General features: G+C 46.1%; 57 protein-coding genes, 4 pseudogenes and 1 riboswitch (1 of these 62 cut by a window edge). Of the genes and pseudogenes, 23 read left to right on the plus strand and 38 right to left on the minus strand.

The genetic code is table 11. The features are described 5' to 3' along the window. Positions 1-502: 502 nt before the first annotated feature. Positions 503-796, minus strand: a complete 294-nt coding sequence (locus BLT91_RS08600) for a hypothetical protein (protein ID WP_090819462.1) — start codon at positions 794-796, stop codon at positions 503-505. A 328-nt stretch (positions 797-1,124) separates the two neighbouring features. Continuing rightward, positions 1,125-2,570 (minus strand): DEAD/DEAH box helicase, encoded by a 1,446-nt coding sequence (locus BLT91_RS08605; RefSeq protein ID WP_090819464.1) that lies wholly within the window; start codon positions 2,568-2,570, stop codon positions 1,125-1,127. Between the two features lie 200 nt (positions 2,571-2,770). Here BLT91_RS08605 and BLT91_RS08610 point away from each other — a divergent pair, with 200 nt between their 5' ends. The 3 genes from BLT91_RS08610 to BLT91_RS08620 all read left to right on the plus strand — a co-directional run bounded on the left by BLT91_RS08610 (position 2,771) and on the right by BLT91_RS08620 (position 6,150). After that, positions 2,771-3,595 (plus strand): DUF6492 family protein, encoded by an 825-nt coding sequence (locus BLT91_RS08610; protein ID WP_090819466.1) that lies wholly within the window; start codon positions 2,771-2,773, stop codon positions 3,593-3,595. A gap of 395 nt (positions 3,596-3,990) precedes the next feature. Next, positions 3,991-4,722 (plus strand): glycosyltransferase, encoded by a 732-nt coding sequence (locus BLT91_RS32710; RefSeq protein WP_254776835.1) that lies wholly within the window; start codon positions 3,991-3,993, stop codon positions 4,720-4,722. 30 nt (positions 4,723-4,752) lie between these two features. Further along, positions 4,753-6,150, plus strand: a complete 1,398-nt coding sequence (locus tag BLT91_RS08620) for a sugar phosphate nucleotidyltransferase (protein WP_090819470.1) — start codon at positions 4,753-4,755, stop codon at positions 6,148-6,150. 150 nt (positions 6,151-6,300) lie between these two features. Here the strand turns inward: BLT91_RS08620 and BLT91_RS08625 are convergent, their stop codons facing one another. Further along, a complete protein-coding gene (locus BLT91_RS08625) occupies positions 6,301-7,515 on the minus strand; it encodes a serine hydrolase domain-containing protein (RefSeq protein WP_090819471.1) in 1,215 nt (404 codons plus the stop codon). A 199-nt stretch (positions 7,516-7,714) separates the two neighbouring features. Between BLT91_RS08625 and BLT91_RS08630 the strand changes: the two genes are divergently transcribed. Next, positions 7,715-8,302 carry a P-loop nucleotide/nucleoside kinase family protein gene (locus tag BLT91_RS08630; RefSeq protein ID WP_090819473.1) on the plus strand — a complete coding sequence of 196 codons (588 nt, stop codon included), beginning with the start codon at positions 7,715-7,717 and terminating at the stop codon, positions 8,300-8,302. Between the two features lie 131 nt (positions 8,303-8,433). Beyond that, the gene (locus tag BLT91_RS08635) at positions 8,434-9,450 is read left to right on the plus strand and encodes a LacI family DNA-binding transcriptional regulator (protein WP_175532163.1); all 1,017 of its coding nucleotides are present in this window, start codon (positions 8,434-8,436) and stop codon (positions 9,448-9,450) included. A gap of 81 nt (positions 9,451-9,531) precedes the next feature. On the opposite strand, the pseudogene BLT91_RS08640 reads toward BLT91_RS08635, so the two are convergent. Then, positions 9,532-9,849, minus strand: a pseudogene (locus BLT91_RS08640) (hypothetical protein); the annotation flags it as partial. 74 nt (positions 9,850-9,923) lie between these two features. Between BLT91_RS08640 and BLT91_RS08645 the strand changes: the two are divergent. Next, positions 9,924-10,832: an ArsR/SmtB family transcription factor gene (locus tag BLT91_RS08645; protein WP_090819479.1), complete on the plus strand. Its 909-nt coding sequence runs from the start codon at positions 9,924-9,926 to the stop codon at positions 10,830-10,832. Positions 10,833-11,140: 308 nt separating this feature from the next. On the opposite strand, the gene BLT91_RS08650 is transcribed toward BLT91_RS08645, so the two are convergent. The 8 genes from BLT91_RS08650 to BLT91_RS08685 form a co-directional block, all read right to left on the minus strand. Then, positions 11,141-12,322, minus strand: a complete 1,182-nt coding sequence (locus BLT91_RS08650) for an MGDG synthase family glycosyltransferase (protein WP_090819481.1) — start codon at positions 12,320-12,322, stop codon at positions 11,141-11,143. Then, the gene (locus BLT91_RS31400; RefSeq protein WP_175532164.1) at positions 12,319-12,486 is read right to left on the minus strand and encodes a hypothetical protein; all 168 of its coding nucleotides are present in this window, start codon (positions 12,484-12,486) and stop codon (positions 12,319-12,321) included. The genes BLT91_RS08650 and BLT91_RS31400 overlap by 4 nt, the downstream gene beginning before the upstream one ends. A 178-nt stretch (positions 12,487-12,664) precedes the next feature. Continuing rightward, positions 12,665-12,901 carry a hypothetical protein gene (locus tag BLT91_RS08655; protein WP_090819484.1) on the minus strand — a complete coding sequence of 79 codons (237 nt, stop codon included), beginning with the start codon at positions 12,899-12,901 and terminating at the stop codon, positions 12,665-12,667. A gap of 685 nt (positions 12,902-13,586) precedes the next feature. Then, entirely contained in the window at positions 13,587-14,027 is a 441-nt protein-coding gene (locus BLT91_RS08665) for an SRPBCC family protein (protein WP_090819490.1), read from the minus strand. 61 nt (positions 14,028-14,088) lie between these two features. Beyond that, on the minus strand, positions 14,089-14,478 hold the full coding sequence (locus BLT91_RS08670) for an SRPBCC family protein (RefSeq protein ID WP_090819493.1): 390 nt from the start codon (positions 14,476-14,478) through the stop codon (positions 14,089-14,091). A gap of 1 nt (position 14,479) precedes the next feature. After that, positions 14,480-14,659, minus strand: a complete 180-nt coding sequence (locus BLT91_RS08675) for a hypothetical protein (protein WP_090819496.1) — start codon at positions 14,657-14,659, stop codon at positions 14,480-14,482. A 52-nt stretch (positions 14,660-14,711) separates the two neighbouring features. Beyond that, the gene (locus BLT91_RS08680) at positions 14,712-15,170 is read right to left on the minus strand and encodes an SRPBCC family protein (protein ID WP_090819499.1); all 459 of its coding nucleotides are present in this window, start codon (positions 15,168-15,170) and stop codon (positions 14,712-14,714) included. Next, the gene (locus tag BLT91_RS08685; protein ID WP_217635190.1) at positions 15,151-15,477 is read right to left on the minus strand and encodes an ArsR/SmtB family transcription factor; all 327 of its coding nucleotides are present in this window, start codon (positions 15,475-15,477) and stop codon (positions 15,151-15,153) included. Before BLT91_RS08685 ends, BLT91_RS08680 begins: the two co-directional genes overlap by 20 nt. A gap of 123 nt (positions 15,478-15,600) precedes the next feature. On the opposite strand from BLT91_RS08685, the gene BLT91_RS08690 reads away from it, so the two are divergent. Together BLT91_RS08690 and BLT91_RS08695 are read left to right on the plus strand one after the other, a co-directional pair. Further along, positions 15,601-15,972: a TfoX/Sxy family protein gene (locus BLT91_RS08690; RefSeq protein ID WP_090819501.1), complete on the plus strand. Its 372-nt coding sequence runs from the start codon at positions 15,601-15,603 to the stop codon at positions 15,970-15,972. 61 nt (positions 15,973-16,033) lie between these two features. Next, positions 16,034-16,441, plus strand: coding sequence for a DUF6855 family protein (locus BLT91_RS08695; RefSeq protein WP_090819504.1), 408 nt, complete (start codon positions 16,034-16,036; stop codon positions 16,439-16,441). A 311-nt stretch (positions 16,442-16,752) separates the two neighbouring features. Here BLT91_RS08695 and atzF read toward each other — a convergent pair whose 3' ends face one another. From atzF to BLT91_RS08720, 5 genes are all read right to left on the minus strand, one after another. Next, positions 16,753-18,636 carry an allophanate hydrolase gene (gene atzF / locus BLT91_RS08700; RefSeq protein WP_090819507.1) on the minus strand — a complete coding sequence of 628 codons (1,884 nt, stop codon included), beginning with the start codon at positions 18,634-18,636 and terminating at the stop codon, positions 16,753-16,755. Positions 18,637-18,654: 18 nt separating this feature from the next. Continuing rightward, complete coding sequence (uca, locus tag BLT91_RS08705; RefSeq protein ID WP_090819510.1) at positions 18,655-22,275, minus strand: urea carboxylase; 3,621 nt, start codon at positions 22,273-22,275, stop codon at positions 18,655-18,657. A gap of 56 nt (positions 22,276-22,331) precedes the next feature. Then, positions 22,332-22,982 (minus strand): urea amidolyase associated protein UAAP2, encoded by a 651-nt coding sequence (locus tag BLT91_RS08710; protein WP_090819513.1) that lies wholly within the window; start codon positions 22,980-22,982, stop codon positions 22,332-22,334. 31 nt (positions 22,983-23,013) lie between these two features. Next, positions 23,014-23,733 (minus strand): urea amidolyase associated protein UAAP1, encoded by a 720-nt coding sequence (locus BLT91_RS08715; protein ID WP_090819516.1) that lies wholly within the window; start codon positions 23,731-23,733, stop codon positions 23,014-23,016. 70 nt (positions 23,734-23,803) lie between these two features. Beyond that, positions 23,804-23,902: riboswitch (guanidine-I (ykkC/yxkD leader) on the minus strand. A gap of 348 nt (positions 23,903-24,250) precedes the next feature. After that, positions 24,251-25,237, minus strand: a complete 987-nt coding sequence (locus BLT91_RS08720; protein ID WP_090819519.1) for a Gfo/Idh/MocA family protein — start codon at positions 25,235-25,237, stop codon at positions 24,251-24,253. A gap of 255 nt (positions 25,238-25,492) precedes the next feature. Here BLT91_RS08720 and BLT91_RS08725 point away from each other — a divergent pair, with 255 nt between their 5' ends. From BLT91_RS08725 to BLT91_RS08735, 3 genes are read left to right on the plus strand one after another with little or no spacing between them, the layout of a single operon-like run. After that, entirely contained in the window at positions 25,493-25,870 is a 378-nt protein-coding gene (locus tag BLT91_RS08725) for a hypothetical protein (protein ID WP_090819522.1), read from the plus strand. 36 nt (positions 25,871-25,906) lie between these two features. Beyond that, positions 25,907-26,329: an SRPBCC family protein gene (locus BLT91_RS08730; protein ID WP_090819526.1), complete on the plus strand. Its 423-nt coding sequence runs from the start codon at positions 25,907-25,909 to the stop codon at positions 26,327-26,329. Between the two features lies 1 nt (position 26,330). Then, complete coding sequence (locus tag BLT91_RS08735) at positions 26,331-26,714, plus strand: ArsR/SmtB family transcription factor (RefSeq protein WP_090819530.1); 384 nt, start codon at positions 26,331-26,333, stop codon at positions 26,712-26,714. Positions 26,715-26,782: 68 nt separating this feature from the next. Here the strand turns inward: BLT91_RS08735 and BLT91_RS08740 are convergent, their stop codons facing one another. Beyond that, positions 26,783-27,103 carry a winged helix-turn-helix transcriptional regulator gene (locus BLT91_RS08740; RefSeq protein ID WP_090819534.1) on the minus strand — a complete coding sequence of 107 codons (321 nt, stop codon included), beginning with the start codon at positions 27,101-27,103 and terminating at the stop codon, positions 26,783-26,785. Between the two features lie 163 nt (positions 27,104-27,266). Between BLT91_RS08740 and BLT91_RS08745 the strand changes: the two genes are divergently transcribed. From BLT91_RS08745 to BLT91_RS08755, 3 genes are all read left to right on the plus strand, one after another. After that, positions 27,267-28,034, plus strand: coding sequence for a DODA-type extradiol aromatic ring-opening family dioxygenase (locus tag BLT91_RS08745; protein WP_090819537.1), 768 nt, complete (start codon positions 27,267-27,269; stop codon positions 28,032-28,034). Positions 28,035-28,078: 44 nt separating this feature from the next. Further along, on the plus strand, positions 28,079-28,435 hold the full coding sequence (locus BLT91_RS08750) for a DoxX family protein (protein ID WP_090819540.1): 357 nt from the start codon (positions 28,079-28,081) through the stop codon (positions 28,433-28,435). 228 nt (positions 28,436-28,663) lie between these two features. Next, a complete protein-coding gene (locus BLT91_RS08755) occupies positions 28,664-29,944 on the plus strand; it encodes an L-cysteine desulfidase family protein (protein WP_090819543.1) in 1,281 nt (426 codons plus the stop codon). 699 nt (positions 29,945-30,643) lie between these two features. On the opposite strand, the gene BLT91_RS08765 is transcribed toward BLT91_RS08755, so the two are convergent. The 3 genes from BLT91_RS08765 to BLT91_RS08775 all read right to left on the minus strand — a co-directional run bounded on the left by BLT91_RS08765 (position 30,644) and on the right by BLT91_RS08775 (position 33,086). Then, positions 30,644-31,549 carry an AraC family transcriptional regulator gene (locus tag BLT91_RS08765; RefSeq protein ID WP_090819546.1) on the minus strand — a complete coding sequence of 302 codons (906 nt, stop codon included), beginning with the start codon at positions 31,547-31,549 and terminating at the stop codon, positions 30,644-30,646. A 99-nt stretch (positions 31,550-31,648) separates the two neighbouring features. Continuing rightward, a complete protein-coding gene (locus tag BLT91_RS08770) occupies positions 31,649-32,359 on the minus strand; it encodes a metallophosphoesterase family protein (protein ID WP_090819549.1) in 711 nt (236 codons plus the stop codon). A gap of 226 nt (positions 32,360-32,585) precedes the next feature. Then, positions 32,586-33,086 carry a glycoside hydrolase family 88 protein gene (locus BLT91_RS08775; protein WP_090819552.1) on the minus strand — a complete coding sequence of 167 codons (501 nt, stop codon included), beginning with the start codon at positions 33,084-33,086 and terminating at the stop codon, positions 32,586-32,588. Positions 33,087-33,111: 25 nt separating this feature from the next. Here BLT91_RS08775 and BLT91_RS08780 point away from each other — a divergent pair. Continuing rightward, positions 33,112-33,387, plus strand: a pseudogene (locus BLT91_RS08780) (helix-turn-helix domain-containing protein); the annotation flags it as partial. 122 nt (positions 33,388-33,509) lie between these two features. Here the strand turns inward: BLT91_RS08780 and BLT91_RS08785 are convergent. The 3 genes from BLT91_RS08785 to BLT91_RS08795 form a co-directional block, all read right to left on the minus strand. Further along, a complete protein-coding gene (locus tag BLT91_RS08785; protein WP_090819559.1) occupies positions 33,510-33,794 on the minus strand; it encodes a hypothetical protein in 285 nt (94 codons plus the stop codon). A gap of 248 nt (positions 33,795-34,042) precedes the next feature. Further along, the gene (locus tag BLT91_RS08790) at positions 34,043-34,879 is read right to left on the minus strand and encodes a sugar phosphate isomerase/epimerase family protein (RefSeq protein ID WP_090819562.1); all 837 of its coding nucleotides are present in this window, start codon (positions 34,877-34,879) and stop codon (positions 34,043-34,045) included. 15 nt (positions 34,880-34,894) lie between these two features. Next, positions 34,895-35,971, minus strand: coding sequence for a Gfo/Idh/MocA family protein (locus BLT91_RS08795; RefSeq protein ID WP_090819565.1), 1,077 nt, complete (start codon positions 35,969-35,971; stop codon positions 34,895-34,897). A gap of 124 nt (positions 35,972-36,095) precedes the next feature. On the opposite strand from BLT91_RS08795, the gene BLT91_RS30610 reads away from it, so the two are divergent. Beyond that, entirely contained in the window at positions 36,096-36,986 is an 891-nt protein-coding gene (locus tag BLT91_RS30610; RefSeq protein ID WP_175532166.1) for an AraC family transcriptional regulator, read from the plus strand. A gap of 75 nt (positions 36,987-37,061) precedes the next feature. Here the strand turns inward: BLT91_RS30610 and BLT91_RS32715 are convergent. The 4 genes and pseudogenes from BLT91_RS32715 to BLT91_RS08815 all read right to left on the minus strand — a co-directional run. Continuing rightward, positions 37,062-37,166: pseudogene (locus tag BLT91_RS32715) on the minus strand (DNA-binding response regulator); the annotation flags it as partial. After that, positions 37,124-37,276 (minus strand): annotated as a pseudogene (locus BLT91_RS08805) (histidine kinase); the annotation flags it as partial. The pseudogenes BLT91_RS08805 and BLT91_RS32715, both read right to left, overlap by 43 nt. 51 nt (positions 37,277-37,327) lie before the next feature. Continuing rightward, the gene (locus BLT91_RS08810) at positions 37,328-38,080 is read right to left on the minus strand and encodes an ABC transporter permease (RefSeq protein WP_090819568.1); all 753 of its coding nucleotides are present in this window, start codon (positions 38,078-38,080) and stop codon (positions 37,328-37,330) included. Between the two features lie 18 nt (positions 38,081-38,098). Continuing rightward, positions 38,099-38,989 (minus strand): ABC transporter ATP-binding protein, encoded by an 891-nt coding sequence (locus BLT91_RS08815; RefSeq protein ID WP_090819572.1) that lies wholly within the window; start codon positions 38,987-38,989, stop codon positions 38,099-38,101. A 211-nt stretch (positions 38,990-39,200) separates the two neighbouring features. Here BLT91_RS08815 and BLT91_RS08820 point away from each other — a divergent pair, with 211 nt between their 5' ends. From BLT91_RS08820 to BLT91_RS08830, 3 genes are all read left to right on the plus strand, one after another. Then, entirely contained in the window at positions 39,201-39,554 is a 354-nt protein-coding gene (locus BLT91_RS08820; protein ID WP_254776836.1) for an ArsR/SmtB family transcription factor, read from the plus strand. 96 nt (positions 39,555-39,650) lie between these two features. Then, positions 39,651-40,166 carry an SRPBCC family protein gene (locus BLT91_RS08825; RefSeq protein WP_090819578.1) on the plus strand — a complete coding sequence of 172 codons (516 nt, stop codon included), beginning with the start codon at positions 39,651-39,653 and terminating at the stop codon, positions 40,164-40,166. Between the two features lie 112 nt (positions 40,167-40,278). Then, a complete protein-coding gene (locus BLT91_RS08830; protein ID WP_090819582.1) occupies positions 40,279-41,835 on the plus strand; it encodes an ABC-F family ATP-binding cassette domain-containing protein in 1,557 nt (518 codons plus the stop codon). A gap of 19 nt (positions 41,836-41,854) precedes the next feature. Here BLT91_RS08830 and BLT91_RS08835 read toward each other — a convergent pair whose 3' ends face one another. Continuing rightward, positions 41,855-42,079: a hypothetical protein gene (locus BLT91_RS08835; RefSeq protein ID WP_175532167.1), complete on the minus strand. Its 225-nt coding sequence runs from the start codon at positions 42,077-42,079 to the stop codon at positions 41,855-41,857. Between the two features lie 204 nt (positions 42,080-42,283). Between BLT91_RS08835 and BLT91_RS08840 the strand changes: the two genes are divergently transcribed. Beyond that, positions 42,284-42,613, plus strand: a complete 330-nt coding sequence (locus BLT91_RS08840; protein WP_090819588.1) for a DUF5658 family protein — start codon at positions 42,284-42,286, stop codon at positions 42,611-42,613. A 59-nt stretch (positions 42,614-42,672) separates the two neighbouring features. Here the strand turns inward: BLT91_RS08840 and BLT91_RS08845 are convergent, their stop codons facing one another. Continuing rightward, positions 42,673-42,924: a hypothetical protein gene (locus tag BLT91_RS08845; RefSeq protein ID WP_090819591.1), complete on the minus strand. Its 252-nt coding sequence runs from the start codon at positions 42,922-42,924 to the stop codon at positions 42,673-42,675. A gap of 360 nt (positions 42,925-43,284) precedes the next feature. Here BLT91_RS08845 and BLT91_RS08850 point away from each other — a divergent pair, with 360 nt between their 5' ends. The 3 genes from BLT91_RS08850 (at position 43,285) to BLT91_RS08860 (ending at position 45,269) form a co-directional block, all read left to right on the plus strand. Then, positions 43,285-43,887 carry a hypothetical protein gene (locus tag BLT91_RS08850; RefSeq protein ID WP_090819594.1) on the plus strand — a complete coding sequence of 201 codons (603 nt, stop codon included), beginning with the start codon at positions 43,285-43,287 and terminating at the stop codon, positions 43,885-43,887. A gap of 34 nt (positions 43,888-43,921) precedes the next feature. Beyond that, positions 43,922-44,110, plus strand: coding sequence for a hypothetical protein (locus BLT91_RS08855; RefSeq protein ID WP_090819597.1), 189 nt, complete (start codon positions 43,922-43,924; stop codon positions 44,108-44,110). Positions 44,111-44,276: 166 nt separating this feature from the next. Next, positions 44,277-45,269, plus strand: coding sequence for a zinc-binding dehydrogenase (locus BLT91_RS08860; protein ID WP_175532168.1), 993 nt, complete (start codon positions 44,277-44,279; stop codon positions 45,267-45,269). A 72-nt stretch (positions 45,270-45,341) separates the two neighbouring features. Here the strand turns inward: BLT91_RS08860 and BLT91_RS08865 are convergent, their stop codons facing one another. The 8 genes from BLT91_RS08865 to kdpA all read right to left on the minus strand — a co-directional run. After that, positions 45,342-46,523 carry a cation:proton antiporter gene (locus tag BLT91_RS08865; protein ID WP_090819603.1) on the minus strand — a complete coding sequence of 394 codons (1,182 nt, stop codon included), beginning with the start codon at positions 46,521-46,523 and terminating at the stop codon, positions 45,342-45,344. 77 nt (positions 46,524-46,600) lie between these two features. Continuing rightward, on the minus strand, positions 46,601-48,268 hold the full coding sequence (locus BLT91_RS08870) for a ribonuclease J (RefSeq protein ID WP_302847477.1): 1,668 nt from the start codon (positions 48,266-48,268) through the stop codon (positions 46,601-46,603). A 202-nt stretch (positions 48,269-48,470) separates the two neighbouring features. Continuing rightward, positions 48,471-49,166, minus strand: a complete 696-nt coding sequence (locus BLT91_RS08875) for a response regulator (RefSeq protein WP_090819606.1) — start codon at positions 49,164-49,166, stop codon at positions 48,471-48,473. Then, positions 49,132-50,694, minus strand: a complete 1,563-nt coding sequence (locus BLT91_RS08880; RefSeq protein WP_254776837.1) for a DUF4118 domain-containing protein — start codon at positions 50,692-50,694, stop codon at positions 49,132-49,134. Before BLT91_RS08880 ends, BLT91_RS08875 begins: the two co-directional genes overlap by 35 nt. A 4-nt stretch (positions 50,695-50,698) precedes the next feature. Further along, on the minus strand, positions 50,699-52,993 hold the full coding sequence (locus tag BLT91_RS08885; protein ID WP_090819609.1) for a histidine kinase: 2,295 nt from the start codon (positions 52,991-52,993) through the stop codon (positions 50,699-50,701). 76 nt (positions 52,994-53,069) lie between these two features. Beyond that, complete coding sequence (gene kdpC, locus BLT91_RS08890) at positions 53,070-53,633, minus strand: potassium-transporting ATPase subunit KdpC (RefSeq protein WP_090819612.1); 564 nt, start codon at positions 53,631-53,633, stop codon at positions 53,070-53,072. 28 nt (positions 53,634-53,661) lie between these two features. Then, complete coding sequence (gene kdpB / locus BLT91_RS08895; protein WP_090819615.1) at positions 53,662-55,704, minus strand: potassium-transporting ATPase subunit KdpB; 2,043 nt, start codon at positions 55,702-55,704, stop codon at positions 53,662-53,664. A gap of 21 nt (positions 55,705-55,725) precedes the next feature. After that, positions 55,726-57,145: the 3' portion of a potassium-transporting ATPase subunit KdpA gene (kdpA, locus tag BLT91_RS08900; protein ID WP_090819860.1), read on the minus strand. It continues 251 nt past the right edge of the window; only the last 1,420 of its 1,671 coding nucleotides appear in the window; its start codon lies beyond the right edge, outside the window; the stop codon is at positions 55,726-55,728.

Below are 57,145 nucleotides of genomic sequence, written 5' to 3' on the forward strand. Positions count from 1 at the left end.
TACATTAAAATCAACGCATATTGCCATTTTTGGTTTAAAATGCAGATATTTGATGTACAAAATACATGATTACTACTCAAAATGCTAAATAAACTGTTATTTGATGTACTTTTTACATGTAGTTGTGTTCGGGACGGTTCGGGTGCGGGGTACGGGGTGGTTCGGGTGCGGGTTCGGGTGCGGGTGCGGGTTCGGGTTCGGGTTCGGGGGCGGGGGCGGGTGCGGGTGCGGGTTCTGGTTCGGGTGGGTTCTGGCACTTTTCTATAAGCTCTGAGATGCAAAGGTTTCGCTTCTGAAGTGCGGGGGCGGACAAGGGAGAGTTGCGCGGAGTTCAGCTAGGAGGGTACGTTCATCGGGAGTGAGCTGCCGGCGTCAGGGACGGGTTCTCCGTCCGAGATTCAAAGCCAACGACAAGGCCCCGACGCGAAAAGAACCTTTAACAGCTCCTTCCGGAGTCGTTAAAGGTCCTTCTCTTCAGCTGCCTAGCAGCAATAATGCTTCTTTATTTCGTTACTCTAACCGTCATCTTGTCACTCGAGGTAACTCCACCCGCATTGACCAATTCGCTGCGGTACTCGTACACGCCATTCGCTCTGCCAGTAATTGTCGTCACGGCCCTTTGAGCATTGGGTGAAGCTGCATTCAAGCTTTTCGTATCGATCAAGATACGATCTGTGGGCCCTTCCGCCCTTACTGCTTGCCAACTGCTCATAGCCAATACTTGCAGCGGCAACGCTACCGTTACGGCAAGAGTTGCTTTTAATAGTTTTGCTTTCCATCCTGCTAACTTACTCAATACGATTCCTCCTTAGCGTTTGCTGAGTCAAAACTCTTTTCAAGCAGAAGCTTATCGGATGAAGACAAGCCAAGTAACGCCCTTATTTTACCATGGTTTAAAAAGGAATAGTGAGTTTTATTTGTAAAGATAGGGAAATTTATGCAGCTTTACAAAGCCATTGTCGTTTTCTAACATAACCTAGAATTCCATTGTTGTGTGGTGCAGCCAATGGGTTGCTTCCAGCAGCACTTGGCCATCTTGACGTAATAATTTCTGATTGAAATGGATGCATGCAAAAACAGACTTGTTCGCACGCGAACAAGTCTGTTTTTATTCACCACATTAATTATTTATTCGCTTCATGCACCTTCAGCAGCTTGCCTTTAATCGTCGTATTCTTCATGATTTTGAGCACCATCGGGCCTTTACCGTTCAGAATATCCACATACGAAACATTATCCTGAATCGTAATGATGCCGATGTCCTCTGCCGTCACACCTTCTATTTTGGCAAGGGTTCCTACAAAATCTACAGCTCTAATTTTTTTCTTTTTCCCGCCGTTAAAATAGAGCTTCATAATTCCCTTGTTCAGTTGGTCACTTTTATCTCTCTTAATCACAGGCGTAGCCTGCATTTTCTGCTCAAAGGCAGGTTGTCCAAGGGCTACTGCTTCCGCCGTGGGAACGTCTTTTCTCGGTATTTTGAACCCTAGATAGTCTTCAATTTCCGCTACAAATTTTTCTTCATTCGGGGTGACAAATGTAATCGCTTTGCCGGTCTTCCCCGCACGTCCGGTTCTTCCGATCCGGTGAACATAGCTTTCTTTTTCAAGCGGAAGGTCGTAGTTAATGACATGGGTAATATCCTCCACATCAATTCCTCGCGCCGCGACATCCGTGGCTATCAAGAAACGGAATTCCCCTCTTTTGAACGCATTCATGACCAGGAACCGATCGTCCTGTACCATGCCCCCGTGGATTTTGTCGCACGGATAGTCCAGCTGATCCAACTGCCGAAATAAGTAGTCAACATGCTCTTGGGTCCGGCAAAAAATGATGCAGTTATTCGGATTCTCTACGACAAAGATATCCTTAAGCACATTAAATTTATCGTCTTCTCGAACCACTAATATAGAATGCTCGATCTGAACTTTGGACGCTTCCGGCGTTTGAATCTCAATATCGATAGGGTTATGCATATATTGATGGCTTAATTGTTCCACATCAGCAGGTAATGTTGCCGAATATAACATCGTCATCCGATCCGTCGGCAGCTCATCAATAATCGCTCCCACTTGATCAATGAAGCCCATCCGCAGCATCTCGTCGGCTTCATCTATGACCAAATATTTCAGTCGCTCCAGGTCCAGCGTCCCCTTTTGAATATGGTCCAGCACACGTCCCGGTGTTCCGACGACCACATGGCACTTTTGGTGCAGCTCCAGCTTTTGCTTGGCAAAGGGCTGCTTCCCGTACAGAGCCACCGCTTTAATTCGCTTAAATCTCCCGATGTTCGTGATATCCTGCTTCACTTGATCGGCCAGCTCTCTCGTCGGTGTCAAAATCAGCGCCTGCGGCCTATTCTCTTCCCACTCCACCAACTCACAAATCGGTATGCCGAATGCCGCGGTCTTGCCGCTTCCCGTTCGAGACTTGACGGTGAGGTCCTTCTCCTGAAGCGCAATAGGAATCACTTCATTCTGCACGTCTGTCGGCTGCTCATAACCCAAGCTATGCAGCGCCCGGACGATATCCTCACTCAATTTATAATCCGTAAAACTTCTTATTCCCACTAATAAACTCCCCTTCTTCTTGCTGTTCTTCCTATATTACTACATGTTTGCTTGGAGACAAAAAATCTTCTCTGGGGTTGGAGAGGTTTGATATTGTAAGTAGGCGTTTTTTTAGGCACATCACCACTTGCGATTACCTATTCCTTTTCTTATACCTTAACATATGATAATTCAAATACTTGTTAAATGGAGTTGAAAATATGTCACTCTCCCAAAAGGTCCCATTAAGCAGCAGGACAAAGATAGACGTTCTAATCCCTGCAATCGAAAAGGATTTAGGAACACTGCCCTTTGTCATTGATGCGCTAAGAAAATATGTGAAGCATCCTATTGGAGAAATCCTCATTGTTGCCCCAAAAACAAAGAAAATGATGGATTTATGCAGCAAAAAAGGATGTAAATTCGTCAATGAAAATAAGGTGCTTCCCCTTACTAAAAAGAATATAAACTATAGGTCAAAGACATGGGACCGATCAGGGTGGCTTTTTCAACAATTTTTGAAACTTAGCGGTGATTCCTTGTGCTCTTCTAAATTTTATTTAGTCATTGATGCGGATACGGTGTTGATTCGCCCACATATTTTCAGATCAGGTCAAAAGACAGTGTTTTATTGCCGAAACTGGAGCCAGGACGAATATTTTAAAACCTATAAAAAGCTTTTAGGAAGAAAGCACTCCTCATCCTTATCTTTTGTTACCCATTATATGCTTTTTGAAAAGTCTAAGCTTGTACAGTTGAAAAAGACCATAGAGTCTAAGCATCGTACCCCCTGGTATTCAGCTATCCTACGAAATATGAACAAATCGAAGCAGTACGCTTTTTCAGAATTTGAAACCTACGGTAATTTTATCCACTCCACTGTTCCTAACAAGCTTATTCGTAAGCAAGCATTGAATAAATCTTTACACATGAACGCTGCACAAATCTCGAAATTTCAGCTCACCACCTTATCGAAAACGTACAGGTCCCTCTCCTTCCACAAACGTAAAGGATACTTTAGGAAATTAAAGGTGACTGAGCCATGACAAATTATGAAGTTGTATGGAGAGGCCCTTTACAAAGAGTGAGTGGCCTTGGCATTGCGAGCAGATCGTATGTTAAAGCATTAAAAAGGCAAGGTGTAAATGTTCATGTAGGTACTTCGATGAAAAAACACCTCGGTAAGGGGAAAATAAAGAAGAGGAAAGTATTAATTTATCATCAACTTCCCAACACAATTAACTTTAAGCAGGAAAGAATATCGTTTAATCCTATCCTTTTGAATACGGTTTGGGAGACGACCCAGATACCTAAGCGTTGGTTAAGATATATAAATAAATTTGATGCCGTTTGCGTGCCCTCAATTCAAAATAAACAGGCATTGAAACATAGCGGCGTCAGAGTTCCTATATTCTTAGTCCCCCATGGAGTAGATACACAGATGTATAAGCCCAACAATAAGAAACTGCCCGTTCCCAACTCAAAGGGCAAGTTTATTTTTGTCTCCGTATTTGGCTTCCAGCACCGAAAAAATCCCGAAGCCTTATTGAGGGCCTACTGGGAGGAGTTTTCATCTGCCGATAACGTACTTTTGGTCATCAAGACGAACGGATACGCTCCTTATGAAAACGAAATATGGATCAAGAATACCATAAAACGTTACAAAGAAAGACTAGGTATTCGTAAGAAAACGGCTCCCATCTTCATCATTGGCCGTCAGCTAACTTCTAACCAGCTTAAAGGGATTTATACGCTTGGCAACGTGTTTGTTCTTCCTACCCGAGGGGAAGGCGTCGGATTACCATTCCTTGAATCGTTGTCAAGCGGTGTTCCCGTCATCACTACCGGGTGGGGCGGACATATGGACTTCCTAACTCGTAAAAATTCCTTTTTGCTTCCCTATCAATTAAAAAATCCGGCAATTAGCATGAATAGTAAACATGCTATATCCCGTAAATTTCGCCACTTGTTTACAGAGAGAGGACAGCGTTGGGCCGAACCGGATAGGGGTAGTTTAAGAAGACAAATGAGATTTGCCTATCAGAACCCCCTTTTATGCAAGAAGAAGGGACTCCAAGGCAGACAGGATATGCTGAAGCTATCTTGGAATAGGGCTGGTCAATCATTGAAAAAAGCTATAGAAAAAGTAATTAACTCTAAAAAACAAGGATGATACATTGCTTTTCTAAGGGAGGAATCTATCTTGCGTATCGTTCTGTTATCAGGAGGTTCTGGAAAAAGACTTTGGCCGCTTTCTAATGGAATAAGATCCAAAGCATTTCTTAAATTTTTGAAATCGAAGGACGGCGTCATGGAATCCATGATTCAAAGAGTGTGCAAGCAATTGGATGAGGTTGGACTGCTTCAATCCACCTATATCGTTACACATGAAAGCCAAGCTGAAATCACACAAAACCATGTGGGTAACACGGTTCCAATTATCAGTGAATCTCATAAGAAGGGTACGTTCACAGCGATTGCTTTAGCCGCTAGTTATTTTCATTCCGAATTAACTACCGATCTGAACGAAACAATCTGTATCCTTCCTGTGGATACCTTCGTTGAAACATCGTTCTTCCAGTTACTTCATAAATTCCCTCAAGTCCTTTCTCACTCTCAAGCAGATATCGCCCTTCTCGGAACTTCCCCAAAGCATCCTTCCAACCAATATGGCTATATTCTGCCGGTCCCACAAATAGACAACAAGAGTGATTATTTAGTCATAAATCAATTCGTAGAAAAACCCGATGAAGAGAAGGCAGTGCGCTTGATACATGCGAACGCTTTGTGGAACTGTGGCATATTTGCTTTTTCTTTAAAATTCATCCTCTCTTACTTAACGGACAAAGGGCTGCCTATTCAATACGATGAATTCCGAACTCATTATGAACAGCTTCCCGAAATAAGCTTTGATCATGAGGTCGTAGAAAAAATACGTCATGCTGTAGTCATTCCCTACGATGGAACTTGGAATGACCTGGGTAGTTGGGATACATTAACAACTCATATTGAAAGTAATGTCCTCGGTGTAGGTCAGATTTCAAATAACTCTATGAATACACATCTTGTCAATGAGCTTTCTTATCCCATTCAGGTCATCGACGTATCTAATATTATTGTGGCCGCAAGTCCCGATGGTATCCTTGTCGCAAGTAAAAACAAATCAAATCAAATCAAAGAAAGGCTTACTTACACCCAGCAGAGGCCTATGTATGAAGAAAAAAGGTGGGGGACCTATCGCGTCTTGGACCAATCCAAGGTTGAGAAGGACTCAGAGTCAATCGTCAAGAAGATAGAATTGCTCTCAGGAAAAAATATTAGCTATCATTGGCATCAGAAGAGAAAAGAAATTTGGACCATTCTATCTGGAACTGGAGATTTTATTTTGGACGATAAGATCTATCGTATTCAAACCGGAGACGTTCTACAAATCCCTTTTGGTGCCAAGCATGGTGTGAAGGCTACTACACCGCTTGAATTTATTGAAATCCAAATAGGGAGCGAACTTAGTGAAGAAGATATCATACGTATAGCCATAACCTGGGAAGATTCTGTCCAACTTACAAGAATGAAGAGTGATGAATCCGTTGAAGGGGACTGACTAGGCACTGAACAATAAGATAAAGCCCTCGTAGTCATTTTAGACAATGGGACGGGCTTGATCTCTGCTTTGATGAACAAGTCCCTAAGAGGATGGAAGGAGCTGCCGCGGCAGCTCCTCTTTGCTTATCATCTTATGTCCGTCCTTTGCTCACGACTCAACTCCCAATTTAAACGAGTTAATCGCCTGATCCAGTTCAGCACTAGCAGCTGAGTTCTCCTGAAACGGCTTGTCCCCTCGAATTGCTTGGACGACAAGATGCATCAGCTCTTCCGGCATATCAACATCCGCCGAATCCGCTGTAACAGCTACGACGAGCTGCAGCTCGGGAACGACAAATATTCGTCTTCCTCCTGAACCTGAGGCATAGAACATTTCGTATTGTTTTTTGCTTCCTTTTAATAATCCTTGAGGCAATGTTTTGGACCACCAATAAAAGCCATACCCGCCTTGTGTGCCATTGCTGTAGTTAAGGGTTACGCGTCTAATGAGCGACTCTCGGATCCATGGCTCCGGAATAATCGTCTTGTCTTCCCACTGGCCTTCCTTCAGATACAAATAGCCAATCTTAGCCATATCTCTTAAGGTCAAAGCTATAGCCCAAGCTCCAATGGTGCAGCCCCCAGGATCATGATTCCAGTTCACGTCTGTTATACCAAGCGGTCCGAATAAGCGGGATTTGGCATAATCAAACATAGACTCCCCTGTCGCCTTCTGCACTACGGCTGATAAGAGATGGGCATCGCCATTACTATAATTAAATAAGGTACCAGGTTCAGCAAATGCCGGGCATTCCAGTATATACTGCACCCAATCCGAGGAATACATCATTTCTGTTGATGACCGTTCATTGGCATTGTCCCACGCCATACCTGACGTCATGCTTAACAAATGCTTTAACATGATTTTTGACTTTAGCGGATCACTTTCTAACTCAGGAAAAAACGCAGCAAGTCTTTGATCTGTACTTTTTAGCTTACGCTCGGATAACGCAATGCCGACCAATGCGGAGGTTATACTTTTTGTTACGGATTTAACGTCTTGCGGAATATCGACCTGTGTATTCTCATTATAAGCTTCTGTGACCATAAAACCGTTCCGAATAACCGCTACACTATGTACCTGTTGATTGCGGAAGGCTTCGAGCATCTTGGCTAGTGCAGCCGAATTCATCCCTTGCGCCTCCGGCGTTGTCGTCTTCCAGCCATGTGTTGGCCAATAATCTGCCGGTTTTGAGGTAGGTCTTTCAGAATGGATATTCACTTGTGAAAATTGTACCTGTTTCATTTGGGTTCCAGATGCTGACAAAGATAGGGTTGATGCTCCTTTTCCACTTCCGATAGGTGATTTCTTTTTATTTTTCATCTATTTCGTATCCTTCCAGTATGGTTTAACTCCCCCTACGTTGAAGCATTTTACTTTACAAATATGAACTAATTATGGCGTAAACCTTAAAGGAACATAAAGATTAGCTGAACGTTTGCTGAATTTCATGTGTATAACCACCTTTATGTTACAATATTCGTACATTTCCCCTGACGGGAACACTATTCGGAGGTTTGGCATGCGAAAACTCGTATTTTTCTTAGGACCTGCCGGCGCAGGGAAAACAACGCTTGCCAAAGCATGGGCGCGCAAACATGGCGGGGCATTTCTGGATATGGATACCCTGCTGCGGCCCGCGGCAGAAACGATCATGACCCTAAGTGGGCAAGATCCAGATGATCGGGATTCCCCCACTTATAAGACACACTGTCGCGATTTGGGATACCGCATAACGATGGACGCTGCCCTTGAAAATCTCGCGCTAGGCTTGGATGCCATTGTCGTCGGCCCTTTCACCCGAGAGCTTGGAGATCCATTATGGCTAGAAAGGGAACTCTCACACATCGGTGCTACCGTCAGTGATGTAAGCGTTAGGGCTATTTTCTTGTATTTACAGAGCGAGAACATCTACCATGAACGTATTCAGGCAAGAGGCTCAACATTGGATATTTGGAAGCTAGAAAATTGGAACCAATTCAGCCAGTCACTTATACGCAGGGAAATAAAATGGATCGTTGATCCGTCCTCGATTCTCTATTTTGACAATTCAGGACCGCCATCTTCTGAGAAGCTAGAGTTGCTTGAGCAATTCATTAATAAGGGCTAAAGGTGAACTTTCGAAAAGTTGACAACAACAATTTGTAAAGTATCTTTACAACGAAATTTAACTTTACAAAAGTTTCTTGTACATATAAAATTCAAGTAGAATTTACATCCTGCTCAAGGGGCTATATGTATATGAACTCGAAAACCTCCATGCAAGACATCGCCGATAGGCTGGGTATATCCAAGAATGCTGTTTCTCTTGCCCTCAATCATAAAGCCGGCGTCAGCGAAGAATTGCGCTCTCGCGTTTTCGAAGCTGCTAATCAGCTGAAATACCGTACAGAGCCGAAGAATAAGAAGAAGCTTCGCCATTTGCTTGTCTTAATCCCTGAATATATGCGCAATGATAAAACCTTCTATTACGAACTGTTCTGGTCCATCGAAAAAAGGGCCAAAGAGAGCGGCTATGCTACCATCATCTGCGGAGTTACGAAAGAGATGGAACAACAGCTCATTCTACCGGATCTCTATCATGAGATGGTGTTCAACGGCATGCTGATCATCGGCGTCCTCGAGGTTGATTATGTTCGCAAGCTTTTCGAATTGGGGACGCCACTCGTTACGGTAGATCACTATTACGACAGCTTGCAGCTTGACGCGGTCGTGACAGCAAATGCTGAAGAGGCCTACAAAATTGCGACCTACCTCATCGACAAAGGCCACCAGAGAATTGGTTTTATCGGCTCCATAAATAGGACCAAAAGCTTCAAAGATCGGTGGTCTGGATTCCAATATGCAATGTCAGATGCGGGACTGACGATCGATATGAATCACTGCATCGCGGACTCGCCGCCACTCGAGGTTCTAGACTCCAATCCCGATGAACTGGCGTCCTTTCTGGATGCGATAACATCTATGCCAACGGCCTGGTTCTGCGCTAACGACCGCATTGCCATATCCCTCATTCAAATTCTGATATCTAAGGGCTATAAAGTGCCGGACGATATCTCCATTGTTGGATTCGACGATATCGAAGCCGCCGAAATGATCGCGCCTCGCCTCACAACGATTCAAGTGCAGCGAGAACAGCTTGGCATTGAGGCCGTCGATTTCTTGATTCGAAAGATTGACTATGGCGGAAGCCCTTCAAAAATATCGGTCTACGGCGAGCTGATTGAGCGTGATTCCTGCAAGGAGATTAGAAGTTAGTACAAAGCTGCAAAACGATACAAGACATCCTACCAGAGAACTTTCTCTTAGTTGGATGTCTTTTGCTTTCGCCCTTTTTGCTTACAACGCAATCTTCGGCTCACGATCAATGGTTAACAATCCATTCAACTCTTGCTGCACATCCGTAAGCTGCGTATAACAGAAGCCGCATACGTAATCCAAGTCTCTGATGGCCTGCGTGATATTACGATACCGCGTGAGGAATTCTTCCTCGGTTTTCACTTGGTTGCCATAACCCCAACCTTTTTCGGTCATAAAAGCGATGCCGCCATAGGCTGCTCCCATTTCTGACCACACCAGTAACCCCTTGCGATCAAACCAGTACAGGAATCTTGGATCCTCCAGCTTCTGATGCTTGCGCACACCATTGAAGCCTAAAAAATAAGTCAATACATGTTGTTTAATTAACTTACAAGTTATACAATAGATAAAAACTAAAAATGAGGTACCCCATGCAGATTGAAGTTTCCACTAAGAATATGTCTTTTCTAGAATGCTTCTCTTCAGAAACCAGAGTGAAAATGATTGAACTCCTTCATCATGAACCTTTAAATATCAAACAACTTTCGCAGCGACTTGAAATTTCATCAGCCATTGTAACTAAACATATTCAGAAACTTGAACAAGCAGGCATCGTATCCTCGGAAAATGCCACTGGTATTCGCGGAACGCAGAAAATCTGTCATTTGAAATTAGAACAAGCTGTTCTGCAATTTAAGCCAAAGAAACAGTCTGAACTTCCGACTAATTCCTTATCGATCCCGGTCGGCCAATATTCCTCTTTTGAGGTTAAACCCACATGCGGCCTTGCTTCTCCTACGCAGCTAATTGGTGTACTGGATGATCCGCGCTATTTCGCTGATCCTGGGCATGTACATGCGGGTATACTCTGGTTTGGAAGCGGTTATGTGGAATATCGAATTCCTAACTTTCTTCACCGTAATCAAAAGCTGCGTTCCTTGGAAATTTCGTTCGAAATTTGTTCCGAAGCGCCAGGGTACAACGAAAACTGGCCATCTGATATTTCTTTCTTTATCAATGAGATTCCCCTCGGCATGTGGACGAGCCCGGGTGATTTCGGCGCTCAAAGAGGTGTCTTGTCACCCGATTGGTGGAGCAGCAGCAACACACAGCACGGTCTGTTAAAAGTAATATCTGTAGGCACCGCCGGCTCTTATTTAGACGGAACGAAAATTTCTGACACCACCATGGATGATTTATCCGTCACTTTTGCCAAAGATATCAACTTCCGCATCGCATCGTTGGAAACTTCACCAAACTGCGGCGGAATCACTTTATTCGGCAAGAATTTCGGCAATTATGCGCAGGATATTGTCGTCACCATGCATGAGGATAAATAAGCCGCCTTACGCTGCGATGAATAGTCAAAACCCCCTTAGAATCTGTTAGAGTCTAAGGGGGTTTTGATTTGTATTAGGACTGATTAAGGCTCCGGAACGCCAATGTTTCTCCACTTAACGGTCAACCGATTGACAATGTGATTTTGTAAAGTAATTGCTGGTAAATAGTTGAAGATTCAATTCTTTTTAAAAAGCGATGAAATTGACAATATACTTGACATCCAAAAAGCACCTGTACGATTTGAGCGAAAAATAGGTGGTTTTTGAAGCGGAAAAAGAGGGAGAAAGAGAGACTATGTAAACCACCGTCAACCATTCGCGTATGAGAGCATAATACCTTCCGGTGTTGGGATGAAATGATGGTGAGCCTCGAATATGGCTTTCAGCATGTGAAGCGCATCTTGGTTCTGCTGATTTAACTTTGCATTCTTTTTAAGGATCAAAAGCAAGGACTTGTTCGCAATGATCCCCTGCAGTTGGTTTTTTAATTCCACTGCGTTCTTCACTTCAATCGCAGCCCCTAGACCAACCAGATAAGCCGCGTTGTCCTGTTCTTGTCCAGGTATCGGCTTGTACAGCATCATCGGTAGCTCAAGTGCAAGCGCCTCTGAAATGGTGAGTCCTCCCGGCTTCGTCACGATCAGATCGGATAAAGCCATCAATTCATGGACGTGATCTACGAACCCTGTAACTTTTACGCGATGGCGTGTTTTCTTGCCGCCCAGCTCCTCCTCGAGCTGCTGCTTAAGCTTTTCATTTCGCCCGCATACGAAAACAAACTGTACCGGCACTGCCAGATCATCCGATTGCAGGACGGACTTGAACTGCTTGCCGATTAGGCCATGCCCGCCCCCCATCACCAGCACGGTCGGCATATTTCGATGCAAACCATGCTTATCACGGAGCATCGTCCGATCATAAGCTTGCGTGAAAGGCATCCGGATAGGAATCCCGGTGACCACAATTCGATTCTCTGGGATCCGGTATCGCAGCAAAGCTTGCTTAACGTGCTCGGCGCCAACCAGATAACGATCCGTTCCCGGGTGAACCCAGTAGCTGTGATCCGTATAATCGGTCATTACCGTTACCGTTGGCACCGTCGTCAGTCCATTGCATTTCAAGTATGACATTGCCGCGGCAGCCCCTGGGAGGGTGCATACCACTTCTGTCGGCTCCTCTTCATTAAGCAACTCCAGCATCCGGTCAGTGCTGAACGATTTCATCCTTTTTAACATATGGGATAACGTATTATCATCACGTGTCTTACGATACAAATATCCGTAGACCGAAGGCAGACTTTGCACCCACTTCATGTAGCAATATTTGCCCACCGAATGCAGGTAAGGGTGTGTCCACTCTAAGAAATCGATTACTTTCACGTCCACATCCGGTTTGTGAAACCGCGCCGCTTCGAGAATGGCTTGCGCCGCTTTATTATGCCCGTCCCCTAGACTGCCTGTCAGGATTAATAGTTTGTCCCTACGTTTCATCTTCTAAGTCCCCCTTCGAACTTGCGTTGCTGCGTATTCACGGCAATCGACTCCGTTAACCATCCTCTCCGAATACGTTCCACGGCATACACGGCATACACGGCACCCTCGGTTATATAATACGTGCGGCGATCCTTATAAGACAGATACAGGTACCCGACCAACAGAAATCCATACCAGGATAGTTGTTATATTTATCATAAAGGAGATCCGGTTCCTTCTAAACGCACTAAGGGACTGTCTTTCGTTAGCCAAAGGTCTTGATAAAACCTAGACCAAAGGCTAAGTTCTTGAATGAGATCCTTCGCAATACGATCCATCATGGCATAGAAGAATTTGTTGTTAAGAAATCAATTTCGTTTGCTTTGCCTTCTCCGAAACGTGCTTCGTATAACCGCTAAGCGGCTTTTTCAGAGCTAGAGCAATCACATAACAAGCCAAGATGAACACGAACAGGAAGAACACATCCTTAAGCCCAAACGGCACCAGCATCCCACCTACCGCCTCGAGAAAAAGACCGGTGGGCACTTTCCACAAGTTGATAAGATCCGTCCAATAAATGCTGAAAATCTTCTTCATCAACGTTCCACCTGCCCCTTCGCATTTGGTTTTTAATGTAACCTGACATCTTCTTAGCCATACAAAATAGATCAGCGAAACTCTAACCTTGACGAATACGCAGATGTGGATAACTTAGATTGTGGATATGTGCATAAAGCATTGACTATCTTATGCACAGCCTACTCTGTGGACATGTTGATACTGTTGGTAACTATGTGGATAAGTGAAATAGGGGTGGGTAAATTCCGAAAAAAGAGGGAGGGTTGGGTAAGAGAGTATCCTGTAGTAAGCGGAGGTGAAGGAGAACTAGATGGGGGTTGAGATGGATATTCCGACAGAAAGAAATCTGTGTGAATCAATCCTTAACGAGGTAAAAAGAGGGAGGCTACATGCGGAATCATTAACCATGTTAATTATTTGCACATTACGTCGCTTAAAACTTCATCTTTGGCGGCGAAGCAGGTTGAAAGAGAACAAGGGGGATCTAAGAGCAAGACCCTTTGACGGGGACCGACTCAAAAAGAAACAAAGAAACCTCCAAACCCACAGTGGGGTTGGAGGTTTCTTAATTAGCAGGAACGGTAAACACAGAAATTAACGTAGTTCCCGTTAGAATCATCCAACATGCTGCAGGCAAAGAAGAAAAGCAGTCGACTTCAAGAGATCGCCTACAACCTTAAACTCATGTTAGATAAGGGGGTTATCAAGAACTTTTTTCTAGTAGAAACTTGATTTTTTTCAAGTCCTTGTTGTTTGCCCTTTTCATCATCAAGGACATAAAAGGAGCAAATAACATTGAAAACCCCGTGGGATTACCTTTATTGCGTAAAGTCATTCGAGTTGAATTCCCCTCAGCGATTTCCCAAGTGTAAGTTGTTTCCATTGGAAAGGGGCCGTCGGCCGTTCTCATTACTAGCTTTTTTCCTGGAATATACTCAGCCATTTGATAGACATATGAAAGTTGTTTTCCGAGGAATGCAGCTTTAAATGCAACTTTAGAACCAACTTTCAACGGTTTTGGTGTTTGCCATACGGCAGAATGAATATTGACATACCATTCTGGCGCATGATCGGGATTCGCGGCATAATCCGAAACTTTATCACGAGGACAATTTATTGTTATTTCTGTTAATACATCAACCATTTCCGGTACCTCCAATGAAAAAGGAAAAGCGCGCATAAAAATCGCGCGCCACTTCACATAATTAAGCTAAGAGTTTCTCAATAGGCTTCCAGTAGTTATCATGCCATCCGGTTGCGAGGTGTTCGCCTGTTCCTTCTGGGAAACTAGAGTGGTCGAATACAAGCAGAGTCTCGGAGCCTTGCTCCTTGAGCTCGAATTTGACTACAGAGTAAACCCCTTCCTCCCAATTAGCAACACGCCATGCTTGTACAATTCGCTTGTTCGGTACGAGTTCGATGTTGCGCCCCAAAATCATACCACCGAAACAAGAGAATGTTCCGCCTTCTTCTGCGTTGATATCTGTCGGAGCGCCGCCAGTAGCCTTGCTGAATTGCTCGCTGCTAAGGAGGGCATTGTAAATACGATCCGGACTAGCTTTAAACGTAACTTCTTGATGGATTGCAGCGGACATCTTACACACCTACCTTTAATTGCTCGTCCTTGTTCTGAAGCCACTGCTCCAGCATTTCAACAGTCATGCTTTTCAGCATATCCGAGTGATCTTGAATGGCGTGATGCCACATGGCAGCTTCTACCTTATATTTGTTTTCGTCCGTTACTTTAAATCCGCAGTTGCAAGTTAGTGTTTTCATATGATTGATAGTCTCCTTTGAATTTAGATGTTTATTATTTTTATTTATAAAATTAATGCATAGCTTTTTCAGACCAAGGATCGACGCCCGCATCTTGACCTTGCGCCACCGTTTGCAGGCGAGGCATGTAATGCGACCAGCCTTGTTGGTGAGCAGCAACTTCCGTTGCCGGCAAATCGTAATGCGTCAACACTAAGAGAGTGCCGTTATCTTTGGGTGTAAGTCTGAATTCAACGGTACTTGATCCAGGAGGCACCACATTCGATTTATCCCATCCCCATGTCATAACGATTTTCTCGTTCGGGATAATCTCCTTATACTCACCCATCGCAATGTCGCTACCGTTAACATCGATGCGATATTTGCCACCGATACTCGGGTCTAACAGAACATGGCGTCCCATCCAACGAACCAATTTGTCAGGATCGGTAAAAAATGAGAACAATGTCTCCGGACGGCATTCAATAAAAACCTCTTTCTTGATCGTATCACTACTGCTGATTGAAGTCATGTTTTCTCCTTTCTTCCTCTTCCGCGGCTTCTTTCAAGCGCATCAAGCTGTCATCCCAGAAGCTCTCGATATACTGTATCAATTCGGCGAAACCTTCCCTCCTAATGCCATAAAATCGTTTGGTGCCTGCCCGCCTAACAACGACGAGCCCAGCCTCTTCAAGAACTTTAAGATGCTGTGAAATTGCTGGTGCTGAAATGTCAAAATGTGACGCAATGGCGCTGGAGGTCAGCTCCCCATCACGGACGAGATGTAAAATATCTCGGCGCCTAGGTTCCGTTATTGCTTGAATGGCTTTATCGATCATGACATTAATTTAGCATACACTTAATTAAGTGTCAACTTAAATAAAAAATATTGCACAATGACTTAATTTGATATATTCTGACCTGGAGTCCTACCAACTATACAAAAAAGGAGCATTCCAACCATGTCTTTTCCTCGTCCGTCTCAAGATGCTAAAGCATTTTTCTCATTCGTAATGCCCGATGACCCCTATATCCAAGTACGTCCCATGTTTGGTAACTTGGCCGGGTTTATTAACGGCAATATGTTCGTCGGCCTTTTTGGCGAGCAAATTTTTATTCGTCTGCCGGAACAAGAGCGCAGAGAGCTCCTTACCATTGAAGGTACCTCCGAGTTTGCTCCAATGCCAAGCCGTCCGATGAAGGAGTATGTTGCTTTGCCGGAAAGCTGGAATCAAGAACCTGATCAGATCCGCACCTGGATTCAACGTTCCCTAGCATGGGCTGAATCACTACCCGAAAAAGTGCCCGCTAAGAAGAAACCCAAAAAAGCCTGATCTCCTTCGATCAGGCTTCCCCCTTCTTTTATGTGAAAATAGACTCAAAGGAGTAAATGATATGTCGACTGAACTGGGTACCAAAGAAAACCCTTGGAAATTAAAGACTCCTCCTAAAACATCCGAATATGAAATGTATAAGGATGAAAAAGATGGAAAAACCATTATTGTTTGCACCGTAGGTAAAACTATTTTGCATTATGACTATCGCTGCATTGATGACTTAAACGCTATGCTCAAGCAGCATGGAGATTGGATGGAGCTAGGCAGCGCTGTTGAGCAGAAACCTGCAAAAGAAGGTATGGTTGAAGCTTGGGGACGTTCTCCTGAAAATCCAGTTGGCGGTTGGTACGGCTTGAAAAAAGGTTTTCGCGGCAGATTCGGCATGTATATCCCCCCGTTGATGGAAGAGTTAGGGCTTGCGGAAGTGGAACACAATGCAAGGAACAATCGAATACGGGCAGTTTAACAGTGTCTCACCGCCATAATAACCTGTGGGACAGCCTTTAATTCCTTAACTTTTATTCTCTTGTACGTCTTTTTCAGACAACGGTAAATTCGCAAGTAGTTACTGCTTAACTGGAATTTCTCCAGCTAATTAAGCGATAGCCTCGCTTTTTACGAAAAGATAATGGAATTAACAGGAGAAAACCCAGTTATATAGATGGCCGACGCAACGCATCAGCTTCGAACCGAGAGCTTCGAAGGATAACAGCATGGCTCGGAAGCGTACGCTTCTCCGAGAGCCAAAGGCTACTCGGCAGACTGCCGCTCCGCCTCCTATAAAGGCAAGACTTGGCGCCAGCCGCCAAGTGCAGTCACATCTTCCGCGCCTTCGGCCGCGTAAGCTTCGCAAACGAAGCCCGGGACTTCACTGCCGTCCCGGAGCTCAACCTTCCCGATCCCCAGCGGAGCTGGGATCGCAGCCGTAAATCCGCCGAATGCCTCCAGCGGCATTTCCCAAACCTCCAGCAGGATGGCTGCGCCACCCTGCTGCTGTTTGACCAACCCCGGCTTCGCCGGCGTGGTTGGCAGCTTCACCAGGCTGTACTTCGCTGCGGTCTCATCCTCACGGATGAACCGCGCTCCACAGCCTAGCATCTGCTTCTCCAGCGGGTAGCCGCGCATGTGTAAACCGCAAACCGCGACTAGCGTCGTCGGCACTGCTGCCACGGCAACCTCATCCGCCGCCGAGCCAGTCAAACTCGGCGTATAAGCTTCAGCAGCCGACTGACGTTCGGCGTTCACATCACCCGCCAAGAACAGCTCGGCTGCGCCGCAGATCAAACTCTCCTCTTCGGCGATCCCAAAAAGCGTGATGCCAAAAGGCGTCTGCGGTGCCGCATCGCCCGCTGGCACCGCAACCCCGCACAAATCAAGCAGATTGCAATGATTTGTGTAGCGGCCCATATCCCGATTCGTGCTAATCGGGTCAGCAAGCACTTGCTTGCGCGTCCACGTCCCCCCGCAGGTTGGCATGACGAGCACCGCGCCCTTCAGCAGTTTGCGAGCTTCCAATTTGAACTGCTGCAGCTTATGCATAGCATGGAACACGGATGCAGCATCATACTCAGCCGCAGAGCCTGAGCGGAGGATCTTTTCCGTTACTGGGTACGCAATGCCCGGATGAGCCTCAATGAAGCTGCCCAAGGCCGCCCATCGTTCGGCCACCCATGGGCCCTCATACAGAATCGCCGCCGCTTGGGCGAACAAAGTAACATCGACATATTCAACAGGGATGTTCAAATCGTCACTTAATCCCTTGAACTTCTCTACAGCCGTATCCCACGCAGCACGGTATTCCGAAGCAAAAGGACCATAGAATCCTAATTCACCATCCGGCAGGAGAACTTTAGCCGGAAGCTTAGAAGGTTCCCTATTCACGCTGCGCGACCAATGGTCATCCGCGTGAAGCCCGCGTACCACGCCGTCTACGGCGAGCGCGTCATCCAAGCTGTGCGCAAAGACGGTTACACAGTCTAAACTCGCACAGGCAGGCACTACCCCTTTGGTTGGCCAAGCGCCGAGACTCGGCTTATAGCCAACCAATCGATTCAAAGCAGCAGGCACGCGTCCCGAGCCCGCTGTGTCCGTGCCAAGCGAGAAAGCCGCTTGGCCACGCGCCACGGAGACGGCTGAGCCCGAGCTCGAGCCGCCGCTGATCAGTTCCGGGCGCAGTGCATTATGCGCGTCACCGTACGGACTTCTCGCGCCGACAAGTCCGGTCGCGAATTGGTCCAAGTTCGTCTTGCCGAGCGGAATCGCTCCTGCGGCAATCAATCTTTCCACGACGCTCGCATGTTCCGTCGGCGTATACGCATACTCCGCGCAGCCAGCTGTCGTTGGTACCCCTGCCAGATCAATGTTATCTTTGATCGCAAAAGGAATCCCCCACAATGGCGCATCAGCCATTGACACAGACTTTAATCCATCCAAATAAGGTTGAATCGCATCCATCTTGGGCGGTGTGATCCAAATATTCATAGCCACGTCATCCAATGAGCGCTGCACAATAGCCGCGATCACCTCTTGCGGAGTTAATTCTTGTTTTTCATACTTATCCAGGAGCCACGAGATACTTAACTCCTTTGGCACTTCGACCGTGATTTTCTTTCCATTTCTCTCATTCTGTTCAATCTTTTCTACTTTGTTAGCCTCAGTCATTTACGGACACCTCTCTCCTTAAGCAGATTGTGCAATACCTAGAATCAGCTGTCCTGCATGAACTTGATCCCCTGGCTTCACTTGAATCATAGAAATAAATCCATCACACGGCGCATGCTGCGGGAATTCCATTTTCATACTTTCGAGAATCGCCAGTTGATCACCCTTCTTCACTTGTTCACCTGCAGATACGAGCACTTTCCATACACTTCCTGGCATAATCCCACGCACAGCAACCATACCTGCCGGCAGCTCATCTTCAGGTTTTTCAGTAATGGTTTCCTGTTCGGATACGTACTCAGCCAATCCCTTTGCCTTCCAATTCTCCCGCTCCGCTTTAAAGGCCTCTTGCTGCTGCTTACGGAATGTTTCCGTACTCTCCTCGATGGAACCTAAGAATTGCAAATATTCACCTAAGTCAAATGTTGTTTCCTGAATATCCGCTTCATATCGTCCTCGAGGGAAGTCTTCACGCAGTTGAAGCAATTCCTCTGCGCTCACCTCATAGAATTGAATTTGATCAAAGAACCTTAACAACCAAGGCTTACCCGCCTTGAAGCTTCCCGTTGAGCGTAGACGATTCCACATTTGAATGGTACGTCCTACGAATTGGTAACCGCCCGGACCTTCCATTCCATACACACACATGTAAGCTCCACCGATACCAACGGCATTTTCTGGCGTCCATGTACGTGCCGGATTATATTTCGTCGTTACTAAGCGATGACGCGGATCGACCGGAGTTGCTACTGGAGCACCCAAGTACACATCTCCTAACCCAAGTACCAAGTAATTAGCGTCATAAACAATCTTTTTAACATCATCAATTGTATCTAATCCATTAATGCGTTGAATGAATTCCAGGTTGCTCGGACACCAAGGCGCATCAGGACGCACCCCTTGTTGATAACGCTGAATCGCAAGCTGTGTCGCCGGGTCATCCCAGGAAAGCGGCAAACGGACAATCCGGGAAGGAACACGGAACTCTTCCAATGGAGGCAGCGCTGCGTCAATCTCAATAACCTTCCAACACGCCTCGCTTACCGTTATTCGAGAAGGATCGATATGAATTTGCAACGAACGAATACCTGGCGTAAAATCCAGCACCGGAATCGAGCCGCTCTCCACAATCGCTTGCAGTAATGCCTGCACTTGGAAACGCAGCAGCAAATCCAACTCGAGCTCTCCGTATTCCACAAGCAAATTCTGATCGCCGCAGCAGCGGATCGTGATTGGAAATCTGCGATTAGCTTCTTCATGAAAAAGACGAGGATATTCCGGCGTAATCTCTTCATTTACAGCAGGTAGTTGTACATGCACCAACCGCCCATAATCTCCATCACCCATCGCCTGCAAATTACTTTCCTGCAAATCACGCAAGGCCTCTGCTTCCGGAAGTGTTAGTAAGTGGAAACGAATCGTATCCCCAGGATGCAGTTGGCCTAGCTTCCAGAACTCGGCCGACGCCGTTGTCACCGGACAAACGAAACCGCCAAGGCTCGGACCATCAGGTCCAAGAAGAATGGGCATATCCCCCGTCAAATCCAGCGTACCGACTGCATACGCATTATCGTGAATATTGGATGGATGAAGCCCCGCTTCCCCGCCATCTTCACGTCTCCACAGCGGAGCAGGTCCTTTCAAACGAACCCCCGTCCTCGAGGAGTTAAAATGCACTTCCCAGCTTGTTTCGGTCAATTGATCCAAGTATTCCGCGTGTAAAAACTCACCTGTACAATGAGGCCCAGGGATCACACCGATCGTCCACTCTCGCGTCATCACAGGACGATGCTGAACCGCAAGCTCAGCTGCCTCAGGAACAAGGCTTCCGCCTTCATTCACACCCAGCACATCTCCCGTACGCAGGGCTCGGCCGCCATGACCACCGAATCCGCCCAGCGTAAACGTGGACGAGCTGCCGAGAATTTTCGGCATATCCAAGCCGCCGCCGATCAGAAGATAAGTGCGCATACCTTCTTTCGCCTCGCCGAAGCTCAGCACTTGTCCGCGAGCAGCAAACACCGGTTTATACGTCGCAATAGCCGTTCCATCCAGTTCTGCTTGCATATCCGCCCCGGTGACGCAGAACCACATGTCGCTGCGGAACTTGTAAGAGCCTCCGCGAAGCGTCATTTCCAGACCGCAGGCATCGTCATCGTTGCCAAGCAGCTTGTTACCAATACGGAACGAAAGCGGATCCATCGGTCCGCAAGGGGGTACACCCACGTCCCAATGGCGGATGCGGCCCGGGAAGTCCTGAACGGTGGTTTGGATCCCGCCGTCTACAACTTCCAGAGCCCGTTCCATTGGCTCGAACGTATTCAACAATTGTGTAAAGACGTTCCCGTCTACACAATCTTTTTCTTGAAGAAGAGCCTGCAAATACAGCAGGTTCGTTGTAATTCCATACATGCGCGTCTCAGCCAGCGCTTCAATCAGCTTACGAATAGCGTCCAAACGGTCCGTACCGTGGACAATGATTTTAGCCAGCATCGGATCGTACAGGGTCGTTACTGTCAGCCCATCCCTGACCCAGGTCTCATTCCGCGACTGACTTGAGAATACCGCACGATCCAGCTGCCCTGTACTCGGACGGAACTGCTGGAGGCAGTCCTCCGCGTAAATCCGCGCTTGGATGCTGTGTCCTGTCGGCTTTCGAATAAGTGACTGTATGTCGCTAAGCTCATTCGCCGCTTCACGCACCATCCACTCCACGAGGTCAACACCCAATACTTCCTCCGTCACACCATGCTCAACCTGAAGTCTCGTGTTTACTTCCAAGAAATAAAACTCATACGTTTCCGGATCATAGAGATACTCCACCGTACCGGCACTTCGATAGCCCGCTTCAGCAGCAAGACGCTTCGCCGAGGCAAACATCGCCTCACGGACTTCATCCGACAGATTCGGAGCCGGGCTTTCTTCAATGACCTTCTGGTTGCGACGCTGAATGGAACAATCGCGCTCACCCAATGTAACGACTTCACCAAAGTTATTACCGAAAATCTGCACTTCAACATGACGTGCTCTCGCGATATATTTTTCAAGAAACATGCCGCCGTTTTTGAAATTTGACTCTGCCAAATGGCGTACACCATCATAAGCAGATCTTAACGTGACTTCATCCGCGCAGACACGCATCCCAATGCCGCCGCCGCCAGCTGTACTTTTGAGAATAACAGGGTAACCAATACGAGCAGCTTCTGAGATCGCCTCTTCAAGCTCTGTTATCAGCGGTGTACCCGGCAGCATCGGTACGCCGGCTCTTTCAGCGATTTCCCGAGCAGAATGCTTAAGTCCGAACATTTCCATTTGCTCCGGCGTAGGTCCGATGAACACAATGCCATTCTCTCGGCAAGCGCGGGCAAAGTCCGCATTTTCACTCAGGAAGCCGTAACCGGGATGAATCGCTTGCGCGCCGGTTTCCAGCGCTGTTTTCAAAATCAATTCTGTATTGAGATAGCTTTCTTTCGCCGGCCCTTCACCGATCAGAACAGCTTCATCTGCTCCATCCACGTGTAAACTATCTTGATCTGCCCTCGTATATACAGCAACGGACGCAACCCCGAGCTTGCGTAAAGTACGCTCAATGCGTACAGCGATAGCGCCACGATTAGCAATCAGCACTTTGGTAAACATCGTATCCACACCCCTTAGAATTTCGTAGACCATCTATCTTTCTTAAGTAAAGGAACTTACTTCTCCCAAATAAGAACCTGAATCGGCGTCGGATTATACGCATTACAAGGATTGTTAAGCTGCGGACAGTTACTGATGAGCACCATCGAGCTGCCTAGCGACTGTACCTCTACATAACAGCCCGGAGCGGATACGCCATCATCGAACTTCAGTCCGCCATCCTTTGTTACTGGTACATTCATAAAAAAGTTAATATTCGGCGCCAAATCTCGCTTCGTGTAAGCACCGTCGTGCTGTGCAAGCTGCAGCATAAAGGTATCGCGGCAGTTATGCATCGACAGCTTATCGTGTGAGTAACGCACCGAGTTGCTTTGAGCCGAGCACGAACCTCCGATCGTATCATGGCGTCCGCAGGTGTCGGCAACGATTTTGAGCAATTCCTTACCGGATTCTGCTCGGAGGACAGAGCCTGTGCTGAGATAAATATTGCTTTGACCTGCAATCGTCGCGACTGCACTATAATGATCTTCCGGATTCTCCGCATCATAAAGCAAGGTGTCTGCCGCCTGATTCCCTTCCAAATCGACAATGCGCAGCACTTGCCCTGGCTTCAAAACCCGCAACCAACCGTCTCCTGCTTGAATAACTTCGCTATAGATGGCGTCCTCGACGAGACGAGGGCTTTCCACTCGATTAAATACGGCCATTTTAGTTCCTCCTCAGCATTTTTGCCTACTATTACAAGCCAAGCAGCTTTTGATATTCCCATGTATTTTCAAAAGCTCGGCGATTCTCCGAGCGGTAATTGACACAATAATCATCTGCATCCACAGGCTCAGCCTGGAGTACTTCGATTTTTACAGGCACAGATGGATAAGAAGTTCTTGGGTCTAGCGGGTTTGGTGTATTCGATAGGACGAGCAAGGTATCTAATTCTGTCCGCAGCGTAACCGTTGCTCCAGCCGGGCAATGATCAGCAACAAAATGCATGTCACCATTCTCATCACTAAACACTTTGGAAAATAAATTCACAACAGGCATCATATCGCGCATGCTGAGTCCGTTACGCACTAGCTCTACGGCAAAGTTTTCTTGCCCGCTCCGCAGCCACTCATTACGCAGCTTTTGGAAATTCGTCGCGCCATATTTGGCGTCTGTCGCCGTACGGCTCGTGTATCCACTTAGGGGATCATGCCAACCAATGCTATCCTCAACAATGCTCACTAACGCTCGGCCATTGTCACTCATCAGAACGTTGCCTCGCCTCAGATGAGCTGTATACTGGGCTTTCAACGTATCCGGCATATTGTAGCGCTCTGTAAGATCCCTTGCGTGGAACAATTGTACGGAAACATTCGCGCCCGCCTCCAGCGCCGTAAAACGAATCAATTTCCCCTTACCAATCGCTCCTGACCATTTGCCTCCCGGGCCTATCGTCATGTTCCAAATGATTTCCATGCTATCGATCTCCTTTACGATGTAGTTAAACAAAAAGGGAGACATCACAAGACTCAAATGTCTTGGTGATATCTCCCAGGTTTTTATCCTTCCGTGGCGCTCTTATGCAAGAGCGGTTTACTCTCGGACCAGCCCGGCGATAACCGGCGGAACCCTAGTAAACAATCGTATTCGTTTGTGTTATTAAACATAACATCACTGAAGAAATGTGTCAATAACTTCTAGCTATTTTAGTACTTTTATCTAAAATACTTCTCATATGATTAGCTAATTGTTATATTAACTTACATATATAACATATATCTAACACAGATAAAGTAAAATTGCATTTTTCCTAATAAGTAAGTAATGATTTATCACATAACATTGTTTTCTAGGGTTCTGCGATGAATAATGCCTCGGCGGACATACCTTTCTCCACCATACTTGCCGGAGCCTCCATTATCTGCTTCTCATTCCTTGGCTTTGATACCGTCACAACGATGGCCGAGGAAACTATCGCCACTCGGTTTTCTTTTTATTTACGGTCCGCAGGAAACACAAGTCCCATCTGATTTCTAGCCTCATCCATAATCGCCATGGCTATGCTGGAATTCGCATGTGAATTCGTCTCGGACTCCAATGCTCCGCTTTTAATAAGTCGAATGAACTCCTCCGCTTCATAGCGCATCGTTCTTACACCCTGCTCCCGCGTCAGATCTTCCACAGAACCGTCTCGATAACGAATCTCCACCTTTTCAGGCTGGTTAATCTTATCAATGACCATCGTTGCGTGCTCGCCTTGAATTTCGGTTGGCAGGTAGGAACTCGCAATTTTGGAGTGCATGATAACGGCATCCATCTCCTTGTAGCTCAGCAGAAGGCTGCCCTCCCCATCTACCCCCGACTCCAGCAGAACCCCGCTTGCTTGCACACGCTCAGGGCTGCCAAACAGCACTGCCAACGGATAAATACAATAGACGCCTAAATCCATTAATGAACCATTGGAAAAAATGGGATTGAACGCATTCAGTACCGTTCCCTGCTTATAAGCATCATACCTTGAGGAATATTGGCAATAGCTTGCAAAATAACGGCGAATCTTTCCAAGCTTATGTAAATTTCCTTGAATAGCTTTGAAATTAGGCATCAACGTGGACTTGAGCGCCTCCATGAACACGACTTTATTGCTGCGCGCAGCCTCAATCATCGCGGTAAGCTCCTTCGTATTGGAAGCCGCGGGCTTCTCGCAAATGACATGCTTGCCATGATTCATACAGAGAATCGCATATTGAGCGTGAAGCGAATTCGGACTTGCGATATAGACAGCATCGAATTCGTTGCTTTGTACAAATGTATCCAGATTCGAAAATCGATGAGAAATCTCAAATTTCCGGGCAAATTCTTCAGCCTTCTGCTCTGTACGTGAGTAAACGGCCGTCAAAACGAACTCCCCAGTCTCACGGGCAGCATGAATGAATTCCTCAGTGATCCAGTTGGTTCCAATCACAGCAAAACGTATCATAGCTTCTCCTTTACACCACTCTTTTTTTATAACTATACCTGATTTGCGATTGTTGAAAAAGCGCAAACTTCTCTAGTGGAACGATAAGCCTCGCAGCTAATCTCAATCTAATCTTGGACAAGTCTCTTGACATGAAACCATTTGGTTTCGTATAATCCTTTATGTAACCATTTGGTTTCGCTTTTCACAGGCCTATGTAAAACTTATCTTTTGGATACAATACGAGGAGCAGATCACGGAAAGGAATGACTTACGATGCAAGAAGAATTGCTGAAGAAACTGCGTTACAAACAAGGACGAGCCCTCGTTCTTTACGCACCTGAAGGCTACGAGCTTGGCGTCGAGGAACCCGTAGAGCCGAATGGGACTTACGATTTCGTTCAGCTTTTTGTTAACAATGCCGCTGAGGTGGCTGAATGGACACCCAAAGCGATTCCGTATTTGAACGATGACGCTCTCTTTTGGATTACTTTTCCGAAGCAAATCTCGAAGGTGAAAACAGACATTAACCGTGATATTTTGTTTACCTTGGTACAAGAAATAACGGACTACCGTCCTGTTAGCAATGTCGCAGTGGACGATAAGTGGTCAGCCTTGCGTTTGCGCCATCAGGATAAAGTAAAAAGCAAGTAAATCATACTAAATTAATCATTGGAGGCACTTATAACGATGGAAAATCAAACTAACACTCTGCCAGATATTAAACAAACACTTGTTTTTAACGCACCTATTCAAAAGGTATGGAATGCCGTAGCGACCTCCGAAGGCATCGCGGCTTGGTTCATGCCGAATAATTTCAAGCCAGAGACTGGCTATGAATTCCACTTGGAAGCAGGACCTTTTGGCAATTCCCCTTGTAAAGTAACCGAAGTTAATCCACCGAACCGTCTTTCTTTTGAGTGGGGCAAGGATTGGTCGCTGACTTTCGAATTGACCGATTTAGAAGGCAAAACCGAGTTCACCCTCATCCATTCCGGTTGGGATTTGGATAAGGTTACGGAATTCGGTCAACCTCACGCGGCTGTTCGCGAGACGATGTCCCAAGGTTGGGGTGGTCTGTCGAAGAAACTCGCCGCTTACGTCGAGGCTTAAGATGTCAGTCCCCTCGCAGAAACATGACGTGTTTCAGGCGATCGCCGATCCTACTCGCCGTCAGGTATTGAAACTGCTCGGTGAGCAAGAGCTGCCGGTCACGGTCATCTCCGGCCATTTCCCGATGAGCCGCACCGCGGTGTCCAAGCATCTTCGCATTTTGGCTGATGCTGGACTGGTCAAAGAAAGGAAAGTCGGCCGCGAGACCCGATATAGGCTGGAGGCGGAACCACTGATGGAGTTGAAGCGTTGGTTATCCTATTATGAACGCTATTGGGAAAACAAGTTAAATGTACTCAAACGGTTCGTGGAGTCAGATGATGAGGAAGGCGGTAATCCCTTTTCCGCTTTAGAATTGATCGATCCGAAGGACACGAATAAATAAAAAAAGGTCATCTACCTGTTGTTTTCAACAGGTTGGATGACCTTTTTTATACGCCTCGTCCCGCATCCTTATTTCAGAATAGGGAGCCACTCCGAGGACCATTTGGCAATCTCACCCAAAATCGGAGCCAATGCCCTCCCCTTGTCCGTTAGGGAATATTCGATACGAACCGGACTTTCCGGGAATACTACTCTCTTAACAATTCCTTCAAGCTCCAGCTCCTTCAGTCGCTCCGACAGCACCTTACCGCTTAAATTCGGAATGGCCTGTTCGATATTTACGAACCGTTGCGGACCCGATAGCAATTGAAAAACGATTAGTGATATCCAACGCTTGCTGAGGATTTCTACAGCTCTTTCGAAACGAGGACACAAAGGTACCTGTTCCATCTTCATCACCTCTATATGTCTATTTATTATAGAGTAAATTGACATCTCTATACAAGGTTACAAAAAGTAAATTACTTACTTGACGAGATTGATACTTTGACGTAACATTAGTTACATAAAGTAACCAACTGAATAAATGTACTTCACGAAGGAGTGTTTTATTGTGATTTCACCCATATTTGTAGGTCACGGTTCCCCCATGATGGCTATTCAAGATTCGGCATGTACCCAGTTCTTGCTTGAATATGGCAAGAAAATAAAACCCAAAGCCATTGTCATCTTCACGGCTCATTGGGAAACTGAGGTACTGACCATTTCATCGACCAATGAGGTATATGAAACGATTTATGATTTTGGCGGCTTTCCGAAAGAGCTATTTCAAATCAAATATCCCGCCAGAGGGAATACGGAACTGGCTCGCAAAATCGCTGAGCGTTTTCAAGCGAAAGGCATCCCCGTGAACTTGGATTCGCACCGCGGACTTGATCATGGCTCGTGGGTACCGCTGTTACGGATGTTTCCAACACCGGTGTGCCCCGTCATTCAAGTGTCCGTTAACCCGTACTTGCCTCCCTCTGAGCAATATCGCATTGGCGAAGCACTGCGCGGACTCGATCAGGAAGATATCCTGATTATCGGAAGCGGCGCTACTGTGCATAACTTACGCGCCCTCAATTGGGAAGCCACGGAGCCTGATGCTTGGGCTGTTGCTTTCGACGATTGGCTCGCCCATAACATGCAAACGCAGAACCTAGAGGCGCTGTTCAATTACGCCACTTTAGCTCCGAATGTTCGTATGGCTGTGCCAAGGCCAGAACACTTCATTCCGCTCTATATTGCGATGGGCAGCGGCGACCCTGCACGTACCGCTCAAATCATTCATCGCAGCTACGAAGTCGGTTCGCTTAGCTATCTATCGGCCTCCTTTTAAGGATACCGTAAATCCTATAGGATTAAAGATGAGATGCTGCAGGATTGAAATGGACGACTCGCATCATTCAAAGCTTGTTGGCAGCAAGTTATGTCCTGTTTGGCTTTTTGAAATTATCCGCAAATCCCATTCAAGTGGCTGTTTTTACACAGACCTATGGGTATAGTTTAGGCTTTATGTATGTGATTGGGGCTATAGAATTGTTGGCGGGAATCGGACTCATCATCGGCTTCTTGAAGCCGCGCATTGCTTTCTTCTCATCCGGCACTATCGCCATTATCATGGCCGGTGCGATGATGAACCACTTGAAGTCAGGACAAGGCATGGGTGTAGCAATAATGCCGCTGATTCTCCTCCTCTTAGCCTTAGTCGTCTTGCTAGGACGTTCTAAACGCATATAATATAAGGCTTTTCCCGCTATCATCTTATAGATGGACCGGGAAAAGCCTTTTTCATTTCATAGTTGCCGATGTGGAAGAAGGGTAATTTTGTAGGCTTTTCTCATATTTTCAACATATTCTCCACATACATGCGTTATAGTAGTAGTTGTTGAACTACGACTGCTATAGTATATTCTTAATGATCGTTTGAGGTTTATAGTTTTCTTGAGTGATAAGGGGAGGTACATCTTGCATATGAATACATTCATTAGCATATTAAAAAATGAACTCGTAGTCGCGCTTGGTTGCACAGAGCCAGTCGCCATAGCCCTAGCGGCGGCGAAAGCAAGAAGCTATGTGGAAGGTCCTATGAAGAAAATAACCGTTCACGCAAGCGTGGGTATCATCAAGAATGCATTAGCCGTCGGGATTCCGGGTACGAATCTGACAGGTATCGATTTCGTCGCCGCGCTAGGTGCCATTGCTGGCAATGCGGAGAAACAATTGGAAGTGCTTGCCGATATTCAACCTGATGATATTACTGTCGCGCAGGATATGGTTGAACGAGGCATTTCCGTGGTCCATCTAGCAGATACCACAAGGAAGTTATATATCGAGGTCCTGATCGAATCAGTACAAGGGTATGCGAAGGTTGTGATTACTGACAATCATACGAATATTACGCTGGTCGAAGTTGATGGGAAGGTCGTTGAATCGGGTGGTTGCGCAAACGCGAGTTTCAAGAGTTCCAAAGAGAAACGGGGCGAGCTAACGTTAGATAGCATCGTGGAATTTGTGAATAACGTTGATCTAGCTGAGCTCCAATTGGTGAAACAAAGCATTGAATTGAACCGTAAGGCAGGGTTAGACGGATTAGCACATGCATACGGTCTCGAAGTAGGGAAGACGATTAAAGAGAATGTACAAAAGGGTATTTTGTCCGACGATTTAATCTCTCATGCCATGGCTCTAGCGGCAGCTGGGTCAGATGCTCGTATGGCAGGATCCAGTATGCCTGTCATGGCGAATTCCGGCAGCGGAAACCAAGGGATTGCAGCGACTAACCCGGTAATAGCAGCTGCAGAGAAGCTTGGCGCCTCGGAGGAGAAACTCATACGGGCTGTTGCTATAAGCCACTTAGTCACGATTCATATCAAATCTAAGTTTGGAAGATTATCAGCCCTATGTGGGGTTACTGTATCAGGTACAGGTGCAAGCTGTGGCATTACGTATCTGCTTGGTGGCGGGAAACCGGAGATTAAAGCCGCGATCCAAAACATGCTCGGGAATGTAACCGGGATGATGTGTGATGGAGCCAAAGGTGGATGTGCCATGAAAGTAGCGACCTGCACGAGTGCAGCGGTACAATCCGCGCTTCTCGCATCCAAAGGAATGACGATTTCCTCCACGAATGGGTTTATCGAAAATGATGCTGAGAAGACGATTGACAACTTCTGTCGGATCGGAAATGAAGCGACGTCTGAGATCGATAAGCTCATCCTTGAAATGATGCTCAGTAAAGACATGTAGTAGGATTAAGTATCCGCCGAAAGGCGGATTTTTATTTATTCTGTGCGGAACCTTCTCCGCTGTAAAGGCAATTCTGCAAGGCATTTTGCAAAGACAAGGAGAGATTCATTACTAAAAAAGGGCGTACCGCGAAGTCATCGCTTTTATTGGAATTCGAAAATACCCCTCCACTGCTTTGCGGATATCCTGAGAAGGGTTGCTCCGAAAAAAATTATTCGGGGCTTTTTATTTTGGAGGCAACTCCTAGTCTAAGTTTGCTTGAAGATTCGTTCACTGATTTGACGAAGAAACTGCGCCCATTTTTCCTGAAATTCCGGCTCATCTAATGTGTGTCCAGTGTCATGCGCGTGACATTGCGAAAAAAAGCGGAGCAGCTGTTAAACTGGATATCACCAAAGTAATAAGAGCGGGATCCAGCTCCTTCGACAGGGGATTATTTAGAATAAGATATGATAGCGCTTTCCACCGGATGGACAGACGGCGAAAGAACGTGTTTCGGATAAATTCATTTGCCTAAATCCGTTGCCCCTGCCCCTCCTACGCAAGTCTAAAAAAAGAGACCCACAGCAACGGGCTGCGGGCCTTAAGGTATATATATTTAAAAGGGGGTCGAATTTCATTATAGGCTCTGAACCTTAAACCCAGATGAAAAGCAGATTTCATTTCGGTTACAAAAGATGCTTATTTGTTTACACGCTTTTATTTTTCCTTAATCGGTATATAGATGTCCATCTGGATTAGCTCGTTTTTAGAAGGATTGCAGCGTTCATCATAAAGCTCAAACTCTGAACCCCCCGCATGTTCAAAGCCCGAATGAGGAAACCACTCTTCAAAAATGGCCTTCCACGTGCTCTGAATAGATGCGCTAAACTGATCCTGAGTAACCTTGGGTGTCGTAAACACCGCATACCTCGCCTCCGGAAATTCTCGGCATACCAGATCGGCAGGCACACCCTCGAAACCTGTAGCTTCCATCCCGATGATATAGGTTAAATCCCCTGACTCCATATTGAAATCGGTACAAATCCCCAGCTCAACTTGTGAATCCGCATGCACGCGATTGGGAATGCGTGACCCCTTACTCTCTTGGAGATACGAACCCCAGAAAGCAGGAATTTCACGGTGGTTTCTTCCCTCTTTGCAGGAAGTTTTCAGTTCATACCCAATCAGTTTAAAAGCAGGCTTCGTCTTCAATTGATAATCCATTCTTATACCTCCTAAATAGGGATTGAATTTCCTTTGCAGTACATTCGCTTTTGCATAAATCGGCGTCAGAATGCCTTGTTTACGGTACGCAAGAGGCGTACGTTCAAAAACTTTTTTGAATGCACGAGTGAAATTCTCATGGGACTGGAACCCATTGTCGAGGGCAATATCGATAAGCCTTTTATCCGTATGTGCGATTTGATAGGCTGCTGTCGCTAATCTTCTCTTCCGAACATACTCCATCACAGCTTCTCCCACCATGGTTTGAAAGACTCTATGAAAATGGAATTCAGAGAAACAAGCCACTCTAGCTAAGCACTCCACAGACAAAGGCCCCGAAAGGTGATCTTCAATAAAATCCAAAGTCTTCTGAATCTGCACATAGTAATCGGTGTCCATCGTTTGCCCCCTCCAGCATTCTAATCATAGTGTACGCTATTCAAAATAACGGTTCTTGATGTTTCTTGCTAAAGGGCACCCTGTATGTCATTGAATCGATTATCGCCAGCTCCCTTTGGAAGCAACCGAATAAGTCTTGTACTTATTTTTGCCCTTGATTTCCAGGCAATTGATTTGCAACCCGTATACGCAGCCGCCATCAATGCCGATTTTATCACGATAAAACCAAACATCGGCTTTCCCATGAATATCTTTGGTGGGTGTATGCCCAAAAACAACCGTTTTTTTAACGACAGTTCGCTGCTGGACAAAAGGTGACCGAATCCACATAAAATCTCTTTCCGGCTGGGTTTTCCAATCGGCATACGTGGGGTTCAGCCCAGCATGAACATAAATGTGAGTCTCGTCTTCGTAATAAAATGGAAGGTTATTCAGAAATGAAATATGATCGCTGCAATTTTGTCGAATTCGGTCTTTGGATTGCTTCAAATCAAGCTCCTCCGGTCCACAATAGCTTTTAAATGTTTGGATGCCGCCATGTTCAAAAAACTTCATTTCTGTCTGTGAATCTATGTCCCGCAGAACTTCTACAAAACGCTGATCATGGTTCCCTTTGAGCGCAATCGCTCCCTTTTCTCGTACCAAATACATAACGAATTCCACAGTTTCCCGACTTGCCGGCCCTCGATCCACGTAATCGCCGAGCAATACCAGCTGGTCTTCTTCTGCGTTAAAATTCACTTTATCGAGTAATTGCTTGAATTCATCCACACAGCCATGTATATCGCTTACTGCTAACGTTCTTTTCATTTACTGCACCCCCTGATGCTGATCTATGGACAAATATGTCCTATTTACCTAGCAAACTCTGAATCTATGGGTATCTCTATTATTTTATTTTTATTATATTTTATCATAGTTTGGTTTGTTCGGGATTTCTTAATTATCTTTACTCATACGTAAGAAATATGAAAAGGACGCCCTGAGGGACGTCCTGATAAGCCTTCAGCAATAAATTATCGCTTCATTGTCTGCCTTATTTGATAAGGAACTGTACTTCTACACACGCCATTACAAAAGCACCCACGCCATGCAGGTCATTCTCGCTAGTTGGGCGGGTTACATTGTTCTCATAATCACCGGCAGACGTTCCGATGCAGATAAGCGGTAAGATCACCCGCTCCTGTTCATCGAATTTCAACGTTCGGATCAGACCTTCATATCCCTTCACGGCTGCGTCCGCACACTCATGACCCACAACTCCGTGCTTAATTGCTTTGGCAATCGTGTATACGAACAGACTCGTACATGACGTCTCCAGCCAGTTATCGGACTGATTGCCTTTGTCAACGACTTGATACCACAGTCCGCTCTCCGCGTCCTGATAACGAATCAGTGCATGAACGAAATCTCGCAGGGAGTTCACTAAAGCTTCGCGCCCCGGCTCATCCGCTGGGAGCTCATCAAGGAATTGCGCTAACTCTAGGCCATACCAGCCCACGCCGTTAATCCATAGGTCGTTCGTTAACTTCTTCAACTAAAGACTAATGAAGACGCCGGGCGAGGATTGCGCATCCAGACTGCATTATAACGCGAATTACTTAAGCAGCATTTTCCGTAAAGAAACGAACTGCTCCTTCAGCGACTACTTGTCCGCTTACCGCTTCAACATGGCCAAGAAATGGCTCTCGGAAACGGATTTGCCGATCAAAGACATTTCTTCCAAGCTGCGCTACAACAATTCGCAGAATTTCATACGCTCCTTCCGTAAGCAGGAAGGGCTCACCCCTGGGCAATACCGGGATAAACAGAAAGAAGGCTCGGTACCTAGTCATTAGGTTGAACGCCAACAGCCTCCGAAGCCACCACGTAATCGTTGTGGTGTTCGGAGGCTGTTGGCTATTCGTGTACGCAGCCAGAAAAAGGCTGCTTGTCCCATCTTAACTCTAGCATTAAAATACTAGGTGGTCGGTGCTACAGCTGCTTTAAGCGCAGCGCGGTTGTTCCATAAAAACGAAACCACACTATTACGTTCATCAAAGAATGCTTCTTTTTCATCCAAATAGTCTTGACCACGCCCATGTACACTGAAACGATCATCTGAGTAGTTCATTAAAGTCCATTGGCCCCCGCGCTTGTTGTCAGCAAACACAAGGTATAGTTTCTGGCCCGAAGCGTCCCACTTAGCAAATGAAGAAAAGTTGTCCAAAATCAGGCCGATGTCATTTTTCTTTTTAATTTGCATGATCTTATCTCCTTTTCATTAGGTATATTTAATAGAACAGGAACATAGTATACGAGAATGAATAAAAAAGTTGTCATACTGTAGGGATGGATGATAAGAACTTTTGTCGAATGACTTCTTCTCTACGCTAAGAAACCTTCAAAACCACGATAAAGTGGAGCTGAAGGTTATCTTTATCCCAATATTATGTACATAATGGGAGCTGAAAATTTCAAAAATGACTTTTGAGACAGCCCCCGCCAAAAATATTAAATACCTGCTGCCGCGTACACTTTATCAAAGCCAGCTTTGGAACGCTTAACCAAGCTCTCAGGGGAATCCGTCGGCGGCGTTGCCGTTAAGATCTCCTGAGCGACAGCGCCCTTATAACCAATACGCTGCAAGCCTTGCAGGAAGCCTGCCAAGTCAATAACGCCCTCACCCGGATATAGGCGTCCGTTATCCAGCACCTCTTCTAATGGAACATCCGGCGCGTCGTTGATATGGACATGCACTATCTGCTCGGCGCGAAGCTTCTCGATATCAGCCACGGTTAATCCGTTCGTGTACCAGTGGTACGCATCGAACAATAAGCCTACGTTGCTCTCGCCAATCGCGTCGATCCAATCCAACGTCTCATCTAGTGTCCAGATGAACGGATGCTTCCAACGTGTACGAAGGTGATGCGGACCGACAAACTCCAATCCAAGGCGGATGCCGTAAGCGCCAAGGATTTGGGCGCAGGTACGCAATCTACGCGTAGCTAACGCCATGAAATGAGCAGCACCCAAATCTGTGGAAGGTAACACATATGTGCAGCAGCTCGTACATCCGAGAGCAGCAGCAGCAGCGGCTGCTTGTGCTAGCTTCGGCAAGCCTTCACGGAATGCTTCTTCCGACCCCCGCCATTCAACTGGCAGACCGATGGAACCGATGACGAGACCATGTTTACGAAGCAGCTCACGTGCTCCATCAACACTGTAGCTCTCCACTAGGCTCAGCGCGTCGATATCGACGGCTTGAAAGCCATATTTTGCCGCTAACTCAATGAATTGTTCGTTACTTTCTAACTTACCAAGTCCAGCCCCAGTTAATCCTCTAAGCATTATTATTCCTCCTATTTAGATGTCCCAGTTTAATTTTACTTCATTGCCTGTACGAGATGATTCATAAATAGCATCCAGAATTAAATTATTCGTATAACCGGATAAGGCGGATGTAATCGGTTGTTTGCCATCACGAATGCATGCCAAGAAGTGCCTACTTAAACGTTGACGCTCCCCTTCATCATTCTCAGGTTTCATGAGATCTGTTTCTATCGCACGATTAAACTTCTCGGTAAGCAGCTTGCCTGCAGCTCCCTTGTAGCTCGCGCCGCCTTCTGAACCCATAAGATGAATGAACGGCGTATTATCCGTATCCATATGAACAGCCCAGCTTACTTCCAGCGTTAATGTACTGCCGTCTTCCATGCGAATCAAAGCAGTAGCCAAATCTTCTACATCATAGGTACCGTTCCAATTGGGTTTCCCCCAAGTTCCGATCCCTTTCTTACGAGGTCCGAATTCCGCATAGGTCGCTCCAAACACGGATACCGGCTTCGGATTCCCCATCAAATAGAGCGCCAGATCCAGCATGTGAACACCAATATCAATTAACGGGCCCCCGCCTGACTCATCCATTTTGGTAAACCAAGTTCCCCAACCTGGGATTCCTTTGCGGCGGAACCAGCCTGTTTTGGCCGTGTATATCTTGCCGAGCTCACCCGCTTCAACCTGCTCTTTGATCAGCTGCGGCACAGCTTCCCAGCGCATTTGGTGACCGATCATCACCACTTTGTCCGATGCCTCACTAGCCTTCAAAATTTGTTTGGCCGCTTCCGCGTTGATGCCCATTGGTTTCTCGATCAGCACATGCTTTCCAGCTTCAATAGCTTGTACGGCAAGCGAAGCGTGATGCAGGTTAGGCACGCCGATAATGACCGCGTCTACATTCGCGCTTTGAATAAGTTCCTCAGGTGTTGCTGCCACGTAAGCAATTCCGTGCTCTTGTGCTTTAGCTTCAGCTAGGGGGAAGTACGCATCCGTGATGGTCGTAATTTCACACAAATTCGCCAATTTGGAAAACTCGCGTATATGCACACCGCCAATGTTACCCGCACCAATGATGCCTAATCTAATTTTGTTAACGCTTCCCAAAGCTCGTTCCTCCTCATTATGTACATCCTGTACAACCTGCTTTTATGGTAAAATAAATACAGCAAGAAATCGTACCTTATATTTCGGAAAACGTCCCAATTCTTCGAAGGAGATTAGCCTGTTTATGACGTATTTTCCCGATTATCTGAAAACGTATCCAAATATGCACTCGTCTTTCCCTTTCCATCTCAGCAGGAATACGCTCGACCGCGGCTTTCGGGCGCATCGCCATGATTTCCTAGAATTCTCTTACGTGGTCGAAGGCAGAGGTTCAGAAACGATAAATGACGTTAAGCATGCGATGACACCTGGCACTTTCACGTTCGTACTGCCTTATCAGGTACATGAGATTTTTACGGATTCGGGACAAAATCTAGTTCTGTACAACGGCATGTTCAGTATGGATCTACTTATGGAGCCAGGAAGTGATCAAGGCTTATCTAACCTGTTTAATGATAGGAACGGCATGCCGGCTTATGTCCAGCTTGATGGACAGGATCAACAGCAGATGAGCGCTCTCATAGAAGATATGTACAAAGAATACAAGGGAAACGAACGCTACAGACAGACGCTGCTGAAAGCCAGATTGAAGGAAATTCTCGTTCGGTTTGATCGTTATCGTTGGAAGCACACGGAGCAACCTGAAGATATGGAAATTACGCCGCTGTCAAGGGCGAAAGCCAGCTACTCTGTGTGGCCCATCATTCATTACATCCACAGCAACTATCAAGAGGATCTAACCTTGTCTGATCTCGCTTCGCGGTTCTCGATGAGTATCTCCCGCATCAGCGAGGTCATTAAACAAACGACCGGGCAAACGTTCGTCCATTTCCTGCACGACCTGCGTCTGCGCCATGCGTGCAGCTTATTGGTCTCCACCGACATGAGCGTGACGGAGATTGCTTTGGAGGTTGGGTACGGCTCGTACAAGACATTTTCCCGTATTTTCCGAGAAAGCAAAGGCATCGTACCGAAGGACTATCGCAAAGCCGAGCATGGTCGGCGGGTGAACTGAAGAAGCCTCCAAGAACACATATCCGTGTTTGGCGGCTTCTTTATTGTTTCAAGATACGGTCGATTCCCATCCACCTCAATCCAACCAGCCGTTCTTTTCCGCCGTACCAATTGCGTCGATGCGATTCTTCGCTTCCAGCTTCTGGATCGCTTCTGACAAATAGTTGCGTACCGTTCCGGGTTCCTTGAAATTAGCTTCTCTGCAAGCTCGCTTTTCAACGTGATGAGCGACAGCGAATGACCAAGCTTATCGTGCAGGTCCCGCGATATTCGCTGACGCTCCTCGTTTTTGGAAAAAAAATAGGCGACCCAGATGGAGGACGCCCGCCCGATTGACTCATATTACACCGCTTCCTGTCGCTTCATGATATAAGAAGATAATACCATAAACAGTACTACATAGGCAGCCAAAATACCGAAACCACTCCAGTCAATCGATCCTCCACCAACCAGATTCCAAGCGCCTTGGCCGAGCCTGAAGGTTGGCGTGAACTTCGCAATGGTCTGCATTGTACTAGACATCGTAAATGTCGGCATCCAGAGACCGCCTAGAACGGAAAGACCCATATACAGGATCATACTGAGCACTTGAACCGAATCGGTGTTGCGCATCGTACCGAGCAGTGTGCCCAGCGCCATGAAGGAGAAACCACCGATCCAAATCCACAAGCCGCTCTCGATCCATACAGCCGCCGACAAATTGATTCCCTTGCCGAATCCGCCGATCACGAACATCATGATAATAATAAAAAAATTGATGACAGCTTGGGCCGCCACTTTCGAAAAAACGTAAGACCAAGACGGCAGCGGCGTTATGCTAAGCAGCTTGATCCAACCCTGCGAGCGCTCTTTGGAAATACGTTGGGCGAATGACATTAAACTGGCCCCGACAATGCCATATGAAGTCATGGACATAAGATAGTAAGCGGACCAATCTACCCCGCCAATTTTGGTGCCACTGCCCATTGTACTTGTGAAAATAAAGAAGAACGCAACTGGCATAATAATTGTAAAAAAGACAAACCTTCTGTTTCGCAGCGTCCGCATCAGCTCCGCTTTGGACTGTGCCAAAGTCGCTTTCCATGTATGATTCATTGGAATCACTCCTCATCGTTAATTAGCTTGCTTTACGAGCGCCTGGAACGCATCATCCAAACCGCCGCTTTGAATTTCAATATCGCGCATATCCACTTGCTCCTTAACGAGCGTAACAATCAACCGATCCGTATTTCCGCTGTACAGCGTCACCCTGCGTCCACTCCACTCAACATCCGATACGCCCGGCAACTCCTGCAGCATCTCTGTCACAACCGATTCCCCTGCCGTGAACGATATGACGCGTCCGGTCGTCTCCGCCTTAATTTCACTCGGCGTTCCATCAGCAATGAGCTTGCCGTTATTGATGACAATAACCCGGTCTGCTACGCTGTCGGCCTCTTCCAGGTAGTGCGTCGTGAGCACAATAGTCTTCCCTCTGCCGGCCATAGCGCGAATTGTATCCCAGAACAGCTGCCTGGAGGAAACGTCCATTCCAACAGTCGGTTCATCCAAAAATAACACTTCAGGATCGCCCGCCACTGCTAGAGCGAATCCAAGTCGACGCTGCTGGCCGCCGGAAAGAGATGACGCATATTTATCCTTTTCTTCGACGAGTCCGGAGATGTGAAGCAATTGTTCAAGAGGCAGAGGCTTCTTATAATAGTTCCGGAATAAATTTATCGTCTCCGACACTTTGAGATTGTCAATGACGCTGACGTCCTGGAGCATCGCGCCGATTCGTTCGCGGATTTTCTGCTCCCGCGGATCGTCACCAAGTAGTTTGATACTGCCGCTGGTAGGTTGATTTAGACCAAGAATCATCGAAAGAGTTGTTGTCTTTCCTGCACCGTTCGGGCCAAGAAGTGCCACCACGCATCCTCTCTCAATCGACAATGATAAATTGTCGACTGCTTTTTTTCCTTTATACACTTTGGTCGCTTTTTCCAACTGTATGGCCGGTATCATCCGCTTCCACTCCTTATTTTTTCATCTGAGTTCAGCTTATCGAAAGAGCAGTGTGCCGGAATTCATAATTGTCATCTCTTTCATATGACAAATGTCATATCAAGCAATTAATGCTCTCCAGTTCCGGAAATACTAATCCACATACCCTTTTGCTAGAAAACAAGCTGCTCTGAAAGTAAGTATTGAATATTCCTTGACAGGAATATTCCGAATGAGGTATATTACAAGTATGAATTCGACTATGAGTGCTCTTGCTGAGCCCAACCGCTTACTAATTGTCGAACTCTTGCGTGACGGTCCCCTCACGGTGGGAGAAATCGCCGATCGACTTGGGCTCCATCAGCCCCAAGTCTCCAAACATCTCCGCGTCCTTAGTGATGCTGGAATCGTGGAGGTCCATCCGATCGCCAATCGGCGGATCTACAAGCTGCGGCCCCAGCCGCTTCAAGAGCTAGACGCTTGGCTGAAGTCCTTCCGCCGCATCTGGGATGAGAGCTTCGATCGCTTGGATGACTATTTGCAAGAACTGCAAGCCAAAGAAAAGAACAAAGGCGACAAGCCCTAGTGTTGTCGCAGCGCATCTGCCGTTCTGCCACAGTTTAGTGGGAGGGAGACTCGAATTTGATTTCGTAAAAAATTAAAAAATTTGGAGGAAATTCACATGTCCGAAAATAACACAAACGCAAACCAACCTGAATTAGTTTTTAACCGAATCTTCAATGCACCACGCGAGCTTGTCTTCAAAGCTTGGACCGAGCCTGAGCATCTGACGCATTGGTGGGGCCCGAAAGGCTTGACATTGCGTGTTGCTAGTTTAGATCTCCGTCCTGGCGGCGTTTTTCTCTACAGTATGAAAACTCCTGATGGCCACGAAATGTGGGGCAAGTTTGTTTATGGTGAAATTACACCTCCAGAGAAGCTCGTTTTCACTAACTCGTTTTCCGATGCGGAAGGCAATACCATACGTGCTCCCTTTAGCCCTGTTTTCCCGCTTGAAATTCGGAATACACTAACATTCGAAGAGCAGGATGGCAAAACCGTTCTTACGATGCGCGGAGGCCCGGTTAACCCTACCGACGAAGAATCCGCATTTTTCGTGTCCATGACGGAGAGCATGCAGCAAGGATTTGGCGGAACCTTCAGCCAACTCGACGAATACTTGGCAAAATTGGCATAAAAAATATCGCACCGACTCACCAGAGCCGGTGTTTTTCTTTCATCTAGGAGTTGTTAGTACACTATCGTTTATAATAAAATGAGATTAAAGTTTAAAAGAAAAGGTGTCATTCATGAGCATATTAAACGTAGAGAAACTAAGTCACGGCTTTGGAGACCGCGCCATCTTCAACGATGTATCCTTCCGTCTGCTCAAAGGCGAGCACATCGGACTCATCGGCGCTAATGGTGAAGGAAAGTCCACCTTCATGAACATCATTACAGGAAAGCTCCAGCCGGATGACGGCAAGGTCGAATGGTCCAAGCGCATGCGTGTTGGTTACCTTGATCAACATGCTGTACTTAGCAAAGGCCTGTCGATCCGCGACGTCCTGAAGGGAGCCTTCCAATATCTGTTCGATATGGAACAGGAAATGAACGACATGTACGCCAAGATGGGTGATGTATCCCCGGAAGAGCTTGAGCAAATGCTTGAAGATGTGGGAACGATTCAGGATACATTGACGAATCAAGATTTCTACATGATCGATGCCAAAATCGAAGAAACCGCCCGCGGACTTGGGCTTACGGATATTGGACTGGATAAGGACGTCAATGATTTAAGCGGCGGACAGCGGACAAAGGTATTACTTGCGAAGCTGCTGCTCGAAAAGCCGGACATCCTGCTCCTCGATGAGCCGACGAACTATCTTGATGAACAGCATATCGAATGGTTGAAACGCTACCTGCAAGAATATGAGAATGCCTTCATTCTGATTTCACACGACATTCCGTTCCTTAACAGCGTAATTAACCTTATTTATCACATGGAAAATCAAGCACTAAATCGCTATGTGGGCGATTATGAGCATTTCCAAGAGGTCCACGAAATGAGAAAGTCTCAGCTTGAATCCGCGTACAAACGCCAGCAGCAGGAAATTTCGGAGTTGAAAGATTTCGTTGCCCGGAATAAAGCAAGTGTGGCAACACGCAACATGGCGATGTCCAGACAAAAGAAGCTCGACAAGATGGAAGTCATAGAGCTGGCTAGGGAAAAACCGAAGCCGCAGTTCAATTTCAAAGAGGGCAGAACGTCTGGTAAGCTGATTTTTGAAGCTGCAGATCTCGTCATCGGTTACGAGGAACCCTTATCCAGACCGCTCAACCTTCGTATGGAACGCGGCCAGAAGATCGCGCTTGTGGGCGCGAACGGCATCGGTAAAACGACATTGCTGCGGAGTATTTTAGGTGAAATTAAGGCCCTATCCGGCACTGTACAAAAGGGAGAAAATCAACAAGTTGGTTACTTCCAACAGGAAATAAAGGATACTAATAACAATACCTGCATTGAGGAAGTGTGGAGTGAGTTCCCATCGTTCACACAATTCGAAGTACGCGCGGCGTTAGCCAAGTGTGGACTTACCACCAAGCATATCGAGAGCAAAATTGTCGTACTAAGCGGTGGCGAGAAGGCAAAGGTTCGACTTTGCAAGCTGATCAACCGCGAGACGAACTTGCTTGTGCTCGATGAGCCGACCAACCACTTGGATGTCGATGCGAAGGATGAGCTGAAACGTGCTCTCCAGTCATACAAAGGCAGCATCCTGCTGATTTCCCACGAACCGGAATTTTATCGGGATATCGTGACAGACACATGGAACTGTGAATCCTGGACGACCAAGGTGTTTTAAATCATCCCCCTAGGCTTATCTAATCGTTCGCGATTAGGTAAGCTTTTTTGCTGCACCTAGTCTGGATTCGCATGATGATATTTCTAGCTGGCCATATCCCCCTTGCCATCATCATTTGCATATGTCTAAAGAGGATAAGAACCGTTCGAATTAACCATCCGATTCGCACGCCCCAAATCATCTGATTTCTTGCCACCCCGAGCCAATTACGCAGCATTTTCACCTCTCTTCTTTCACCATTCATCTTATGAATTCATTGTAAAAGAGATCCTTCGGTTTAAAATCAGTCCACAGACCGAACTCCTTCTCCTCTCTCCGCGCCATTTTGATGCCAATCCTTCTCGGTACACTAAGCTTCTATTGCATTTGTTTGATACGTTATGTATCATTTAGGTTGTAACCGTATCGCGCTGCTCACTTATTACGGTTAAAAGCGAGGACGCCGCCTATGCCTTTCGTTCGCCAATTTTTTAGCAGTAAAACATTAGTTTGGTTACTTCTCTTATGTCTAAGTGACGCGTTATTCACAGACATTGGTCTTCATCTGGCATTTATTAAGGAGTTAAATCCCTTTATCCGTGCCATCTACGAGTGGCATGTGGGTGGATATTATTTCGTTAAGCTGATCCTTCCCTTGATACTAATGGCCATATATCCTCGTATTCGCAAAAAGGTTTGGGTCCAGCCTTGTCTTTCTCTCACCGTTTTGATCTATGGAGCCGTCAATGTGTACCATTTCATCTGGTTATCCTATGGATTGACTTACCTTGCCAACTAACGAAACAATAAAAAAGCCATGTTGCGCAATCTCTCAACATGGCTCTTTCATTTTTCATTTTAATTTAATCTGCCGGGCTCTTTATTCACTTCAAAGTTAGTCGTATCGCTATAGCTCTCACCCATCGCTTGATAGTTGGACGGAACTCCCTTATCGGTTTGTTCCGCATCATCCGACATACCATTGCTCCCGTTTTCCGCCGTATCCGAGGTTAATGCCCAGCTAACTGGACGTCCTAGCTTCTTATGCAATTCATTTTGATCCAAAAAAATCACTCCGCCCTTCATTCTTCCTCGCAAAATACACTTCACGTTATTGTTGCTCCAAGTTGCGTATTTCATTCGGTATCACGCCGAGGATCCGGTCAATTTCATGCTGAATTCGTGTAATTCCCTCTTCGCAGGCAGGCAGATGGATCTCATCTTCCATTTCTTTTAACTCGTCCCTCCTTTGACATAAAACCGTGCAATTTGTTGAAACTCTCCCTTTATACAAATTTAACTAAAAATTAGAAAAAATTGGTTGACACAGAAAACGTTGATCCTTTAATATTGAAATTCTGAAGCCTTCAACTGACTAGGAAATGATCATTTATACATCATATGGAAAACCATGAAAACATTGATTAAAACACAATGATAACCATACTACAGGACAACGGGTGAGGTCTTATGCATAATGATAAATTAATTTTGGATTTGGGAAGTCAAGCTGCCAAAGTGTTCAGGAAATTAAACGATCGGATTGAACAAGTAGATGTTCTCACATGGGAACTCTCGGAGAGCGGGGTTAGCCTCCCGTCCATTGAAGGTAAATTAAAGTCTTTACTTTCTACGCAGGGCTCCTTTCTCGAAGGGCTTGAGCAAGGAACCGTGGAGGCTATCAGTTTGGAAGAAATGCGAAAATCACCACACCTCTTCGGACACATGGAGGAAGTATGCAGGAATCTGAAAATTGCTTACAGAACCATTGGCCAGAAAGAGGCGGCTGAAATGCTGAAGAAGGCCATTGCCGAGTCAGATATCCCCAATCATCTTGATGTCATCAATGCCGACGGAGACAGCATTCAAATTATCACGAATGTGTGCGAAGCTCCTTATCAGATTCCTTTTGGTATATCGGATCTGAATCAACAATTTAATTTACTTGGGCCGCCGAATCAAAGGCAGATTGCCACTTGCATCAAATGGATCTCCTCCCGCTTACCGGCAACGTTAGAAAAGTTCGCTTATACCGGCAAAAACGTATCTGCTTCATTTCCTAGTCGAGCTTGAGCATGATCTCTACTGTCAAAGAAGTGACTTTACCTTGCTCGCAAAACAATTAGCAGCGATGGACCTCCAAGCCTTAGAAGCAAAATCCCCCTTTGATCCCAAATGGATGCATGGGGTTATTGCCTCTAACTGTGTGGTTCTTGCTGGCCTGATCAAATCAGGCACCACCAAATTCATGCCATCCGACCTGAATATCACCCATGGTTTAATAAATCAATTATAAGTTCATAAACGTAATGAAAGGGTGTCCTAAGGCACCCTTTTTCGAATTGGACGAAGACTTAACCTAAATTTGATATTTGAAAATATTCCCATTACTCATTCTTGTATTATATAATACAGTTTGAACATTATTTGTAATTACATATGAGATAGGTGGGTCAATGAGTATGGCAAAAACAATGAAAGCCGCGCTGATCAAGTCATACAGCGGGGTTTCAGGAATTGAGTTCGGTGAAACGCTGATTCCAGAGATAGATAGTAACGAAGTACTCATCAAAGTTCACACGGCCTCCATTAACCCAGCCGACTTATTATTTCTTCATGGGAATTATGGCATTACGCGAGCATTGCCCTCTGTTGGTGGGATGGAAGGATGCGGTACGGTCGTCGCAACAGGGAATAGTCTCATAGCACGTATGTTAAAAGGGAAGCGTGTAGCCTTTGTTTCTGAGGTTTTCGGCTCCTGGTCGGAATATACGAAGGCAAGCGCTATGACCTGTATGGTCCTGCCTGACCACGTATCGGACGAGCAGGGTGCTGTCTTCTTCGTGAATCCAGCGAGTGCCATGGCGATGGTGAAGATAGCCAAGCAGCACAAATCCAAAGCGATCGTTCAAACGGCTGGTGCCAGCGCACTCGGCAGAATCTTAATGAAACTCGGCAAAGCGCAAGGTATTCCTGTTATTAGTGTTGTCCGCAAAGAAGAACAGGAGCATCTCCTAAGAGAAATCGGCGGACAGTATGTCGTTAACAGCAGCTCGTCAACCTTCGAGGAGGAATTGAAGAGAAAGTCTCATGAGCTGGGTGCTTCGGTGTGTTTTGATGCCGTAGGCGGCGATTTGACAGGCCGAGTGCTTTCGGCACTCCCGGATGGTTCATCCCTCTTTCAATACGGTCTACTAGGAGGAAACACGACAACGATCAATGCCGATGATCTTGTTTTCCGCAAGAAGCGTATAAGCGGGTTCTGGGCTTCCGATTGGGTGAAAACACAATCTATCTTTGAACTTCTAGCGCTGCAAGGCTCGATGAAAAAATCGATCGGATCGCATATCCAAACCGAGATCAGCCAAACCTTCCCGTTGAATCAAACTGTTGAGGCCATCCAGCAGTATGCGGTAAATATGACTTCAGGGAAAGTGCTTTTGCAGCCTGTATAGAGCTGATAATAAGAACAAGCGCATGCGCCAAGTTGGCAGCATACGCTTGTTTGATTGATACCGCCTTAAACGCTAGCTAACCTTTAATTTGGATACCAACTTGCTAATCGTAGTGCCCTGAATCAAAAGAGAAAAGACCACATTGCTAAAAGTCATGGCTAACAACAAATCCCGGCCTTCAAAGGAGGGTGAAATACTCAAGATCAGCGCAATGGATAAGGAACCCTTCAGCCCGCCCCAAGCAATAATCGGCTTCCAAGCACTTGGGATCGAACGGTCCATGAGCAGACTAACATAGACTGCAATAAATCTCGCAACGATAACGATTAGAATGCTCCCGCCAATCTCCAACCATTTGTCCGTAAAATTAATATTCGAAATTTCTAGCCCTACCATTAGGAAGATTAACGCATTGGCTATAAAAGCAATCGTTTCCCAAAAGGAGTCCATCTTCTCAAGTGTAAGATCTGACATTCCGATTTTTTTCCCATAAGTCCCTAAGAGCAACCCGGCAAATACGACGGAGATCACCCCAGATAGGTGAAACATTTCTGCGATTTCAAAGACCCCGTAGAACAGAACGATGGAAAGCCCGATTTCTACCAAGTAATTATCGATTTTCGCAGTAATTTTCGAGGCAATGAACCCTCCCGCCACACCAATGATTATGCCGCCGAGGACCACCTTGACGAACGCCAAAGACCCTACCATGATCCCCGAAATACTGAGCACCGTAGTAACGGCTGCAATCTTGAATAATACAACGGCCACACCATCATTGGCTAGGCTTTCCCCTTCAACGATCGTGGATAACTTATGATTTAATCCCATGGTTTTAAATATACTTAACACCGACACAGGGTCTGTCGCGGCCATAAGTGCCCCAAACACAAGGGATTTCTGCAAAGAAAGACCTAATAGAACGTTACAAAGTCCAGCGATAAGTACAAAAGTAATGAACGTGCCTAACAAAGACAGTAAAAGAATCGGTCGCTTATTGGCTTTTAATTCTTGAAAATGCAGCTTCAGTGCCGCATCCCCAATTAAAGCAGACAGAAAAATAAGAATAACAGCGGTTTGAAAAACGTGATCTGAAGCGACATGCGTTTTGATATCTTTCAGTGCGGGAATCGGTATGATCCCTAGCAGAAGCCCGGCTATTACAAGCAAAGTTGGATATGGTTGCTTCAACTTATCCGCTATAAAGGCGATTGCCACTGCAATAGCCAGCAATACTAGCCAGTACTGGATCATTGGATCCTCCCTCTAATTCATTTTCAAAACATCAAGCGGATTCGACCTCATTCCGACAACGAATCCGCTTGGTATGATTAGAATTCCGTAATTATCGTGAGAATGATGGGTCTCCTACCGGTTTTTTCATAAAAGTAACGTCCTAATACTTCTTTCACATTGATTTTAAGCGCATTCCATTGGTTCACTTTCTCTGCTTGCAGCCTGTTTATCGTTTCTGCTGCCAGTATACTCGCTTGATCGATCAAATCTTCCAACTCTCGTACATAGACAAAGCCACGGGAGATGATATCAGGACCCGACAAAATCTTGCCGTCGGTTTTACTAAGCAGGATGACCACAATTAAAATTCCTTCTTCGGAAAGCTGTTTACGGTCACGTAAAACAATGTTCCCCACATCTCCTAAACCATCGACAAGGGTATTTCCCGCGGTGACTTTACGGCTTTGAGTTGCCGCCTCCTCTTTGATATCCACGACATCCCCGTTATTCAGAATAAAAATATTAGCCGGGTCTATGCCAACTGCTTCGGCTAATTTACGGTGCTGATGCAGCATTCTAAACTCTCCGTGAATAGGAATAAAATACCTCGGTTTCATGAGCGTCAGCATTAATTTCAGCTCTTCTTGGCTGCCATGTCCAGAAACGTGCATGCCTGTAACTGAGCTTGAGCCATAAATCACTTCAGCTCCGAGGCTAAATAGATTGTCTACGGTACGCGAGACATTGCGTTCATTTCCCGGAATCGGGGATGAAGATAAAATAACCGTGTCTCCGCGCATGATTTCTACCTGTCGATAATTGGAACGAGATAAGCGGGATAATGCAGCCATCGGTTCTCCCTGACTACCGGTACATAGGATCGCTATCCGATCAGAAGGCAGACGATCAACTTCTCCCGCCTCGACCAGCATCCCTTCAGGGACAGTTAGATAGCCCAGCTCGGAAGCAATTCTCACTACATTCACCATACTACGGCCTAGTAAGGCTAATTTTCGATTCGTAGCCTCAGCGGCATCAATCACTTGCTGAAGTCTATGAACATTAGAGGCAAAAGTTGCTATGAACACTTTCTGCTTCGCTTTGTGGAATGCCTCTTCAATATGCTTACCTACATTACTTTCAGAAGGTGTGAAGCCAGGGCGCTCTGCATTCGTACTTTCTGAGAGTAGAAGTAAAACACCCTTCTGCCCAATCTCCGCCATCTTATGAATATCCGGGTATTGATTGTTGACCGGGGTCAAATCAAATTTGAAATCTCCCGTATGTACGACTGTTCCTTCAGGGGTATGAAACACAACCCCCAGGCAATCAGGGATACTATGGTTTGTTTTGAAAAAGGTTGAAGTGATATTCCCAAGCTCAATTTTCGAATTCGAGTCAATCTCCATTAATTCCGTATCTGCAAGCAGCCCCGCCTCTCTCAGTTTACCTTCAATGAGCCCTAGCGTTAACCGAGTTGCAAATATCGGCATATTCAATTGTCTTCGAATGTAAGGAATGCCCCCGATATGATCTTCATGTCCGTGGGTGATAATCAAAGCGCGGACTTTATCACTATTCTCAAGCAAGTAGGTAATGTCGGGAACGATTAAATCAATGCCGAGCAAGCTTTCATCCGGAAACTTGGAACCGCAATCAATAACAATGATATCATTTTCATATTGTACCACATACATGTTTTTACCAATCTCATTGATGCCGCCTAAGGAGAAAACAGATAATTGACGATCTTTCTTGCCCACCGAATAAGCCTCCCCATTATTTCATATTTTGCATTAATTTTTCCATAATAGCGGTTACCTATACTGAGATTCTCTTGAAGCAATAAAGAACCTCCAAAACCACGATGATAGTGGAAATGGAGGCTCTTTATATCGTTTTTTACTATAGTATCGGTGCTCGCAAGCTGAAGAGCGAGAATTAACTGGCAGATGAAAGCCTAGCCTACTCCTGCCAAGCAAACCGGTATCCAATCCCCGGCTCCGTAAGGATATATTTGGGCCTTGTCGGATCCTCCTCGATCTTTTTCCTTAAATGACCGACATAAACCCTTAGATACTGGCTATCTGATTCATACTGTGAACCGCCCCAAACTTGTTTAAGCAATTGACGATGCGTCATCACGCGTCCGGCATTTAGGGCAAGCACTTTTAACAAATCATATTCGGTTGGTGTCAATTTGAGTTTCTCATTATCCAGCTCTACGCTTCGTTGGGATAAATCAATGACTAAACTCCCTAGTTTCAGCACCGGTTCGTCCTGCGTTTTGGCAATATGCCGTAAAGCAACACGCATGCGGGCCATAAATTCCCCCATGCCAAACGGCTTCGTCACATAATCGTCAGCTCCGCGGTCTAAAGCAGCCACCTTATCCTGTTCCTGATCTTGGGCGGTAAGTATAATGATAGGAACCTGCGACCATTCACGAATGTGCCTCAGTACCTCCATCCCCGTCATATCAGGCAAGCCCAGGTCTAATACAATGAGATCAGGACGTACCATCGTTGCCTGAAGCAAACCCTCTTGTCCAGTGGCGGCTTCAGCCGCTTCAAAGCCATGCGCATTTAAGGTAACTCGCAATAATTTACGTATTTGCGGTTCGTCATCAATGATTAAGATTTTCGCTCCTGAAGTTGTCATGTCCATTCCCATCTTTCTCAGCGAATTGTAAAGGTAAGCTTATACTAATAGCCGTACCCCGATTTTCGTTTTTCGTCGCAGCAATGTGCCCGCCATGTGCTTCCACAATACTTTTACAGATGGCAAGGCCTAGTCCTGTTCCGGGGATATGCTTGGTTAAATTACCTCTATAAAACTTTTCAAATACCATTTCAAAATCGCTGGGAGCAATGCCTGTTCCCTCATCCTTAATGGTCAATTCAAGCATTTCTCGGTTTTGTCCCGCTTCGATCACGATTTCGCTGCCTTCCGGCGAATACTTGATCGCATTACTGATCACATTGATCAGCACTTGTTCGATAAGAACTTCATCCAAGGGAATAGAGGGAAGCTCAGGAGCAAGTCGAATGCTTACCTTTCTTTGCTGCAAAGAATCTCTCAGCTGCGCTAGCGCTACACCCACAACATCCTCGATGCCGCACCACTCTTTATTTAAACGCATCATACCGCTCTCAATCCGAACCATTCCCAGTAAGTTGCCTACCAGCCTATTCATCCGTGTGGATCCCTCACGAATCGTAAGCAATAACTCTCGTCGATCTTCAGGACTAAATACGTCCTCGCCTTCTAGAAGTCCGGTTACGGAGCCAATGATCGTTGCCAGTGGAGTTCGCAATTCGTGGGAAAGGGAGTCCAGCAGCGCAGTTCGCAGTTTTTCCGATTCGGCAGTCAGCTGCGCTACTTTCGCTTCATTGGCAAGTTTAACGCGAGATATCGCAACGGCTACCAGATCCGAGAGTGCTTCGATGATCCGAATAAGCTCCGGCATATCCGACATGTTTCTATCCCCAACATGTACAGTTAATACACCGTGCACTTGACGATCTGTAGCTAAGGGGACGTGAAGATCCGATGACTCTCGCAAGGTTTGTGTACCTCTACCTGCGCGCGTATTATGTTTGTAAACCCAAGCAGCGATGGACAAGTGCGATTCATCGCTGGCCCAAGCTTCACCCTCCTTCGAATAGGCTTCAAGCTGCTGTTCGCCCATCTGGTTTGGTAAAAGGATCGCAGCCTTAGCATCCAGCGTATCGGAAACATGCTGAACAATCTGAATCAGTAAAACGTCTAAGTCTGAAATCGCTGTAATCTTACGACTTAACGCATACAGTGCAGCTGTGCTCGCTTCTTTCTGTTGTGCTTGATGGAATTGACTCCGCAGCTTTGAAGCAAGACTTGCTGTAAGGGCAGCCACACTTAAGAATACAATAAATGAAAGAATATAACGTAAATCGGCAACCGTTAGACTGAGGGTAGGAGGAACAAAAAAGAAATCAAAGGTCAAAACTCCTAATCCCGCAGCGAAAAAGGATGGTCCCCTCCCCCATCGCACAGCACTAAACAGAACAGGAAATAAGTACAGAAGCGAAATATTTACTAAATCGAAATAAAGATCAAAAGCTTTTAAAAGGATCGTTAGTAGGGCAATAAAAAGAGCTGTATTCAAATATGACTTCCAGCTTACCAATTCATCTGTTTTATTCATCATGTCATCATTTTACCTTATTTCCCGATGTTTGCCACGTATCTGCAACTATCAGTACATCCATTTGACTGGCAAGCGGCAAAAGTTTTTTGACAACAGTGTCTTTCCATACGATGATTTGAGTAGCCCCCGCCTTACTTGCTTGAGAAGCAAACACTTCTGGGATTTGGTTACGACTCACCACCTCCTGATACGAAAACTCGCCTCCCAACCTAACGGTCAGCTTCTCTAAAGCCTCTATCTTTTGTTTCCACTCCTCTGCATTTCCCATCGCAATAAAGCTTACGTACCAAGTCGCTTTAAGTCGATGCGCGATCCTGAAGCCCCGACGGATTAAGCGATCGGCTTGAGAGATCTCCGTGAGGCACACGTAAATAACCTCTTTTCTTCGCCATGGACCGCGAAGAGAACTCTTGCGCTCCATAGATTCCAATCGTTCATCTACATCATCAGCAATTTCGCGCAGCGCCAGCTCCCGTAAGGCGATCAAATTCCCAGTTTTAAAGAAATTATTCAACGCTTGATCTACCTTTGCCATCGCATAAACCTTGCCGTCTCTCATACGAAGCTGTAAAGCTTGGGGTGAAACGTCGATTAACTGTACTTCATCCGCTGTACGAAGAATACTATCTGGAACGGTTTCACGAACCCGAATACCAGTAATATGTTCTACGGCATCATTTAAGCTCTCCAAGTGTTGAACGTTAACCGTTGCAATCACCGATATGCCAGCTTCCAAAATGTCCAGCACATCTTCATACCGTTTTTTATTCTGACTGCCGGGTACATTCGAATGCGCTAATTCATCAACCAAAATCACTTCAGGTCTTAGACGGATGATGGCTTCAGTATCCATTTCCTCAAGTCTAACACCTTGATATTGAATCTCTGCCCGCGGTATGATGTCGAGTTCGCCAATCTGCCCGATTGTCTCTTTTCTCCCATGCGTTTCCAGTAATCCAATCTTTACATCAATCCCCTTTTTGAGCAGATCATTGCCTTCCCGCAGCATCGTGTACGTTTTACCTACGCCAGGGGCAGCTCCAATGTAGACTTTAAATCTGCCGCGTTTGATTTTTTCGATTTTCGCTTGGACTTCTTGCTTGCTCAGACGTTTATATGGGTAGGTTTCCTTCAGCGAGTGCATATGGGCAGGTAGAATGCGCTCACCCTTCTTAGAAGCAGTATCAGCAACCAAGTATACATCGATATTTTTGGTCCTTTTTAACACCCCGTTGATGACAGAGCCTTGTAAAAAAGTTTGCCATTGGGTTTGCCTAGAATGACCCAATACAATTCGCGTTACTTTATGAGCGATGGCATAGTCCACCAATATTTTAGGGATACAGCGGCGGTGTCGAAGAGGCAACTCATCAAATTTGCCGCCTATTTTTTCAACAAGCTTCATGATGGACCTGCGAAAAGTGGCCGCTTCTTTGGTAAGTGATTTATTAAATTTACGCAGCGTAACCACAAGAAGATCACCATTCAATCGCTTTGCGATCTGTTGTCCTCTGCGCACATAAATGGAACCGTTCCAATGATACTGTGTGGTTACTAGAATACGCTCTGTCGCCCCAGATGGACCCAGAAAACCCATTTGTTCTCGATGTTCTTCCAAAGAATCGTTCACGTCCTCCGCGACGAGACGAAGGGCTAGCTCTCTAAGCACACCTAAATTGCCTCGCTTAAATAAAGCTGAATCCTTATTTCCCTTTACATGACCTTCTTCCAGTCGATTTAATATCATTTCCGGCGTTGCATCAATTAATCTAACCTCATCGGCCAGTTCTAGCGTATCTGAGGAAACACAGTGTCCCACTTCAATGCCTGTTAGTTTATGCGCAACCTCCATCGCCTCTTCCAGCTCATACACATTAACCGTAGTAATGACACTAATATTGTTAGAAAGTAAAAACTTGATATCATCCAACCTGGTTGGAAAGCGAGCGCTTGAGCGATTAAGATGGGCTAGCCCGTCTACAAGGACAACCTCCGGATTTCTTTCAATTAACGCATCCAAATTTAAATCTTTTTGATCGACCCCGTCTTTGATCCAATGAATGCTAGGTACCCTTTCCAAATCCCCCAATTGTTCCACGGTTTCCGGTCTTTGGAGCGTCGATACGGCACAAATGACTACATCAATCCCTTGCTGCTTGAGGTTATGCCCTTCCCGAAGCATATGATAGGTTTTACCGGATCCGCTGACGGCACCAATATAAATTTTAAAGCTGCCGCGGTGCAGTTTGGAGATGGATAATAGGATCTCTTCCGGTGTTTTTCTTTTGAAACCATCCAAATGGCAACATTCTCCTTTACCCCTAAAATGTGCAGAAACCACTCTCATTATAAACGAGAGTGGCTGCCTGCTTACTTTACAATTTCACTTGTTTCAGCAGTTCTATATTTAATTCGGTCACATTGACTCTAGGCTCTCCAAAAATCCCGAGCTGTCGTGTTATTGTAAGCTGGTCAACAAGATCATAGAGATTCTTCTCAGGAATCCCCGTTTCCATGCTAATTCTCGGCACTTGGGCTTTAGCCCCTTCCGGTGATAGATCCGGATCAAAACCGGAGCCGGAAACTGTTACTAAATCAGCCGGGATATCTGTTAGATTTGGATTCTCCTTTTTCAAGGCGTCAATCTGATCGGCAATTCCTTGCGCATAATCACTGGAAGCAACGGCCGTATTAGAGCCGGCTGAAGCGGTCGGATCATATTTGGCAGCGGATGCCCTTGGATGAAACAGCTTCGGAGACTCAAAATTCTGAGCCAGCAATTCCGAGCCAATCACGACACCGCCTGATTCTATAAGACTTCCATTCGCTTGTTTAGGGAATAAGACTTGAGCAACACCTGTCGTTGCCAATGGATAGATCAGCCCACAGATGATCATGAACAATAAAGACATCCGAACAGCTATAAAAACCGATTTCATAACGCAATCTCCTCGTTTCTCTTTCTCTTTAGGCGATATTTAATCCGTGAATGACCATGTCGATGATTTTAATTCCGATAAATGGTACGACCACACCGCCGATTCCGTATACCAGAATATTGCGCGACAACAATTTATCAGCCGACATCGCCCGATACTTAACACCCTTCATCGCAATTGGTATCAGCAGGGGTATGATGATGGCATTGAAAATCAGCGCTGATAAAATGGCCGATGCCGGCGAAGCCAGATTCATAATATTCAAAGCCTGCAGCTGCGGCATAGCCAGAATAAACATCGCTGGAATGATCGCAAAATATTTGGCAATGTCGTTCGCGATGGAAAACGTCGTTAACGCTCCACGGGTGATCAGCAGTTGTTTACCAATGGAGATTACTGAAAGCAGCTTGGTCGGATCTGAATCCAGATCGATCATGTTGGCCGCTTCTTTCGCGGCCATGGTTCCTGAATTCATCGCCATACCAACATCGGCCTGAGCAAGCGCTGGAGCATCATTCGTTCCGTCGCCCGTCATGGCTACGAGTTTACCTTCTTGCTGCTCTTTCTTAATTGCTGCGATTTTATCTTCCGGCTTCGCTTCAGCAATAAATTCGTCGACACCGGCCTCAAGAGCAATCGTCGCAGCTGTAAGTGGATTATCCCCTGTACACATAACCGTCTTGATTCCCATTGAGCGCAACTCAGCAAATCGTTCCTTCAAGCCCGGTTTTACCGTATCCTTGAGATAAATAACGCCATAAATCCGCTCGTTAACCGCTACAGCCAGCGGAGTGCCTCCGGCTTTGGCGATTCGGTTCGTTATCGTCTCTAAATCATTAGGAATTTTGCCGCCCAGAGCAGCTACATATTTTTTAATCGCATCTACAGCACCTTTACGGACTTGTGTGCCACCTGATAAATTAAGTCCCGACATGCGCGTTTCAGCCGAAAACTCAACCACTTCCGCGCCTTCATAAGCATTAGCTTGCCATGACTCGCCAAGTTTATTGGCAAGCTCCACAATGGAGCGTCCTTCAGGTGTTTCATCTTTCACGGATGCTTGCAGAGCTGTAAAAATCATCTCTTTGGCAGATGTGCCGTTTACAGGAACGAACTCTGAAGCCATCCGATTCCCGAATGTGATCGTCCCTGTTTTATCTAGAATCATCGTATCGATGTCGCCCGCAGCCTCAACAGCCTTACCTGACATGGCAAGCACGTTAAACTGGGTCACACGGTCCATACCGGCAATACCGATAGCTGACAAGAGACCGCCGATTGTCGTCGGAATGAGACAGACCAGCAGCGCAATCAGTGTAGAAATCTCCAATTTCACGTCCAAATACTGTGCCATTGGCACCATCGTCATAATGACGATTAAGAAGATAAGTGTTAATACGGCAAGCAGCGTTGTTAATGCAATTTCATTCGGCGTTTTCTGCCGTTTGGCGCCTTCCACGAGTGCAATCATGCGATCCAAGAACGATTCGCCGGGGTCAGTCGTCACTTTGACAACGATATAGTCAGAAGCTACCCGTGTACCTCCTGTAACCGAGGAGAAGTCGCCTCCTGCTTCCTTAATAACCGGGGCGGATTCGCCTGTAATGGCTGATTCATCAATAGAGGCTAAACCTTCAATAATTTCACCGTCTGATGGGATGATCTCTCCGATTTCAATGCGGACCACATCTCCCTTACGGAGAGAAGTAGAAGATACTTCCTTATAAGAACCATCCTTTTGAACCAAGCGAGCCTTCGTATCGGATTTTGTCTTCCGCAATGAGTCCGCCTGTGCCTTACCTCGCCCTTCGGCCAAAGCTTCTGCGAAGTTAGCGAATAGCAAGGTGAAGAGCAATATCAAGAACACTGCTATATTATAACCTCGGCCTACATTCGTGGAGCCAAATAGATCTGGTGCGAGTGATAACAGCAACGTAATCACCGTACCTACCTCGACTACAAACATAACCGGGTTCTTAATCATCACCCAAGGATTTAATTTTTTAAATGAATCAACGATAGCTTGATTCACAATTTCTTTTGTCAATGTTTTTTTACGCTCCATAGCCATGCAAATCCTCCCTCTCTATCTTTATTGCGCCGCCAAATGTTCAGCAATCGGCCCCAATGCCAGCGCCGGGAAGAACGTTAGAGCACCGATAACTAGAATAATCATGATTAAAATTCCCGTAAATAAAGGAGTGTTCGTCCGAAGTGTACCTGTGGTTACAGGAACTACGCGCTTCGTAGCAAGCGAACCGGCAATGGCCAGCATCGCGATAATTGAAATGTAACGCCCAACCAGCATCACCAACCCAATACCCAGGTTATAGAAGTTCGTATTGGCGGTCAAACCACCAAATGCAGAGCCGTTGTTGGATGCACCCGAGGTGAAGGCATACAGTACTTCCGAAAGTCCGTGCAGTCCTTGATTTGCTATCGAAGTGACGGATTCGGGACGTAACAGCGCCCAAGCTGTCGGTGCCAAAATGATGAGCGGATGAATCAGAATGGCGATGGCAGCCAATTTCACTTCTTTGCCTTCAATCTTTTTACCCAAAAACTCTGGCGTACGACCCACCATAAGTCCACAAATGAATACCGACAATATGAGGTAGAGCAACCCGTTTAACAAGCCAACCCCTTTGCCGCCGAATACATTGTTCAGCATCATTTCTGCAAAAGGTACGATGCTGCCGAGCGGTGTAAGAGATTCATGCATATTGTTAACGGTACCTGTTGTGGCTGCCGTGGTTGCTGCTGTAAATAACGCGGATTCGGCCAGCCCGAACCGGACTTCCTTGCCTTCCATGTTACCGTGCACACCCAACGCATCTACTGCAGGTACACCTTTATACTCTGCATAGAAGACAGTCGCAATCATCACTATGAAGATAATCCCCATAGCGGCAAATAGGGTCCAACCCTGCTTTTTATTCTTAATCATCAAACCGAATGCATACACCAGAGATGTAGGCAGCAGCATCATACAAATAATATGGATGAAGTTGGCCAGAGGTGTTGGATTTTCAAAAGGATGCGCGGCGTTCGTACCGAACCACCCGCCACCGTTCGTACCTATATGCTTTATCGATTCCAGCGAAGCAACTAAACCGCGGGTAATCGTCTGCTTGGCACCCTCCAGCGTTGTTGCATCCACAGCTCCCTGCAATGTTTGCGGAATACCTTGAAAGACTAAAACTAAGGCAACGATGAAGCTGAGCGGTAGAAATACACGCGTAATCGCTCTAGTCATATCCACGTAAAAGTTTCCGAGATTATCTTGACGTCCGACTAACCCACGGATAAAGGCTACTGCTACAGCAAATCCGGTTGCTGCCGATGTAAACATCGGGAATGTGATGGCCACCAACTGTGAAAAATAAGACAGTGTATTTTCACCACTGTAGGCTTGCCAGTTTGTATTAGTAATAAAGGAAATCGCCGTATTAAACGCTAAAGCCGGTGGCATATTACCGATGTTATCAGGATTAAGCGGCAGAAAACTTTGA

Origin of the sequence: Paenibacillus sp. yr247 (genome assembly GCF_900103825.1) — a bacterium.
Classification (GTDB): Bacteria; Bacillota; Bacilli; order Paenibacillales; family NBRC-103111; genus Paenibacillus_E.

Excerpts from the sequence above, each read along its gene's own strand:
- BLT91_RS08765 (WP_090819546.1), bottom strand. The coding sequence starts at position 31,549 with ATGGACACCGATTACTATGTGCAGATTCAGAAGACTTTGGATTTTATT.
- BLT91_RS08875 (WP_090819606.1), bottom strand. The coding sequence starts at position 49,166 with ATGACAACTTCAGGAGCGAAAATCTTAATCATTGATGACGAACCGCAA.
- BLT91_RS08850 (WP_090819594.1), top strand. The coding sequence starts at position 43,285 with ATGCATAATGATAAATTAATTTTGGATTTGGGAAGTCAAGCTGCCAAA.
- BLT91_RS08655 (WP_090819484.1), bottom strand. The coding sequence starts at position 12,901 with ATGAAGAAGATTTTCAGCATTTATTGGACGGATCTTATCAACTTGTGG.
- BLT91_RS08790 (WP_090819562.1), bottom strand. The coding sequence starts at position 34,879 with ATGCTTAGAGGATTAACTGGGGCTGGACTTGGTAAGTTAGAAAGTAAC.
- BLT91_RS08650 (WP_090819481.1), bottom strand. The coding sequence starts at position 12,322 with ATGAAACGTAGGGACAAACTATTAATCCTGACAGGCAGTCTAGGGGAC.
- kdpB (WP_090819615.1), bottom strand. The coding sequence starts at position 55,704 with ATGGCTATGGAGCGTAAAAAAACATTGACAAAAGAAATTGTGAATCAA.
- BLT91_RS08715 (WP_090819516.1), bottom strand. The coding sequence starts at position 23,733 with ATGGAAATCATTTGGAACATGACGATAGGCCCGGGAGGCAAATGGTCA.
- BLT91_RS08740 (WP_090819534.1), bottom strand. The coding sequence starts at position 27,103 with ATGGAACAGGTACCTTTGTGTCCTCGTTTCGAAAGAGCTGTAGAAATC.
- BLT91_RS08720 (WP_090819519.1), bottom strand. The coding sequence starts at position 25,237 with ATGATACGTTTTGCTGTGATTGGAACCAACTGGATCACTGAGGAATTC.
- BLT91_RS08835 (WP_175532167.1), bottom strand. The coding sequence starts at position 42,079 with ATGAATGGTGAAAGAAGAGAGGTGAAAATGCTGCGTAATTGGCTCGGG.
- BLT91_RS08785 (WP_090819559.1), bottom strand. The coding sequence starts at position 33,794 with ATGCAAATTAAAAAGAAAAATGACATCGGCCTGATTTTGGACAACTTT.
- BLT91_RS08770 (WP_090819549.1), bottom strand. The coding sequence starts at position 32,359 with ATGAAAAGAACGTTAGCAGTAAGCGATATACATGGCTGTGTGGATGAA.
- kdpC (WP_090819612.1), bottom strand. The coding sequence starts at position 53,633 with ATGAAATCGGTTTTTATAGCTGTTCGGATGTCTTTATTGTTCATGATC.
- BLT91_RS08675 (WP_090819496.1), bottom strand. The coding sequence starts at position 14,659 with ATGAAAACACTAACTTGCAACTGCGGATTTAAAGTAACGGACGAAAAC.
- BLT91_RS08830 (WP_090819582.1), top strand. The coding sequence starts at position 40,279 with ATGAGCATATTAAACGTAGAGAAACTAAGTCACGGCTTTGGAGACCGC.
- BLT91_RS08695 (WP_090819504.1), top strand. The coding sequence starts at position 16,034 with ATGTCGACTGAACTGGGTACCAAAGAAAACCCTTGGAAATTAAAGACT.
- BLT91_RS08825 (WP_090819578.1), top strand. The coding sequence starts at position 39,651 with ATGTCCGAAAATAACACAAACGCAAACCAACCTGAATTAGTTTTTAAC.
- BLT91_RS08690 (WP_090819501.1), top strand. The coding sequence starts at position 15,601 with ATGTCTTTTCCTCGTCCGTCTCAAGATGCTAAAGCATTTTTCTCATTC.
- BLT91_RS08710 (WP_090819513.1), bottom strand. The coding sequence starts at position 22,982 with ATGGCCGTATTTAATCGAGTGGAAAGCCCTCGTCTCGTCGAGGACGCC.
- BLT91_RS08665 (WP_090819490.1), bottom strand. The coding sequence starts at position 14,027 with ATGGTTGATGTATTAACAGAAATAACAATAAATTGTCCTCGTGATAAA.
- BLT91_RS08635 (WP_175532163.1), top strand. The coding sequence starts at position 8,434 with ATGAACTCGAAAACCTCCATGCAAGACATCGCCGATAGGCTGGGTATA.
- BLT91_RS32710 (WP_254776835.1), top strand. The coding sequence starts at position 3,991 with ATGTATAAGCCCAACAATAAGAAACTGCCCGTTCCCAACTCAAAGGGC.
- BLT91_RS08645 (WP_090819479.1), top strand. The coding sequence starts at position 9,924 with ATGCAGATTGAAGTTTCCACTAAGAATATGTCTTTTCTAGAATGCTTC.
- BLT91_RS08820 (WP_254776836.1), top strand. The coding sequence starts at position 39,201 with ATGAGGTATATTACAAGTATGAATTCGACTATGAGTGCTCTTGCTGAG.
- BLT91_RS08865 (WP_090819603.1), bottom strand. The coding sequence starts at position 46,523 with ATGATCCAGTACTGGCTAGTATTGCTGGCTATTGCAGTGGCAATCGCC.
- BLT91_RS08685 (WP_217635190.1), bottom strand. The coding sequence starts at position 15,477 with ATGATCGATAAAGCCATTCAAGCAATAACGGAACCTAGGCGCCGAGAT.
- BLT91_RS30610 (WP_175532166.1), top strand. The coding sequence starts at position 36,096 with ATGACGTATTTTCCCGATTATCTGAAAACGTATCCAAATATGCACTCG.
- BLT91_RS08735 (WP_090819530.1), top strand. The coding sequence starts at position 26,331 with ATGTCAGTCCCCTCGCAGAAACATGACGTGTTTCAGGCGATCGCCGAT.
- BLT91_RS08840 (WP_090819588.1), top strand. The coding sequence starts at position 42,284 with ATGCCTTTCGTTCGCCAATTTTTTAGCAGTAAAACATTAGTTTGGTTA.
- BLT91_RS08610 (WP_090819466.1), top strand. The coding sequence starts at position 2,771 with ATGTCACTCTCCCAAAAGGTCCCATTAAGCAGCAGGACAAAGATAGAC.
- BLT91_RS08630 (WP_090819473.1), top strand. The coding sequence starts at position 7,715 with ATGCGAAAACTCGTATTTTTCTTAGGACCTGCCGGCGCAGGGAAAACA.
- BLT91_RS08880 (WP_254776837.1), bottom strand. The coding sequence starts at position 50,694 with ATGATGAATAAAACAGATGAATTGGTAAGCTGGAAGTCATATTTGAAT.
- BLT91_RS08815 (WP_090819572.1), bottom strand. The coding sequence starts at position 38,989 with ATGATACCGGCCATACAGTTGGAAAAAGCGACCAAAGTGTATAAAGGA.
- BLT91_RS08725 (WP_090819522.1), top strand. The coding sequence starts at position 25,493 with ATGCAAGAAGAATTGCTGAAGAAACTGCGTTACAAACAAGGACGAGCC.
- BLT91_RS08860 (WP_175532168.1), top strand. The coding sequence starts at position 44,277 with ATGGCAAAAACAATGAAAGCCGCGCTGATCAAGTCATACAGCGGGGTT.
- BLT91_RS08625 (WP_090819471.1), bottom strand. The coding sequence starts at position 7,515 with ATGAAAAATAAAAAGAAATCACCTATCGGAAGTGGAAAAGGAGCATCA.
- BLT91_RS08670 (WP_090819493.1), bottom strand. The coding sequence starts at position 14,478 with ATGTCCGCTGCAATCCATCAAGAAGTTACGTTTAAAGCTAGTCCGGAT.
- uca (WP_090819510.1), bottom strand. The coding sequence starts at position 22,275 with ATGTTTACCAAAGTGCTGATTGCTAATCGTGGCGCTATCGCTGTACGC.
- atzF (WP_090819507.1), bottom strand. The coding sequence starts at position 18,636 with ATGACTGAGGCTAACAAAGTAGAAAAGATTGAACAGAATGAGAGAAAT.
- BLT91_RS08810 (WP_090819568.1), bottom strand. The coding sequence starts at position 38,080 with ATGAATCATACATGGAAAGCGACTTTGGCACAGTCCAAAGCGGAGCTG.
- BLT91_RS08730 (WP_090819526.1), top strand. The coding sequence starts at position 25,907 with ATGGAAAATCAAACTAACACTCTGCCAGATATTAAACAAACACTTGTT.
- BLT91_RS08680 (WP_090819499.1), bottom strand. The coding sequence starts at position 15,170 with ATGACTTCAATCAGCAGTAGTGATACGATCAAGAAAGAGGTTTTTATT.